Here is a 57,671-nt window from a genome sequence, read left to right as displayed (position 1 = left end):
CCGTTGTACTGCGCGGCCAGATTTTCCAGCACCGGCGTCAGATCCAGGCAGTGCTGGCTACGGTCTGACCAGAAGTAGAACAGCACCGGTGTGGTAACGGACTGCTCCAGCGTCTGGTGGAGATTAGCTTCAGTAATGTTGACGATATTCTGTACGGACATAAGTCTTTCTCTGTAGTCGGTTTATATTCGAGATGGGGGCAAAAGCGTCGGCTTCAACTTAGCCCTGCAGAATTTTGTCCATCGCGCGCCCCGGCAGCAGGCGTTTCAGCCAGCCAACCGCGTGGGTGACCAGGGTGACCGGATAGCGCAGCTTCGGTTTATCGCTGATAAATGCATGGCGAACTTTCTCCACCACCGCGTCCGGGCCAAGGGTGAAGCGCGCGGCAATGCCGGGATTCTCCACCGGCTTATCACTGGTCTGGTTAACGTTTTCCGTAAAGCGGGTGCGAATGGGGCCGGGTTCAATCAGGCTGACCTTCACCCCCGTATGGCGCAGCTCCATGCGCAGCGCATCAGACCAGGCCTCCAGCGCATATTTGCTGGCGGCATAGGCGCCACGGCCCGGGGTGGAAATCAGCCCCATCACCGATGAGGTCATGACGATACGGCCTTCGCCGTGCGGGATCATCGCCGGCAGCAGGCGCATGGTCAGCTGGTGGACGCCGAAAAAGTTGGCGGAAAACTGCTGCACCATCTGCGCGCGGCTGATGCTCTCCAGTGGACCATAGACGCCATATCCGGCGTTATTAAACAGGCCAAACAGGCGGTTATTGGTCAGGGCGATGACCTGCTCCGCGGCGTTATCGACGCTTTCCGGGCTGTCGAGGTCGAGCAATATTCCGGTAAACCCCATGCCGTTCATGCGCTTCACATCATCGGGTTTGCGGCAGGCGGCCAGTACGCGAAAGCCCTGGCGTTTCAGTTCTAACGCGCTTTCGAGGCCAATCCCGCTGGAACATCCTGTAATTAAGACCGATTTTTGCATAACTTTACCTGAAGACACCGCTTTACTTTCCGGCATCGTGATTAACTAATGGAGCCAGGCGTGTCGCCATCCAGTCTGCAATAAACGGCTGGGCGTCACGATTGGGATGAATGCCATCATCCTGCATCCACTGCGGCTTGAGATAGACCTCTTCCATGAAGAAGGGCAGCAGTGGGATAGAAAACTCGCTGGCGAGCTGCGGATATACAGCGCTGAACGCCTCATTATAGCGGCGTCCGTAGTTTGCTGGCAGACGAATTTGCATTAATAACGGTTGGGCATGGGCGGCCTTTACCTGCTGCAAAATAGTACGCAGCGTTTTCTCGGTTTGCTGTGGTTGAAAACCGCGCAGGCCATCGTTGCCGCCGAGTTCAACCAGCACCCATTGCGGTTTATGCTGTTGCAGCAGCGCAGGCAGGCGTGCCAGCCCCTGGTCTGAGGTATCGCCGCTAATACTGGCGTTTACCACCGTAATGTCAGGCTGCCATTTATCGTTCAACAGCGCCGGCCAGGCCGTATTGGCCGCCATGCGATAGCCCGCGCTAAGGCTGTCGCCAAGCACTAACAGCGTGTCCGCCGCCGCGGCGCGCAGGCTAAACAGAATCAAAAACAGGACAGGCAAATGCCAGCGGAAAACGTACTTGAAGTGCATCATCTTAAGAAATCCGTCGGTCAGGGGGAGCATGAGCTTTCCATCCTTACCGGAGTTAACCTGATTGTCAAACCGGCGCAAACCCTTGCTTTAATTGGCGAGTCGGGTTCCGGGAAGTCGACGCTGCTGGCGATTCTGGCCGGGCTGGATGATGGCAGCAGTGGCGAGGTGAAGCTGCTGGGGCATCCGCTGGATAAGCTCGATGAAGAGGCGCGAGCGCGACTGCGCGCCCAGCATATCGGCTTTGTTTTTCAGTCTTTCATGCTGATCCCCACGCTGAATGCGCTGGAGAACGTCGAGCTGCCCGCGCTGCTGCGCGGTGAAAGCGACGGCCAAAGCCGTCAGGGGGCGAAGGCGTTACTGGAACAGTTGGGGCTAGGCAAGCGTCTGCACCACCTTCCGGCGCAGCTTTCCGGCGGCGAGCAGCAGCGCGTGGCGCTGGCTCGTGCCTTTAACGGTCGCCCGGATCTGCTGTTTGCCGACGAACCGACCGGTAACCTTGACCGCCAGACCGGGGATAAAATCGCCGACCTGTTGTTCTCGCTCAACCGCGAACACGGCACCACATTGATTCTGGTCACCCACGATGCGCAGCTTGCCGCACGCTGCGACCGACGGCTGCGGCTGGTCGACGGGCAGCTACGGGAGGAGGCATGATTTTACGTTGGTTCTGGCGGGAGTGGCGCTCGCCGTCGCTGCTGATTGTCTGGCTGGCGCTGAGCCTGGCGGTGGCCTGCGTGCTGGCGCTGGGCAGCATCAGCGACCGCATGGACAAAGGGCTCAATCAACAAAGCCGTGAGTATATGGCGGGCGACCGGGTGCTGCGCAGTTCTCGCGAAGTACCGGCGCAGTGGATTGAACGCGCGCGCGCTCAGGGGCTGACGGTTGGCGAACAGATCAACTTCTCCACCATGACCTGGGCGGGCGACACGCCGCAGCTTGCCGACGTGAAGGCGGTCGATGACAGTTACCCGCTGTATGGCGACCTGCAAACCGCACCGGCGGGCCTCAAACCGCAGGCGGGAACGGTGCTGCTTGCGCCCCGGCTGATGGCGCTGCTGAATCTGAAAACCGGCGATAACCTTGACGTGGGCGATGCCACGCTGCGCATTGCCGGGGAAGTGGTGCAGGAACCTGATAGCGGCTTTAACCCGTTCCAGATGGCGCCCCGGCTGATGATGAACCTGGCCGACGTGGCGAAAACCGGTGCCGTACAGCCCGGCAGCCGGGTAAGCTGGAGTTATAAATTTGCCGGCACCCCCGCGCAGCTTGCCAGCTATGAAAGCTGGCTGTTGCCACAGCTGAAGCCGGAACATCGCTGGATTGGCCCGGATCAGGACGACGGCGCGTTAGGCAAATCGCTGCAGCGTTCCCAGCAGTTCCTGCTGCTCTCCGCGTTGCTGACGCTGCTGCTGGCGGTCGCCGCCGTGGCGGTGGCCATGGGTCACTACTGCCGCAGTCGCTACGATCTGGTGGCGGTACTGAAAACGTTAGGTGCCGGGCGAGCGCAGCTGCGTAAGCTGATTATCGGCCAGTGGGTGCTGCTACTGGCGCTCTCAGCGCTGGCGGGTGGTGCGATGGGTCTGCTGTTTGAATCGGTGCTGCTGGCGCTACTCAAGCCGGTGCTGCCAGCGGCGTTACCTGCCGCCAGCGCCTGGCCGTGGCTGTGGGCAGTGGGGTCAATGACGGTGATTTCGCTGCTGGTCGGGTTACGTCCATATCGATTGCTGCTGGCAACTCAGCCGCTGCGCGTGCTGCGTCAGGATATCGTCGCCAACGTCTGGCCGCTGAAAATCTATCTGCCGTTGGTCTGTATTGTCACCGTGGTGCTGCTGGCATGGCTGATGGGCGGTAGCCCGCTGCTGTGGTCGGTGCTGGCAGGTGCGGTGGTGCTGGCGGCGCTGTGCGGGCTAGTGGGCTGGCTGCTGCTGAAGGTGTTGAAGCGCCTCACCCTGCGCGCGCTGCCGTTGCGCCTGGCGGTGAATCGTCTGCTGCGCCAGCCGTGGTCGACGCTTAGCCAACTGGCCGCGTTCTCGCTCTCGTTTATGCTACTGGCTCTGCTGCTGGTGCTGCGCGGCGATCTGCTGGATCGCTGGCAGCAGCAGTTACCGCCGGAAAGCCCGAACTATTTCCTGATCAACATTGCCCCGGAACAGGTGAGTGAGGTGAAAACCTTCCTGGCGGAGCATCAGGTGATCCCGGCGGCGTTTTACCCGATCGTCCGCGCGCGCCTCACCCAGATCAACGGTCATAGCACCGAAGGGAATAAAGATGAATCGTTGAACCGCGAGTTGAACCTCACCTGGCAAAATCAGCGGCCGCAGCATAACCCGCTGGTGGCGGGCGTCTGGCCGCCGAAAACCGGGGAAGTCTCTATTGAGGAAGGGTTGGCGCAGCGGCTGAATATTGGCCTCGGCGATAGCGTAACCTTCACCGGTGATACTCAGGACGTTACGGCGAAGGTGAGCAGCATTCGCAAGGTGGATTGGGAAAGCCTGCGGCCGAACTTCTTCTTTATCTTCCCGGACGGCGCGCTGGACGGTCAGCCGCAGAGCTGGCTCACCAGCTTCCGCTGGGACCACGGTACGACGCTGCTGACTCAGCTAAACCGTGAATTCCCGACGGTGAGCCTGCTGGATATTGGCGCTATCTTAAAACAGGTTGGTCAAGTGCTGGCGCAGGTCAGTCGGGCGCTGGAGGTGATGGTGGTGCTGGTCACCGCCTGCGGCGTGCTGCTGCTATTGGCCCAGGTTCAGGTTGGCATGCGCCAGCGTCACCAGGAGCTGGTGGTCTATCGCACACTCGGTGCCGGAAAGTCTCTGTTGCGCCTGACGTTATGGGCGGAGTTTGCTCTGCTGGGGGCGATTTCCGGTCTGGTGGCGGCCATCGGCGCGGAGACCGCGCTGGCGATGCTGCAAACCAAGGTATTTGATTTCCCGTGGTCACCGGACTGGCGGCTGTGGGTGGCGCTACCGCTTTGCGGGGCGCTGTTGCTGTCGCTGTGCGGTGGGGGATTGGGGCTGCGTCTGCTTAAGGGTAGGGCGCTGTTCCGTCAGTTTTCCAGCTAGTTTTCCCCCGGCGGCGCTGCGCTACTTGTTATCTGTAGCCCGGCCAAGCGCAGCGCCGCCGGGTTTCTCTCCGTCCTCGCAAAATTGCTCATCCTTTCATCAACATGCCCGCATTAGGGCACCATTCGGTAACTCTGCTGCGCTAAGTCGCACGTTTCATTAAAAATCAGTCAGGTGCAATTTATTAATAAACGATAAGATTTGTTTGCCAAATAGATGGCGCGTAATCTATCAAGGAAAAATAATGACTATAAAAATGAAAGCGCTGGCGATCTCGATCGGCGCTGCAGTGGCATTGACGTCTTTCGCATCCCAGGCTGAAATTACCCTGCTCAAGCAGGATCCTCAGGCTGGTAACCCGCTGAGCCGTCTGAACTTCACCGTGGGCGGGAGTATTCGTCCGCAGTTCCAGAACATGACCGGCAACGACGGTAAAAACGCCTATAAGCGTAATGGCTTTGATGGCGGCACCCGTTTCCGTTTCGCCGCTGACTACTACCTGTTTGATGATATCAGTTGGGTCAGCTACTACGAACTGGGTGTCAATATTCCAGCGGTCTTTGACTGGGATAACCACTACGCGGAAGGCGCGAACGACACCACCCGTCGTATGCTCTACACCGGCCTGAAGAGCGATACCTGGGGTACGCTGACCTTCGGTCAACAAAACAGCATCTACTACGATGTGGTCGGTGCGAAAACCGATATCTGGGACTATGACATGATTGGTCAGGCACCGGGTAACGGTATCAACGGTGACTACGATGGTTCTTACCGTACTCGTAAATCACTGAAGTATAAGAAAACCGTAGGTGATGTAGATCTCTACGCTTCTTACCTGTTCAACGATGATCTGAACCTGAACAACGGCCTGCTGTACAAACGTAAAGGCGGCGGTTCACTGGGTGTGGATTACCATATCACTGACGATCTGAGCTGGGGTACGGCATGGAACTACACCCGTGCTGACATGAACACCACCTACAACAGCGAAAGCAAAACCTACGATCAGAACATCCTGGGTACCGCGCTGAGCTGGACGCCGGACAACTGGACCTTCTCCCTCGGCGGCGGCTGGTACCAGAACTTCATGACCACCAAAAAATCTTCCGTACATGATTACTTCGCGGGCGATGCATGGGGCGTGGAATACTTCGCGGGTTACAAAATCCCAGTGGGTCAGTACGCGCTTAAATCCGTTCAGCCGTACTTCATGGGTGACCGTATTGAATACGTGAATGGTCGCAACTACCAGCGCATCGACAACGGCGTGGGTATCAGCTTCCAGCTGGATTACGGTTTCCGTGTTGACTACGAACACGTGTTCACCTCCAGCACCGATGATCTGGGTGATATGAACCTGGTTCGTCTGCGTTACGATTTCTAATCGTCAAAAAGGGCGGCAATTGCCGCCCTTTCTTTTGGGTCTTCACCCACTCTTTACGCGGCGGTTTCCGCCAGCCACTGCGTGACCGCTTCCGACGTTCCCCGAAACACAATCTTGTCCGCCTTCTTCTCCAACTGGTAGCAGTACATCGGGTCGTAATACTCCTCCAGCAACGGCACCAGCCAGGCAAAATGCGCCTCCGTTGAGCCGGTACGCTTCTGCTCGGCCAGCGAAGCGTCGAGCGTGGCGGTCAGTTCGGCAAAACGCTGAAGCCCCAGGCGACGGCGAATGGCAAAAAGGCCATGATGTAAATAGGCGCTGTACTCTTCCCAGCCTTTCTCTTCACCAAATGCGGCGGTGAAGTCATGATACATATGGGCAAAGTACTCTTCGCGCAGACGCTCAAGACGCAGATCAAACGGATCTTCCACTACCGCGATCGGCGACTGCGCCATACGATCGCGTAGGCACTCCGGCAGGTGGTTAGCGCCGATCATGTGACCTTCATCTTCCAGCACCCAGCGAACCTTGTCCTGCTGATATGCGCCTTTCAGTAGCGCGGTGGCGAGATGGTTCTCAAAAGTAGCCTGAGAAAATTGGGGGGTTAGCGTACGGCCAAACGATGAACCACGGTGGTGAGCCAGCCCTTCAAGGTCGATCCCCAAAGGTTGTTCGCGCACCAGCGGCGTTTTGCCGTTACCGGTGCAACCGCCGATCAAAACGATCGGATGGCGTACCAGCTCCTCGGTGGCTTGAATGGCCGCCTGACGCAGCGCCTTATAGCCGCCAACGATCAACGGGTAATCAATACCGTTTTCTTTGATCCAGCTCTGCGTGATATGCGAGCGCTGGCCGCCGCGTGCGCAGCACAGATAGCCCTGCGGCGCACGGCGGCAGGCATCAAGCCAGGCGTCAATGCGCTGCTGACGCGTCTGCCCGGAGACCAGTTTGTGCCCCAGCGCCATTGCGGCTTCGGGCCCCTGACGTTTATAGCAGGTACCGACCGCCGCGCGTTCATCGTCGTTCATCAGCGGCAGATTGACGGCGGCGGGCATAGCGCCCTGAGTAAACTCGACGGGAGCACGCACGTCAATGATGGGCGTTTCCGCGCGCAGAATCGCGCAGTAATCCGTCCCATTGTTCATGGGGAAATCCTTCTTATTTAAATCGGGGGGTCATGCGGTTATGGCGGGATTTTACGCTTCAGAGAGGGGGCCGGGGAAGGATAAGTTACTTTCCCCGGCATTTAAGGCTTAATTCAGGCGTGATTGCGCCCAGGCAATACCGCTTGCGTACTCTGGCGGCAGCAGGGGAACCATCGCTTCCAGCGTGGCGCTGAGGCGGCCGGTATCGCTGTCATTGAGGTTCAGGTGGCCCACTTTACGGCCCTCGCGCACCTCTTTGTCGTACCAGTGCAGGTGCACCAGCGGCAGCTTCAGCCAGTCATAGTTCAGGTCGGTGCCAATCAGGTTCACCATTACCGACGGGCTGTTTACTACCGGCGGTGGCAATGGCAGGTCGGTAATTGCACGCAGGTGCAGCTCGAACTGGCTGATGGATGCGCCGTTCTGCGTCCAGTGGCCACTGTTGTGCACGCGTGGGGCCAGCTCGTTGATCAGCAATCCGGCCGGGGTGATGAAACACTCCATTGCCATGACGCCGACGTAGTTCAGCTCCTGCATAATCGCGCCGAGCATGGTTTCGGCCTGAGCCTGCTGCTGCGCGTCCGCCTGTGGGAAAGCAACGCTCATGCGCAGAATACCGTCCTGATGCAGGTTGTGGGTCAGCGGGTAGAACACGGTACTGCCGTCATGGCCGCGCGCGCCCACCAGCGACACTTCACCGGAGAAGTTAATACCCTGCTCAACAATGCATTCGCCGTAGCACTCGTCAGGCAGCTGTGTGGTGTCATCTTTACGCAGACGCCACTGGCCGCGGCCATCGTAGCCGCCGGTGCGGCGCTTGACGATAGCCAGCTCGCCCAGACGACCGAATACTTCAGGCCACTCGTCGGCGCTTGCCAGCAGCTGCCACGGGGCTGTTGCCAGGCTGAGTTTGTCGAACAACTGCTTTTGCGTCAGACGGTCGGCGATAATCGGGAAAACGTCGCGGTTAACAAACGCGGTGTGCTCGGCCAGTTCGCGGGTCAGTGCGGTCTCCGGCCAGCGTTCGATCTCAGCGGTAATCACGCTTTGCTGAAACGGCACGGCGGCCGGGTCAGCTTCTAAACCTACCGGCCAGACGGCGATGCCCAGCGGCTCTCCGGCCTGACGCAGCATGCGGCCTAGCTGACCGTTGCCCAGCACGCAGACCTGCTTCATGCCGCACCTCGTGGATCTGGGTTATCCAGCACTTCATCAGTTTGCGCTTTGCGCCAGTCGGCAAGGCGCTGATGCAGTTCAGCGTCGTGCTGAGCCAGGATCTGTGCGGCGAGCAGGGCGGCGTTAGCGGCACCGGCTTTCCCGATAGCCAGCGTCCCTACCGGGATACCGCGCGGCATCTGTACGATGGAGTAAAGGCTGTCTACGCCGCTTAATGCCGCGCTCTGCACCGGCACGCCGAGTACCGGCACCAGCGTTTTCGCGGCAATCATTCCGGGTAAATGCGCTGCACCACCGGCACCGGCAATAATCACCTGGTAACCGTTCTCTTCTGCCGTTTCGGCGAAGCTGAACAGCTTATCGGGCGTACGGTGAGCGGAAACCACTTCAACATGGTGAGGAACGTTCAGAATATCGAGGATTTCTGTGGCGAACTGCATGGTAGCCCAGTCGCTTTTGGACCCCATCACGATGGCGATACGTGCCGGATTATTGCGGGAAGACATGCGTCTTAAAACTCCTGTGGGTGTGCTGCACACGACGTTAGAGGTCACAGAGAATAACACGGAAAACGGGCAAGGAAAACGGTTGCGTCGCCACGTGACAGGGGAATAAGGGGGAAAAATTAAAATGGGAAGGCGATAAGCGTAACGTCGTCCTGGGTGACGCGAATCATCGAGCCTTCAGTATGCCAGGCACCGAGCACCGCGCGAAATGCCGCGTCGCCGTTAGCCTCAAGAGCGTGGATATCCGGGCGATGGGTATGCCCGTGAATCAGCCACTGCACGTGATGTTTCTCCATCACATCGACAACGGCCTGCGGGTTCACGTCCATGATGTCCATCGATTTACTGCTGTTGGCGGCCTTGCTGTCATTGCGCATCTTCTGCGCAATACGGCGGCGGATAAACAGCGGCAGGGCGAGGAACAGCTTCTGGATCCACGGGGTATGCACTTTGGCGCGAAAGGCGAGGTAGCCCGGATCGTCCGTGCAAAGGGTGTCGCCGTGCATAATCAGAATACGACGACCGTAGAGGTCGAGCACCTTTTCTTCAGGCAACAACTGCATCCCGCTTGCTGTCGCAAAACGCTTGCCGACCAGAAAATCACGGTTGCCGTGGATGAAGTAGCAGGGTACGCCAGAATCAACCAGCGATTTGATGGCAGAAGCGACTTCACGGTGCAGCGGGTTCGGATCGTCATCGCCAATCCAGGCTTCAAACAGGTCGCCTAAGATGTACAGCGCATCGGCCTGACGGGCTTCGCCGCCTAAAAAACGCAGAAAACCGGCGGTAATCGCCGGTTCTTCTGTTTGCAGATGAAGGTCTGCAATAAAGAGTGTCGCCACCAATTACTCGCTGACGGTCACGCTTTCGATGATAACGTCTTCTTTAGGAACGTCCTGATGCATACCGCTACGACCGGTAGAGACCGCCTTGATTTTGTCGACTACGTCCATACCTTCAACCACTTCGGCGAAGACACAGTAGCCCCAACCCTGCAGGCTTTCGCCAGAGAAGTTCAGGAAGTCGTTGTCAGCTACGTTGATGAAGAACTGAGCGGTAGCGGAGTGCGGAGCCTGAGTACGCGCCATTGCCAGCGTACCACGGGTGTTTTTCAGACCGTTGTTGGCTTCGTTCTTGATAGCTTCTTTGGTGGTTTTCTGGTTCATGCCTGGCTCAAAACCACCGCCCTGGATCATGAAGCCGTTGATAACACGGTGGAAGATCGTGTTGTTGTAGAAACCTTCGCGGCAGTAGTCCAGGAAGTTTTTAACTGTTTCCGGCGCTTTGTCGTCGAAGGTTTTGATGACGATGTCGCCGTGATTAGTGTGGAAAGTAACCATTTCTGCATCCTGTTCCGTTTAGAGTGGTGCTTCAGCCCGCCTGTGGGCTGCACATAGGCATCTGTTATAGCATAACCGGGCGGCGCGATCATCTTGCATTGTGTGCTGCTTCCGGGTTGAATTATGGGTAGAATATGCCGTTTAAGGCGAAAGCCCGGTTCACACACGTAAACATGGAATTCTCGATGCTAAAAATCTTCAATACAATGACTCGCCAGAAAGAGGAATTTAAGCCCATTCATGCCGGAGAAGTTGGCATGTACGTGTGTGGTATCACCGTTTACGATCTCTGTCATATCGGTCACGGCCGTACCTTCGTCTCCTTTGACGTGGTCGCGCGTTACCTGCGCTTCCTTGGCTACAAGCTGAAGTACGTGCGCAACATCACCGATATCGACGACAAAATTATCAAACGCGCTAACGAAAACGGCGAGAGCTTTGTCGCGCTGGTCGACCGCATGATCGTCGAAATGCACAAAGACTTCGACGCGCTGAATATTCTGCGTCCGGATAACGAACCGCGCGCAACGCACCATATTCACGAGATCATCGAAATCACCGAGCAGCTGATCGCTAAAGGTCATGCCTACGTGGCGGACAACGGCGACGTGATGTTCTCGGTGCCAACCGATCCGAACTACGGCAAGCTGTCGCGTCAGGATCTGGACCAACTGCAGGCCGGTGCTCGCGTTGATGTGGTTGACGTGAAGCGCGATCCAATGGACTTCGTGCTGTGGAAAATGTCCAAAGCGGGCGAGCCAAGCTGGCCATCTCCGTGGGGCGAAGGCCGTCCTGGCTGGCACATCGAATGTTCAGCGATGAACTGCAAACAGCTGGGCAATCATTTCGACATTCACGGCGGCGGTTCGGATCTGATGTTCCCGCACCATGAAAACGAAATCGCACAGTCTACCTGTGCGCACGACGGCGAGTACGTGAACTACTGGATGCACTCCGGCATGGTGATGGTTGACCGCGAGAAGATGTCTAAATCGCTGGGCAACTTCTTTACCGTGCGTGACGTGCTGAAGTACTACGACGCCGAAACCGTGCGCTACTTCCTGATGTCCGGCCACTACCGTAGCCAGCTGAACTACAGCGAAGAGAACCTCAAGCAGGCGCGTTCTGCGCTGGAGCGTCTGTACACCGCGCTGCGCGGTACCGACAAATCTGTCGCACCAGCGGGCGGCGAAGCGTTCGAAGCGCGCTTTATTGAAGCAATGGACGACGACTTCAACACCCCGGAAGCCTACTCCGCGCTGTTTGATATGGCGCGCGAAGTGAACCGCCTGAAGAGTGAAGATATGCATGCCGCTAACGCGCTGGCATCGCATATGCGCAAGCTCTCCGCGGTGCTGGGTCTGCTGGAACAGGAGCCTGAAGCGTTCCTGCAAAGCGGCGCACAGGCCGACGACGGTGAAGTGGCAGAAATTGAAGCGTTAATCCAGCAACGTCTGGACGCGCGTAAAGCCAAAGACTGGGCGGCAGCCGACGCCGCGCGTGACCGTCTCAACGAGATGGGCATCGTGCTGGAAGATGGCCCGCAGGGTACCACCTGGCGTCGTAAGTAAGTCACTCATCGTAGCCCGGCCGAGCGCAAGCGACGCCGGGTCTTTCCACTCACCGACGTCGCCACCATAACCATCCCATCACCACCACGCCCGGCAACCACACCCACAGCAGTTCAGAAATAATCACCTGATGCCCGTACGGCGTGCTGTAGCGTGAGAGCGCAAACGGCGCGACCTTAATCACCTGCCACGGCGCGAAAAATCGTTCATCCGACCACGGCCACAGCCAACCCACGCCTTTGCCCCCGGTGGTTATCGAGTCCAGCAGACTATGTGATAGCAGCGAAACGGTTAAAAACAGCCAGCAGCGCATTAAGCCTGCGCCAAACCATCGTCGACCGACTATCACGCAGAGCAGGGGCACCACGAAGGCAAACAGCAGAGAATGGGTAAAGCCGCGATGGCCGAAAATATTGCCGTAGGCAATGCCGAACTTAAAGGCCAGTACATCGGCGTCGGGCAGCATCGCCAGCACAATGCCGGTCAACAATAAACGAGGTGGAATAACGCGGGTGCCGAGCCCTAAACCAAGGCACAGCGGGACGGCGGCGTGGGTAATAATCGTTGGCATCTGTAGTCCGTTTTAGCGTGAGGATTACAGAGTATCGTTGCTGAAGCGGATTTATGCAGTAGGGTGTAATTCTGAAAAATAGGGGGAGGGGATGAAACCCGGCGCCGCGATGCTTGTGTAGCCCGGGCGAGGCATTTATGCCGACCCCGGGGAGGCTCGGCACCGATTCCCGGCGTCGCATTCGCTCGGCCGGGCTACATATGGCTTACGCCGTCACGGTGACGCTCTGACCTTCAAAGCTTACGGTTTGGCCGGCGACAATTTTGCAGCGCTTGCGGGTTTCCACCGCACCGTCAACGTTAACCAGACCGTCGGCGATGGCGATTTTCGCCTGCGCACCGCTTTCGCTCCAGCCTTCCAGCTTCAGTAAATCACAGAGTTCCACATGCGGATGCTTACCCAAAGAAAATGTTGCCATCTTATGCCTTCTCCACGTCGTGATACTCTTCACACGCCTGTAAGGTGTTTTCAATCAGGGTTGCGACGGTCATTGGACCGACGCCGCCCGGTACCGGGGTGATGTAAGACGCGCGCGCGGCGGCATCTTCAAACACCACATCGCCGACTACTTTACCGTTTTCGAGGCGATTAATCCCGACATCAATGACGATGGCACCTTCTTTAATCCACTCGCCTGGAATAAAGCCTGGCTTGCCGACCGCAACGATCAGCAGATCCGCGTTCTCAACGTGGTGGCGCAGGTTTTTGGTGAAGCGGTGGGTCACGGTGGTGGTGCAGCCAGCCAGCAGCAGCTCCATGCTCATCGGGCGACCGACGATGTTGGAGGCGCCAATCACCACGGCGTTCAGGCCGTAGGTGTCGATGTTATAGCGCTCCAGTAGCGTTACGATACCGCGCGGGGTGCACGGACGCAGGCGCGGCGCGCGCTGGCACAGGCGGCCAACGTTGTAAGGGTGGAAGCCGTCCACGTCTTTGTCCGGATCGATACGTTCCAGCACTTTGACGTTATCAATACCCGCAGGCAGCGGCAGCTGCACCAGAATACCGTCGATGGTGCTATCGGCGTTCAGGGTATCAATCAGCGTCAGCAGTTCGGCTTCTGATGTGGTTTCCGGCAGATCGTAGGAGCGGGAGACGAAGCCCACCTCTTCGCAGGCTTTGCGCTTGCTGCCGACATAAATTTGCGATGCAGGGTTGCTGCCCACCAGGACAACGGCAAGCCCAGGGGCGCGTTTTCCAGCCGCAACTCGGGCCTTCACTTTTTCCGCAACCTCAGAGCGCACCTGCTGCGCAATCGTTTTACCGTCAATAATCTTTGCTGCCATCAGGGAAAATTTTCCATCTGTCATTAACGAAGGGGGGATGGACATATTTTGTCAGATGCGAGCCTCGCTGTCAGGTATCGTTTGCGAGTTTTCCGCGGAAAGTGATTTTGTTGAAGAGTTGAACGATAGTTGGCTGCTCTTTGTTCACTGCCTCATCCCGCGCAGGTTTCGCAAGGAAATGGATTGACTCACCTGCCAGTGACCGTATAATTCCACGCGTTTCACCCCACCACGAAGTTTTGACTTCCCCAGTGCGCCCTTAGCTCAGTTGGATAGAGCAACGACCTTCTAAGTCGTGGGCCGCAGGTTCGAATCCTGCAGGGCGCACCATTTAACTTCAATAGCTTACGCTTCTTTCGCTTCCTTCTGATTTCCGCTGTGGGACATATTTGGGACATCATCGGCAAAAATCGAGTCAATTTGACGAGCTTGTTCGGTCACTAATTCGCTCTCCCCTGTCTTGCCTTCGAAAAAAACGCGCCTGTGATCGCGTTTTTTTTCATTTAAAGATCAAGAGATCTTCGTGCAGATAATAAGGATCTCAAGAAGATTCTGTGGGTTTTAAGCGACGAACCCCACTACCATTCCCCATACGGGTAGCTTTTGTCCTTGATAAAATCCTTAATAAATTGGTCATATCCATCAGGAATCGTGTAGTTAAAATCAATTCGGCTATTAATTGAACTACATATTTTCCTCTTATCACCAGAAACCGTAGTTATTTTTGCCCCACTTTGTAGTACAGCTGGATCGCCCTGATTGCTCATCCACACCCGGACAACGCCTCCCGGAGCAAAACCAATTACCAGATAATTTCGCCAGAACGACTTGTTCGGATGAGTATTATCAATATAACGGGTTGTCATTTGTTTCCAGGTATCGCTGCCAAACCAGATAACGGTTTCATATGCTTTCTTATCGATGACCGAGTCCCAACAAAGACGCATATTCGCAGGAAGTGCATCGCCTTTATTAAAATGCGCACCAATTCCTCCGATAGTGGGACTCCATCTTCCCACACTACGATTGCTCGGTTCTGTAGGGTCAATTCTGGGGAAAAAGATACTGTCACCATTCAGGTAATGCACACTCGCAGCCGTCACGATTGCCGGCAAATTTTTGGGATAAACAAAATCAAATCGCCAGTGATCATAAGGTAATGTGGCGCTCTGCACACCGGTAGCGGCTGATTCTGATACCCCGTCACTACCTACAGCGCAACCGGCTAACAGCGCCACACCGGCAACGGCACTGATTATGGTCCGTAATATATTCATCACCGGTTCCTTAAAATAGTACGTCCATTTCATCTGCATTGGCTCGCCTCCCTGCCTCCCACTGCTGCTGATCATCCATATACCATACCGTCCGGGTCCAGCCGACACAGGGGGCATTAGCCCAGACAAAAGACCGCTCCTGTGTGGGGGCATAATGATCTCGCAAATAAACCTCTCCGTCTGATGGACTAACCCACAGACTGCGATCTGAATCGATATTCCAGTTAGCAGAACAATGCATATAGCGACCGATAATATGCATTTCAGCTTCTGTAAAACTGACCGGATCCTGCCCGTTACGCACAGCACGCCCCTGAGTTATCGCTTTATTACAAAGGGAACTAAGTTCTGCCGGTATACGTAATTCTTTATCTGTACTGAGGATAGGTGAAAACGAAACACCGGCTTCCTGAGCCGCATCCAGCATCACCCGCATGCTGACCTTTTCCCAGTCATTAGGGATCTGCTCTCTTTTAAAAAAAACAGCGGCTCCCACGTTTTTCCGGAATTCTCCCTTTCTGGCCTTATTCGCATCAACTACTGGCCATGCGATAACCCGGGTTTCCACCTTCCCATGCGGCAGCATATATTTCAGCGCCGGGATATAAGACAACTTATCCCGCATGGCTTCCGCTTTTTGATAAACAGCTGTACTGGTTTCGGCTGTACTGTCCAGAACAATATTAAAATCCGGCATCATCAACAGATTATCTTCATTCTCATATAATGCTGAATCCGGTGCGTTATAACCACCGCCAATATCTGAATGCACGCCAGGCAGAACCAGTTCAGGCCACATGCCGGCAATACTGTTTGCACTGAAGTTATACCGGCATTCATGCATTGCTCTTATCTGGAAAACCTTCTGTGCCACTGATGGCCGTAGCTCGAGATTAACGCCCGGATTATCACGCCCGTTGATATCGTAAAAATTCAGCAGACTGCCAATGGCAGCGACCGTATCAAACAGCCCAAGAAAGCGGACTTCTCCTGCCTGTTTACCGTGATGCCCGGTGTGATCCAGCCCGGTAGTAATAGCCTCTGCAATCGCAGAATCCTGAGCCATCACCCGGTTAGCAAAATGGCGGGCTGATGCAGCCCCTCTGCTAAAGCCAAATACATCAAACTGGACTTTCGCAATTGCCACCTGGGTTTTGTTCTGAGCGATAAAATCGTGCAGCACAGAAATGATTTGCTCCAGGGCTTCATCGGTTTTGGTGACCACTCCCTGAAACTGTTTAATAAGACTGCTTCCCAGCGCCATCCCAAACACTGAATCACTTTTCCCATCATCCGTTCCGATGCCTGAAACATAGGCTTTAACCTGGGCTTCTGTCTGATCGTCAGCGGTTTCCCTGTCTGATGAGTAGAGATCGTATAATCGGGAAATATTGGTAATTCCGCCTCTGTAGCTTGAATTACCGACTGAATCACGAGACATGGATTCGTACTTCGCACAGGCTTCCGCCCTTTCCTCACCGGTCAGATTGCTGCAGTTGCTGTACGCAAGCTGAAGATCGAGAGAGTTTGCTTTGTTATTCCCCGTTCCGTCAAAAAAGACCCCCACAGTCAGCGTCACGCCTCTGACCGGAACCCGCCGGCAATGGATAACTTTTTCACTGCACATAACATCGGTGTAGTGCGTGTTGTCCCCGGTAATATCATACCTGTGATAGCCGGCACTGGCCGGCGCTGATTGCTCATCAATAGCCACAGAAATTCCCTTTTATTTTTTATGGTTAATATCGTTTCATCATACACTGCACAGTACTTAACCTAAATGGGCACAATGAATAACGGTTAGCTGGTAAAAGAGTCAGCCAATAACCACATTGTACGACTGAAAATACACTCACCCGCTTCCGGTAAAATGACGTATCATTTACTCACGAGACACTCACGGGACATTGTCACTTTTATCGTTCAACACTTTACTTTTTGAGCGATAGCTAGGCCGCCGGTGATGTAGTTTTGCAGCCCACGCCTAAACCTCCAGCCATTATCGTTATCAAGCGCTGATGCAATCATGAGATCCCCGTGATGATTCTGTTGAGCGCAGTAATGACACCGTAAGCACCTGTTATGGATGTAGTTCTAGGAACTTCTAAGTCGTGGGCCGCAGGTTCGAATCCTGCAGGGCGCACCATTTTCCTGAAATCCTCCCCCCACATTCTTCCCCTGGCAAGAGTGCGAATCTGCTCACATAATGTTCACTGTTCGTTTGTCTAAACCAGAATACGCAAATTATACTGTATGAAATCACAGTGTTTTAACGGAGGCAGTATGGACTACGAGATAAAGCAGGTTCAGCAACGCAAAATCGCCGGTTTTCATATGGTTGGGCCGTGGGAACAGACGGTTAAACAAGGGTTTGAACAGCTGATGATGTGGGTCGATGGTCAGCAGATCCCCGCGCAGGAGTGGCTTGCCGTCTATTACGATAACCCAGACGAGGTGCCGGCGGAAAAGCTGCGCTGCGATACGGTCGTATCGGTTGCCGATGATTTCGTTATCCCGCCAAACAGCGAAGGGGTGATGCTGGCTGAAGTGGCGGGCGGGCTGTATGCCGTCGCACAGGCCCGCGTTATCAACCACGACTTTGCCACGCCCTGGTATCAGTTCTTTGATAGCGTCATGAAAGATGAAACCCATCAGTGGGCGCCAAAGCCCTGCTTTGAGATTTACCGCAATAACGGAGCGGAAGAGGGCTACTGGGATATCGAAATGTTTATCGCGGTAGAGCCGAAGGCCTGACCTGAAAACGCCAGAGCGTAAAGTACGGCTCTGACGTGGTCATCTGCTCGTGATTAATGCAACGCCTTCGCTATCGCGCTAAACATCAGCGAGGCTTCCAGCGGTTGGGCGCTGAACGACGGTTCCGCCTGCGGCCAGGTTGACCATTGGACGATCACCAGATTTTCCGCGCGGTTGACCATGATCATCTGGCCATAAATCCCCAGCGCCCACAGGGAGCCTTGCAGCGAATCCTGCGGTGCGGGCACCACGTTTTTGGCATTGGCAGGCACTTCGTTATTCCACCACTGATAGCCATAAAGCCCTTGCGGATGCGCTGCGGAGACGGAGTTTTTCGCCTTGTTCCAGTCTGCGGATTGAGCCACCCAGTCCTCCGGCAGAATCTGTTTACCGTTCGGCAGGCGGCCGTTGTTCAGCACGAACTCGCCGAAGCGGCCCCAGTCTTCCAGCGTGGCGTTAAAACCGTGTGCGCCAACATCATGCTGATTTTTGCTGTAGGCATGCCATACGCCGTCGCTCGCCATGCCGTACGGCTGCCAGATGCTTTGCTCAAGGTAGGCGGCAAGCGTCATGCCCGTTGCGCGTTCCAGCACGTCGCCCAGCAGCCAGGCACCGCCGGAGGAGTAAGACCAGACCTCACCCGCCGGATGGGCGCGTTTCAGGCCTGAAACCAGCGTGCGGACGCAGCCATAGGCCCCCGCATGTGCTTCACACTGCGTGAGTTTGGCGAAATCAGACTGTGGGTTAGCGTAATCTTCATTCCACGCCACGCCGGAGGTGTGCTGGATCAGCTGTTTCAGCGTCACACCGTCCCAGGCGGTGCCCTTCAGATCGGGTTCATACTGCGTGACCAGATCGTCCATCGAGTGGATTTTTCCCTCTTTTAACGCCACGCCCACCAGCGTAGATACCACCGATTTCCCGACCGAACGGGAGGTCCACAACGTGGTGTCGGTGTTGCCTTCACCCAGGTATTTCCAGGCAATTTTACCGTTTTTCAGCACCAGCATGCCGCTCACGTTCTGGCGTTTAAGGTAGTCCTGAAGCGTCCACTGTTTGCCGTTGACCTGATAGCTCACCTGCGCCAGCGGTTTTTCCGCCGTCACTAACGGCGCGGATTTTCCGTGATGGAAAACATCGCCCTGATAGTTGCGGTAGTCGTTACGAAAACCGATTACGCGCTCGGCCTGACGCCAGGTCAGCATGGTTTTGGTATCGGGCAGGGTGGTATCAAAAGGGGCCGGGCAGGCGGCGAGTTCCGTACCTTCACAGGCCGCCATGGCGGGAGAAGAGAGGAGTGCTCCAGCGACCAGGCTTGCCAGCAGACAGTACTTTGCAGGTAAGGATTTATGTTTATTATTCATAGCATTCTCGATTTTAGTTATACCCATAGACACGTTGTCCCGGCGGGGTGACGGGATGGGTGCAGTATAAAAATCGCCGCACTATAATCAAAAACGCGTAATGGGGGAAAAACCCCCGCATGTACTGCAAAAGGAGCCAGCGTGCCGTCACTGTCTTACTCATTTTCACAGCTTGAAGCCTTTACCGCCGTTGCAGAGCACGGCAGCCTGATGAAGGCCGCGATAAAGCTGGAAAAAGATCGCACTACGCTTCGTGATCTTATCGATCTGCTGGAAGATGGCCTTGGCTACCCGCTGTTTGTCCGTCAGGGGCGAGCGCTACAGTTGACGGTTGAAGGCGAACAGCTTCATCGCCAGGCGCACCTGCTGATGCGTCAGGCTAGAGCCTTCGAACAGTTTGCCCGTCAGGTGCCATCAACGGAGGCGCAGGAGCTGGGCATTGCCTACGATCCCTTTACGCCGCGCCGTTTTTTGCAGGCGTTAATTACCCAGATGGCGACGCGGGGGATCCGTCTGAGCCTGAGATGCACCTCACGCGCTGAAGGTGAAAAAGCGCTGGCGAGCGGGCAGGCCGATCTGGGCTTCTTTCAGGCTAACAACCACAGCGTCGGCAGCGATATGGAGTGGCGTGCGCTTGGGGCCATCGACATGGATTTTTACGCCGCAGAGTCGCTGTTTGCCGATGTCGTGCGTCCTTGTTCACTGCTTGATCTCTCTTTAACGCCGCAGGTGGTGATGCACTCTGCAAGCGATGTACCCATGGCGCGGCGGCTGCAAATCTCCGGCAATATCATTGTGGCCAACGAGCTTGAGATGCTGCGCAGCCTGATGGAGGCCGGGTGCGGATGGGGATTTTTACCGACCCATTTTGAGGCGGCGCGCTGGAAACATGTTTCCGCGATTCCCACGGTGGTGGGTAATGAAGGTATTAGCCAGACTATGGTGACCATCTGGCGACCGGGTAGCGAAAAGCGGATGTTAATTGATGACACGCTCACCCGCCTGTCTGCGCTGTGGCGGGAGGTGAGTAGGCGCGCGGATTAAATCCGCCGTCTGTCCGCCGCAATGACCAGACCAATGCCGGAAAGGGTGATAACAATCGCCAACAGCATGCGCATATCAATGGCTTCGCCCATAAAGATCAGCCCGCCCAGTGCGGCCAGGCAGGGTACGCTGAGTTGCAGCGTACTGGCAGTGGTGGGGCTGAGCTGGGGTAATAGCGAATACCAGAGCAAATAGGCCCCGCCGGACATCAGCGCCCCGGAGAGCACTGCCAGCATCAGCCCCACGGCATCCGCATGGACGTGAAAACCACTGAGCAGCAACACCGCCAGCGCCATCGGAACCGCCAGAATGAAATTCCCGGTGGTGGCCGCTGCCGCATTCTGTACCCTCTTGCCGGTAATGCAGTAAACGGCCCACGCCGCGCCGGACAGGATCATCAACAGCGATGCGCTGCCAGAAGGATGCCCCGCACCGGGCAGCAGTAACAGCGCCAGCCCACCCATCGCCCCCAGCATACCGAGACTTTTCAGCGCGGTCAGGCGCTCGCCGCGCATCAGCCCCCATCCGGTCATCACGCACTGTACGGTGCCGAACAGCAGCAGCGCCCCGGCGGCGGTGGTTAACGACAGATAGGCCAGTGAGAAGGCAAATACATAGGTTGCCAGCAGCGCGGCATTAAGCCAGTTAAACTCCGGCTTGCGACGAAGCCCCGGTAGCTGCAGCAGCAGAAAAAGCGCTATCGCCCCGCTCAGCAGACGCACGCTGCTAAACGATACCGCATCCATATGCAGCCCCTTTAACGCCAGTCGACAAAGCAGAGAGTTGGCGGCAAAGGCGACCATAGCCAGGATAATTTTGAGCAGCACGGAAGAGTCCTCTGAGAGCGATGGAATAATTATGCATGAAGCCACACGGTGGCGGCATATTGTTTTGTGCGCTGGCCCGCTAACAACAGCATGAAATTTTTGTGGTTATTCCCCGTTGCTACTACTGATTGATACTTGATCACGTTTTGATAATGAGTGTAGTTCTCGATCTCATTTTTATTCATTGTTGTTATCCGGCTGGCTCAGTAATCGGTGAGAGCATTTCACAGGGTGATTCTGGGGCGTGAGAAGCGAAAACCCCGTTGGTACCGGCAATGAATTTTTTATTCGATACCAAGGGATGTTCTCATGAAAACTAAGCTCTCCGTGTTGGCACTGGCGATAAGCACCGTGCTGCCTGCGGCCTACGCCGCAACCTCTGAAGATGCCACAACCGGGAAAAATCAGCCTGAAACGATGGTGGTTCAAGGCGTTGACGGCAGCGATTTCAAAGCCGGTGGTGAAGATCTGGTGCCCGCTTACCTGGATGGACAAATTGCCCACGGCGGTCGCCTGGGAATGCTCGGTGAGCAGAAGGCGATGGACGTGCCGTTCAACGTTATCGGCTACACCTCGAAGCTGGTGCAGGATCAACAGGCTAAAACCATTGCTGACGTGGTCAAAAACGACGCGGGCGTTCAGGCGGTGCAGGGCTACGGTAACTTTGCGGAAACATACCGCATTCGTGGTTTTAAGCTCGATGGCGATGATATGACCATGGGCGGTCTTTCCGGCGTGGTGCCGCGTCAGGTGATGGACACCCAGATGCTGGAGCGCATCGAAGTCTTTAAAGGGGCGAACGCGCTGGTTAACGGCGCGGCAAGCTCCGGCGTGGGCGGGATGATTAACCTTGAACCTAAACGCGCTGAAGACATTCCAACCACGCGCGTCGGCGTGGACTACACCTCTGACTCCCAGGTGGGCGGCTCGCTGGATGTTGGGCGTCGTTTCGGTGATGACAACCAGTTTGGCGCGCGCGTGAACGTGCTGCACCGTGAAGGAGAAGGGCGTGTCGACAACGACAAGCGTCGTACCACCCTGGCGTCGCTGGGCCTCGACTATCGCGGTGACCGCCTGCGCTCCTCGCTGGATTTTGGCTATCAGAAAAAGACCTTCCACGGCGGTGAGATGGGCGTGGGTGTAGCCAAGATTACCGAAATTCCAGCGGTGCCGGACGCCACCAAAAGCTATGCGCAGAAGTGGGGTTATAGCGATATCGAAAACGAATTCGGCATGGTTAAAACCGAGTATGACCTGACCGATAACTGGACAACCTACGCCGGGCTGGGCGCGCAGCACGCGCATGAAATCGGCACCTACGCTGCGCCGAAGCTGACTAACGTTAATGGCAATGCCACCGTTGGTCGTATGGATACCAACCGCATTATTGACAGCTTCAGCGGTATGGGCGGCATTCGCGGTAGCTTTGATACCGGCGTTGTCTCCCATAACGTAAACGTGGGCTACTCGGCGCAGATACGTCGTGATGCAACTGCCTGGCGTATGTCTGATAGCAATAAAAACCCGACTATCAATATCTACAACAGCCATGACGTGAATATGCCGGATTATAAGCCGAATCCAAAGGGCGGCCACTATGACGATCCGTTAACCTCAACACGTAGCCGTACTCAGGGCTGGCTGTTTAGCGATACGCTAGGCTTCTTTGACGATAGCCTGCTCTTTACCGCTGCGGCACGCTATCAGAAGGTGGTGATTCGAAACTACGATAACCAGACCGGCCTTGAAAAGACGCCTTCAAGCTTTACCGAAAGTCGTTGGATGCCGACATTTGGCCTGGTCTACAAACCGTGGGAAACCGTGTCTCTGTACGCTAACCATACTGAAGCGCTGCAGCCATCCGATAATGCTCCTGAAGGTACTGAAAACTATGGCGATAGTATTGGTATTGCCCACTCAAAGCAGGATGAAATTGGGATCAAAATTGACTACGAGCGCATTGGTGGCTCGCTGTCGGTATTCCAGATTAAAAAGCCTTCTGGCGTTACAGATAGCGACAACTACTACCGGATGGACGGCGAGCAGCGTAACCGCGGCGTGGAGCTGAACGTCTTTGGTGAGCCGATGCTCGGCCTGCGTCTGACCGGCAGCACGCTGTGGATTGATCCTGAATTGACCAAAACCGCAGGCGGCACTAATGATGGGAACGATGCGATTGGCGTATCCCGCTTCTACGCGGTGCTGGGGGCAGAATATGACATCAAACCGATTGATGGACTCACGGCCACCGCGCGGGTGAACCACACTGGATCTCAGTATGCTGATACCGCCAACACCAAAAAGCTCGATAGCTACACGACGCTGGATCTGGGAATGCGCTACCGCATGCGCCTGAATCAGGAGCAGAACGATCTGGTGTGGCGCGTGGGCGTAACCAACGTGACCAACCAGAACTACTGGTCTGGCGCTGATGACACCGGCATCTATATCTACCAGGGCGAGCCGCGCACCTTAAAAGTCTCGGTCAGCTACGACTTCTAAGTCATTGCTAAAATAGGGTTATTGCCCCGAAAGCGCGTGCGTTTCGGGGCTTTTTATATCTGGGGAGCCGGTGCTGATGGCCTTGCGGCAAGCGGCGCTAAGTGTTAAAAGGTGCCCCTTCATAAAAATGCTAAGGGGATAGACGTGAAAAACGCGTCATCAGCATCCAGCCAGAATCAACCGGATGCCTCGTCGGATAATAACCCGACGCTTCACCGCGGATTACAGAACCGCCATATTCAATTAATCGCCCTCGGGGGTGCCATCGGCACCGGTCTGTTCCTCGGCATTGGCCCGGCCATCCAAATGGCAGGCCCGGCGGTCGTGCTGGGCTACGCCATCGCTGGCGTTATCGCTTTTCTGATAATGCGCCAGCTTGGCGAGATGGTAGTGGAAGAGCCGGTTTCCGGGTCATTTGCCCATTTTGCTTATAAATACTGGGGGCCGTTCGCCGGATTTCTCTCTGGCTGGAACTACTGGGTTATGTTCGTGCTGGTGGGCATGGCCGAACTGACCGCCGCCGGGATCTATATGCAATACTGGCTGCCGCACGTCCCTACCTGGATCTGGGCGGCGGGCTTCTTTGTGCTGATTAACGCCGTGAACCTGGTCAACGTGCGCCTGTATGGCGAAACCGAGTTCTGGTTTGCGCTAATTAAAGTGCTGGCGATTATCGGCATGATTGGCTTTGGTATCTGGATGCTGACGACCGGCAACGGCGGTGAGCATGCCAGTATCAGCAACCTCTGGCGCGACGGCGGCTTCCTCGCCACCGGCTGGAAAGGGCTGATTCTGTCGCTGGCGGTGATCATGTTCTCCTTCGGCGGACTGGAGCTTATCGGTATTACGGCGGCGGAAGCGCGCAGCCCGGAGACCACGATCCCGAAAGCGGTTAACCAGGTGGTGTACCGTATTTTGCTGTTCTATATCGGCTCGCTGATTGTGCTGCTGGCGCTCTACCCGTGGCAGGGCATTCAGTCTGACAGCAGCCCGTTTGTGATGATCTTCCACAATCTTGACAGTAATGTGGTGGCATCAGCGCTGAACTTCGTCATTCTGGTGGCCTCGCTGTCGGTCTACAACAGCGGCGTTTATTCCAACATCCGCATGCTGTTTGGCCTCTCCGTGCAGGGAAATGCTCCGCGCTTCCTGACGAAAGTGAGCAAGCGCGGCGTGCCGGTGAACTCACTGCTGCTCTCTGGTGCCATCACCTCGCTGGTGGTATTGGTTAACTATCTGCTGCCGCAAAAGGCCTTTGGTCTGCTGATGGCGCTGGTGGTGGCAACGCTGCTGCTGAACTGGATAATGATCTGTATGGCGCACCTCAAGTTCCGTGCCGCCATGCGCCGTAAAGGCCGCGAAGCGAAGTTCAAAGCGCTGTGGGCGCCGGCCAGCAACTACGTATGTATCGCCTTCCTGCTGATGATCCTCGTGCTGATGTGCACCATGGACGGCATGCGCCTGTCGGCGATCCTGCTGCCGGTGTGGGTGCTGTTCCTGTTCGTTGCCTTCAAAACCTTACGCCGCAAAGCGTAAGTTTTCCCGCCCGGGCGAGCGCATGCGACCCCGGGAATGCACCGCCCATTTCCGTCGTGCTCCTATCCCCAGCGATTCCCTTCCGACAGCCGCCTGTTTTTTAATCGTGACGCTTCTCCCAAATTGACAACGGCAGACGGGATCTTCTTTTTGTAATCGATTACTTTTCTTCTGAGTGAGTTTTGTAATCGATTACTTTTGAGGGTGAAAACATGGTGTCTACAACGGAAAGTCGTGAACAAAGCGGCGTACAGCACCGGCTGTTAGTCCCGCGCCTGTCGTTAATGATGTTTATGCAGTTTTTTATCTGGGGAAGCTGGTCGGTGACGCTTGGCCTGGTGATGACCCAGTACAACATGTCGCTGCTGATTGGCGATGCCTTCTCGGCGGGGCCGATTGCCTCGATCCTGTCGCCGTTCGTCCTCGGCATGCTGGTTGACCGCTTCTTCCCGTCGCAAAAGGTGATGGCGGTGATGCACCTGCTCGGAGCGGCGATTCTGTGGTTTGTGCCGCAGGCGCTGGTGGCGGAAAACGGCGCGTTGCTGATTGCGCTGCTGTTCGGTTACACGCTGTGCTACATGCCAACGCTGGCGCTGACCAACAACATTGCGTTCCACAGCCTGAGTAATATCGACAAAACCTTCCCGGTGGTGCGCGTGTTCGGCACTATCGGCTGGATTGTCGCCGGGATCTTTATCGGCGTGACCGGCATCTCCGACACTACCGGTATCTTCACGCTGGCAGCGCTGTGCTCGGTGGTGCTGGCGGTCTATAGCCTGACGCTGCCGCACACGCCGGCACCGGCGAAAGGGCAGCCGCTTAAGCTGCGCGATCTGTTCTGTGCCGACGCCTTTGCGTTACTGAAAACCCGTCACTTCCTGGTGTTCGCCGTCTGCGCCACGCTGATTTCCGTACCGCTCGGTACCTACTACGCCTACACTGCCTCGTTCCTGGCGGACGCGGGCGTGGCGGATGTCAGTACCGCGATGTCCTTCGGTCAGATGTCGGAAATCTTCTTCATGCTGATTATTCCGCTGCTGTTCCGCCGCCTGGGCGTGAAGTACATGCTGCTCATCGGCATGCTGGCGTGGTTTGTGCGCTATATGTTCTTTGCGCTGGGCATCAACGAAGAGACGCGCTTCCTGCTGTACCTCGGCATTCTGCTGCATGGTGTCTGCTATGACTTCTTCTTCGTGGTGGGCTTTATTTACACCGACCGCGTGGCGGGCGAAAAGGTGAAAGGGCAGGCGCAGAGCATGGTGGTGATGTTCACTTACGGCATCGGCATGCTGCTGGGCTCGCAGATTTCCGGCTCGCTCTACAACCATCTGGTTGCTGGGCAAACCATTCCGGCAGCCTGGGTAAATTTCTGGTGGATCCCGGCGGTGGCCGCAGTGGTTATTGCACTGATTTTCCTTGTCTCGTTCAAATATGACGAGAAAGCGCAGGCGTAATTTTTTGAAAGGAGGGGGTATGAAAACCATCAAGGGACCGGGCATTTTTCTGGCGCAGTTTATTGGCGCAGAGCCGCCGTTTAATACGCTCGATGGGCTAGCAGAGTGGGCCGCAGGGCTGGGGTTTAAGGCGCTACAGCTGCCGTGCAACCACCCGGGGATTTTCGATCTGCAGCAGGCGGCGACCAGCCAGACCTACTGTGATGAGATTACCGGAAGGCTTGCCGAGCACGGGCTGGTTATTAGCGAACTTTCTACGCACCTTGAAGGCCAGTTGGTAGCCGTGAATTCGGCCTACGACAACGCGTTTGATGCCTTTGCCCCCGCGGCGCTACGCGGCAACCCGGCGGCGCGTCAGCAGTGGGCGGTTGAGAGCGTGAAAAATGCGGCGCGCGCGTCGGCGCGTCTAGGATTGAAGGCGCATGCCACTTTCTCCGGGGCGCTGGCGTGGCCTTACTTCTACCCGTGGCCGCCGCATAACGCGCTGCTGCTGGACGACGCGTTTAACGAACTGGCTAACCGCTGGCGGCCTATTCTGGACTGTTTTGACGAGCACGGCGTCGATTTGTGCTACGAAATTCACCCCGGTGAAGACCTGCACGACGGCGTGACCTTCGAGCGTTTCCTGGCGAAGGTAGATAACCACCCGCGCTGCCACATGCTCTACGACCCGAGCCATCTGCACCTACAGAATATCGACTACCTGGCGTATCTCGATATCTACCATTCGCGCATTCGGGCGTTCCACGTCAAGGACGCGGAGTTCGAGCGCAACGGGCGCAGCGGCGTCTACGGCGGTTATCAGAACTGGCTGGATCGTGCCGGACGTTTTCGCTCGCTCGGCGATGGCGATATCGATTTTAAAAAGATTTTCAGCAAACTCAGCCAGTACGATTTTGACGGCTGGGCGGTGATGGAGTGGGAGTGCTGCCTGAAGGACGCGCAGACCGGCGCGCGCGAAGGCAGCGAATTTATCAAACGGCATATCATTCCCGTATCCGCACGGGCCTTTGATGACTTTGCCGCGGGCAGCGAGGTACGCGGATGATTCAGGTCGGTATTGTTGGCTCAGGTTTTATTGGCCCGGCGCATATTGAAGCGCTGCGCCGCCTGGGGTTTGTTGAGGTGGTAGCGCTGTGCGACGCTTCGCTGGAGCAGGCGCAGGAGAAGGCGCGGCAGCTTAATATTCCGCACGCTTATGGCGACGTTGATGCGCTTTTGGCGCACCCTGGGCTACAGGTGGTGCATAACTGCACCCCGAACTTTTTACATGCTGAGGTGAACCGGAAGATCCTGCGGTCGGGGAAACATGTTTTCTCTGAAAAACCGCTATGTATGACCTCCGATGAGGCGCGCGAGCTGGTTAAGATGGCGCAAGAGGCGGGCGTGGTGCATGGCGTGAGCTTTGTTTATCGCCAGTTTGCCATGGTGCAGCAGGCGGCGAGCATGATGCGTGACGGCAGCGCTGGTCGACTTTTCTCCGCCTACGGTGGCTACCATCAGGACTGGATGCTGCTGGAAAACGACTTCAACTGGCGCGTGGATGCGCAACAGGGCGGGGTTTCCCGAGCGGTGGCCGATATTGGCTCGCACTGGTGCGATACGGTGCAGTATGTCACCGGGCGACGCATCGTTGAAGTGATGGCCGACCTCGCGATCGTCTGGCCGACGCGCAAAGCCAGCCTCGGGGCGCAGGCAACCTTCAGCGATCAGCCTGATTCCTCCGGGTACCAGGACGTGCCGGTAACCACTGAAGATGCCGGTTCGGTGCTGTTCCGCTTCGACGATGGCAGCAAAGGCTGCTTTAGCGTCTCGCAGGTAAGCGCGGGGCGCAAAAACCGCCTCCACTTTGATATCAACGCCAGCGCCTGCTCACTGGCCTGGGATCAGGAAACGCCGCAGCAACTGTGGATTGGCCATCGTAGCCAGCCGAACCAGTTGCTGAGCGATGACCCCTGCCTGTTGAACCGCGACGTCGCCGGGCAGGCCCACTTCCCCGGCGGGCACAACGAAGGCTGGCCGGACGCGTTTAAAAACATGATGCTCAATTTCTACCAGGCGGTGCGTGCAGGGAGGATGCCGCAGGAGCATGAGCGCCGCTTTGCCTCATTTAGCGAGGGAGCGAACGTGATGTATCTTATTGACGCAATTGTGAAAAGCCATCAGCAGCGGCGCTGGGTCAGCGTCGAACAATAACCGGGCGACCGGTACGCTGGGCCCGTTTTTATGGTAGCCTGCACGCAAAGCGTTAATTGCAGGGAACGGCATAGCATGTCAATTCAGAAAATCGCCCAGCTGGCGGGCGTGTCGGTAGCCACCGTATCGCGGGTGTTGAACAACAGTGAAACGGTGAAAGCGAAGAACCGCGAGCGGGTGCTTCAGGCTATCAAAGAGAGTAACTATCAACCGAACCTGCTGGCGCGCCAGCTGCGCACGGCGCGTAGCTCAATGATCCTGGTGATGGTGTCAAACATCGCCAACCCGTTCTGCGCGGAAGTGGTGAAGGGCATTGAAGAGGAAGCGGAGAAAAACGGCTATCGTATTTTACTCTGCAACTCCGGCTCTGATATCGAACGTTCGAAGTCTGGCCTGCGTCTGCTGACCGGCAAGATGGTGGACGGCATTATCACCATGGATGCGTTTGCTCGCTTGCCGGAATTGACCACGGTGATTGGCGACGCGCCGTGGGTGCAGTGTGCCGAATATGCCGATGCGGGAGACGTTTCCTGCGTGGGTATTAACGACGTTGATGCGGCCCAGCACGCGGTAGGCTATCTGGCGGCGCAGGGGCATCAACGTATTGCCCTGATTAACCATGATTTAAGCTATAAATATGCCCGCCTGCGCGAGCAGGGCTATCAGGACGTGCGGCAACAGCAGGGGCTCGATTTCGCGGCGGTGGAGTATGCCGACGATCTCAGCGCGGCGGCGGGCAAGGCGGCGATGAAAAATCTGCTGGCGATGAACCCGCGCCCGGATGCGGTATTTGCTATCTCGGACTCACTGGCGGCGGGAGCTATTCGCGCCATCGAGCAGGCCGGGCTGCGCGTACCGGAAGATATCGCCGTAGTCGGTTTCGACGGCACGGAGCTGGCGGAGATGGTCTCGCCGCAGCTTACCACCGTGCAGCAGCCATCAAGAGAGATTGGCGCCAAAGCGGTCACGCTGCTGCTCAACAAAATCGACAACCCGGACGTTGCCCCAGAGCGGGTGATGCTGGAGTGGCGTTTTATTCCCCGCGCCAGCGCCTGATATTAGCGTTGCCGGATGGCGTTTCGCCGCCATCCGGCAATGTTTATCCTACCGCCTGATAACCACCAGCAGCCCGCACACCACCAGCCCCGTACCCAGTAACTGCTCCACCGACAACGGCTCGTCCAGCAGCCACCAGCTAAACAGAATGGTCAGAATCGGCCCAATTAACCCAATCAGCACCGCTTTTGCCGCGCCGATGCGGTGAATAGCCGACGACAGCCAGAATATCGGCATCACCGTGGAAAATACCGCCATCCCTGCGCTATAGGCATACACCTGCCACGGCAGATTGAGTGCGGCAACGGGGCGGGTGGCAAAAAAGTGCACCTGGGTTGCCGCAATTGACACCAGCAGCGCCAGCATTGAAAACGGGATTGCCCCCATGCGCCCGATAGCCACCTCCGCCCCGGCGTTATAAATGGCGTAGGTGATAGCGCAGCCAAACACCAGCGACCCGCCGATCAGTGCCGAATGGCTATCGGCGGTGAGCCCAAGGTCGTGCACAAAGGCAATCAGAATGCCGCCGTAAGAGAGCAGCATCGCCAGCAGCAGTTTCTTCTCAAAGGTTTTGCCGAGAAAAAAGACGCCAATCAAGATGGTCAGCATCGGGTAGGTAAAGAGAATCAGCCGCTCCAGCCCGGCGGTAATGTATTGCAGGCCCATAAAATCGAGCATCGCCGAAGCGTAATAACCCGCCACCCCGAGCACCGCCAGCAGGATGTAATCCTGGCGATGCAGCGTGGGTATTTTACGCAGTACCGGCAGCGCGGTGAGCGCAATCAGCGGCAGGGACATCGACATACGCAGCATCAGCAGCGTGACCGGGTCAACCGGTGCGACCTCATAAGCCAGCTTGACGAATATCGCCTTAAACGAAAAACCGAACGCCGCGAGTATCGCCAGTGAAAACCCGGCAACCCGGGAAGTGAGATGCAGTTTCACCGTGCCTGTTCCTGGTGCTCGCTGATGCGTTGCCACATCACTACCGGGTTGGAATACATCGGGAAGTGCCCGCAGTGGGGAATTTCAGCAAGCGTCACGCCGCGCTGTTCAATATCCGTCAGATAACTCAACGTGTTGTTCTGCTCACCGTACATAAACATTTTCGGGCTGGGCAGATTTAAAAACTTCGCCATCAGGTCGCCGTGGTCGGAATAGTCCACCATCGAGGTAAAAATGGGCCTGACTGCTGCCGCTCGCACTTTATGTTTGAGGCTGGCGGCATAAAGCGCGCTGGCCCACGCCGGGGACTGATGAGTACGGACGATAAAATCGTCGAAAAACTGCTCATCGTCGCCGTCCGGATAATCAATCGCCTGGCGGCTGAGGAAGCAATCTTCCGGGGCGATATTGCCCTCGATATCGACAAAACTTAGCACCCGCTCGGGGTGGGCGTGCGCCAGCATCAGCGCGGTCAGGCCGCCCATGGAATGGCCGACGAGGTGAAAGCGCTGGAAGCCCAGTTGGTCAATCAGCGCAAGCGCCGTCTCGACTAAAAACGGAATCGAAATTTTTTGCAGGTTTGGGCATTGCGTCTCCCCGCAACCGGGGGCGTCGTAGGCGAGAAACGGTCGCCCGTCGAAGGCGGCATGACGTACGATATCGGCATAGTCTTCTTTGGTTGAACCGAAGCCGTGGAGAAACACAATAGGTTCACGGTTACCGGTGCGATGAATGGCGGCCACCTGCATTGGTGTTGCTTGTACCGTTAGCGAAAGGCGCGCGCGGTGAAATTCGTGGGGCATGGTCACTCTTCTTATTCATTCGTGGGATGGCTATCGTCGCCGTGATTCTCTGATATGTAAAATCGTATTAAAGTAATGCTCTGATATATTTTTAATATCGTTTGGCGTGGGCATTGAAAGGAGCCATGCAGAGATGATCAATTTTCGCATTATTCGCCATATGTGGCTGTTTCTCGCCGTGGCGGAGGAGAAACATTTTGGCCGCGCGGCGAAGCGGCTTGGTATGACGCAACCGCCCTTAACCCAGCAGATTCAGGTGCTGGAGCAGTCGCTGAAAGTGCAGCTGTTTGACCGTTCAAAGCGTAACGTGCAGCTCACGCCCGTCGGGCTGGCCATTCTTCCGGCGGTCAAACGTTTTGCCGAGCAGGTTGAGCGGCTGGAACTGGCGGTGAACGAAGCGGTGGCTGGGCATACCGGCATGTTGACCATTGGCGCCATCAGCACCGCCATGCTCGACGTGCTGCCGCCGCTGATTGATAAGATGAAAGCGCGCTACCCCGATATCGTGATTTCCATTAAGGAGATCGACAGCGCCGAAGCGGTGCTGGCGCTGCAAAACGGCGAGATCGATCTGGCCTTTGCGCGGCTCACCGGGGAGATGGGCGAGGGCATTACGCTGTTGCCTCTGTCCAGCGCTGAACTGGTAGTGGCGCTGCCTCGTCAGCATCGACTGGCAGCCGAGCCTCGGATCGCGCTGCGTGATTTGATGCAGGAAGAGTGGGTGATGTTTTCTCGCCACCTGAGCCCGGTCTATTTCGACAGCATTACCGCTGCCTGCCGCAGCGAAGGTTTTTCGCCGCGGATTATCCACCACGTCCGTTCGGTCTCTTCGCAGATTGCTTTTGTCGGTTGTGGGCAGGGGATTGCGCTGGTGCCGGATTCGCTGGAGCGTCTGTCACCGGCCAACGTGGTGACGGTGCCGCTCGACCAGACGATTGAGGTGATCACCACGGCGGTGGCCTGGTCAGCCAGCCGGAAAAATCCGCTGGCTGACAAGTTTATCGCCCTGATTCAGACGCCTGAGGTGGTGTGATTACTGCCCGATAGCACCCGCGAGGGCGCGAATATCATTACCGGTTGGCGACTGATGTATCCGCAGGCCAAACTCTTCGACCACAGCGAAAATATGGTCGAAGATATCGGCCTGAATACTTTCATATTCTGCCCAGATAACGGTGTTGGTAAACGCATATATCTCAATGGGCAGGCCGTTATTATCCGGCGCCAGTTGGCGTACCATCAGCGTCATATCCTTGCGAATTTTCGGATGGTTACGAAGATATTCGTTGAGATAGGCGCGGAAGGTGCCGATATTGGTCATTTTACGCAGGTTAAGCACCGAATCATCGCTGCCGTACTCCTGATTCCACAGGCTAATTTCCTGGTAACGAGAGTCCATATACGGTTTTAACAGTCGCGCCTGAATTAAGCGCTGCTGCTCTTGCTCATCGAGGAAATGGACGCTGGTGGTATCAATATTCAGGCTGCGTTTAATTCGACGCCCGCCGGAAGCCGACATGCCGCTCCAGTTTTTAAATGAATCAGAGACCAGCGACCAGGTGGGAATCGTGGTAATGGTGTTATCCCAGTTACGCACTTTGACCGTGGTTAAGCCAATATCGGTGACCGCACCATCGGCGCCGTATTTCGGCATCTCCAGCCAGTCGCCGAGCTTCAGCATATCGTTCGCCGACAGCTGAATACCGGCCACCAGACCGAGGATCGGGTCTTTAAAGACCAGCATTAGCACCGCCGCCATGGCCCCCAGACCGCTTATCAGAATCGCCGGTGACTGCCCCAGAAGCAGGGAGATCATCAGGATGCCAATCAGAATCGCACTCACCAGTTTCACGCCCTGGAATATGCCTTTAAGCGGAAGCTGAGAGGAGAAGGAGAGCTTTTGCGACAGATTAAAAATAACGTCCAGCAGCGAGAAGAACGACAGCAGGGCATATAGCATTACCCACAGTTGCGCCACCGTGGTTAATATTTCCGCCGCTTCACTGCCTTTTTGCAGCCACAGCACGGCCTGCACGTTAACAATGATCCCCTGTAACGTAAACGCCAGTCGGTGAAACAGCTTATTTTGCGTGATGATTTGCAGCCATAAATGGCTGCTGGCCTGCGCCCGTTTTTCGAAGGTGCGCAGCACCAGACGGTGTAAAATCAGATGAACAATGATGGCAGTGAGAAAAATAATACCAAAGATGATCACCAGCGAATTGGTATGGTTTATTTCAATGCCCATCTCTTCTATCTGGGAAATGAGTTCCTGCATAACGTCTCCTATATAGCCAGCCTTTAATAATGACCAGGCTGGCTATAATATGCAAACAGGTATACAGGAACTTAATAATCAGGAAATTGCCATTGTCGGGCTACGGTTTAAATGATGGCGCAGGCCAATGGCAATGACCGCCAGCAGCAGCATCATCACCGCCTCTACGCCGAGAAAGCCGATCATCGCCTGCGGATAGCTACCGTGATGGTTACGCATCAGCATCAGCAGCAACGAGCCAAATACCGCCGGGCCCAGCCCCAGCGTGGCCTGCTGCAGCGTACTCAGCAGCGCGCTGCCCGCGCCCGCATCGTTAGCGGTAATGTCGCGCATTCCCACCCGATAGAAGCAGTTCACAATCAGCGCCTGACCGTAGCCAATCAGCGCCGTGGCGGGTACCAGCGTCAGCGTGGTGGTCGCCTGGCCGTAGTGGTGGAAGGTCTCCATCAGCAGCAGCAGGCCGCTAATTTGCACCACCAGACCGGCCACCAGAATGCGTCCCATGCTGTGGCGTGCAATCAGCTTCGGCGCGTACATTGCCGACAGGAAGTAGGCCACGCCAAGGGCGATAAAGCTGTTACCCGACTGCCACGGAGCCATGCCGAGGCCGGACTGCATGGTCAGCGCCATACAGAACATAAACCCGGACCAGGCGCTGAAGAACAGCAGCGCAATCACCATACCGAAGCGAATGCTGGCCAGCTGCAATAGGCGTGGCGGCAGCAGTGGATGCTCGCCGCGTTGTTCTTTGCGCAGCGCGGTGGCACGCATCCAGAACAGCAGGGGGATAATCGCCAGCAGCATCAGGCGCATCGACCACGGCCAGTGCAGCTCCGGCCCCAGCGCCATTGGAAATAGCAGGCAGCAGAGAATAAGCCCAAGGCTAAAGGTGCCCTGCCAGTCGATGGTGGAGTGTTCATCACGGCGGGTTTCCGGCACGTAACGGCGGCTGAACGCCAGCACCAGCAGGCCAATGGGCACGTTGATAAAGAAGGCGTTACGCCAGCCCATCCCGGCGATATCCGCCGACACCAGCCAGCCGCCGAACATCTGCCCGACGATAAACGAAATGCCGCCAATGCCGCCGTACAGACTAATGGCGCGGGCATGCGCCGTTCCTTTTAGCGTAACGTGCAGCGTGGCGAGGATCTGTGGCACGATAAGCGCCGCGCCGGCGCCCTGAAGCGTACGGGCGGCGAGCAGGGCGGTAATTGAGTTAGCGACGCCGCACAGCAGCGACGCGAGGCTAAAAATCGCCACGCCCCACATAAACAGACGGCGGCGACCATAGTTGTCGCCAAGCTTGCTGCCCATCGCCAGACAGACGGCGAACGCTACGCCGTACAGCGCCACAATCAGCTCAAGCTGGGTGGGGCTGGCATGCAAAGACTCGGTGATGGAATCCAGGGCGACGTTGGTAATCGAGGTATCGATTTGGGGTAACATCAGGCCGGTCAGCAACAGGAAAAGCCCTGCGCGACCGGGTGAAACAGCAGACGTTTTCATGGTGACTCCATTGCGTCATTCAGCGATTGGACGTAGCATCGCTGATTAAATAAACGGGTACCAGTTCCTGGTTATACTGGTACTGGCACTACTATGCTGGAGATACCATGAGCCTCATCAGCCACAGTGAAATGGACGTATTGCAGACACGGCAGATGGATAACCGTAAGCAACTGGGTGCATTTCTTCGGGCGCGACGGGAAAGTCTCGATCCACAGCGGTTGGGGTTACCGCGCAGCGGGCGACGGCGCACGCCGGGCCTGCGTCGCGAAGAGGTGGCGATGCTGGCGGACGTTGGCGTGACCTGGTATACCTGGCTTGAGCAGGGGCGCGAGGTTAATCCGTCGGTGGCGGTAATGCAAGCGGTCGCCGAGGCGCTCCAGTGCAGCGAACTTGAGACGCGCCACCTGTTCGTGCTGGCGGGGCTGACGCCGCTGGAGTCCGCCAATGTTCCTCAGTGCGAGGGCATCAGCCCCGGCACGCGCCGTATGCTGGACAGTTTGCTGCCTCAACCGGCCAGTATTCAGAAGCCCAATTTTGATATCGTGGCGTGGAATGAGGCATTTTGTCGGCTGATGGGCGTCGATTTTTCCATCATTCCCGAAGATGACCGAAATTGTATCTACCTGTATCTGACCCATCCCGGCTGGCGTAGTCGCCTGGCTAACCCTGACGTACTGGGCAATTTCGTCTCTTATTTTCGCGCCGCGATGGCCGAACACCGGGGAGAACCGGCGTGGGAGAACAAGCTTGCCCGCTTCTTCGCCGCCTCCGCCGAGTTTGAAGCCCTCTGGCACCAGCGCTACGAAGTGCGCGGCGTCGAAAACCAGATCAAAACGTTCCGCCACCCTGATTTCGGCGAATTTCAGCTCCAGCAGATGTACTGGTACTCCGCGCCGCGCAACGGCTCGCGTCTGCTGGTGTATTTACCGGTAGATGAGGTAGGAGAAGGGGTGTTGGCGAGGTTGTAGTACAGAGTAGATCCCGGCGGCGCTTCGCCTGGTCGGGCTACAGTATTCGAGTAGCCCGGCCAGGCGAAGCGCCGCCGGGAAGGCACAGAAGCTAAATTAGATCTCGGTAATCACCGCTTCTTCCGGCAGACGAGATTTTGGCAGCGCCTTGTTGAAGTCTTCCACGCTGTGGTGGCCAACCGGCACCACGACCAGGCTGGTGAAGCCTTTCTCTTTCAGGCCAAACTCGGCGTCCATGATCTCGGCGTCGAAGCCTTCGATCGGTACTGCGTCGAGGCCCATTGCGCCCATCGCCAGCAGGAAGTTACCCACGTTCAGATAGGTCTGGTTAGCTGCCCACTGCGCGTCGTCGTGACGTTCTTTACGGTGCAGGTCGGCGAAGAAGGTGCGGCCTTTGTGGTTAGCGGCTTTGGCTTCTGGCGTCGCAAAACGGCCATCGGCATCTTCCTGATCCACCACTTTTTCCAGCCAGGCATCGTCGATCGCGGTTTTCGCGCAGAATACCACTACGTGAGAAGCATCCAGCATTTTGCGTTCGTTGAACACGTAGCCGCCCGCTGCGGATTTCGCCACGCGCGCTTTACCTTCGTCGGTGCTGGCGACGATAAAGTGCCACGGCTGGGAGTTGGTGCTGGAAGGGCTATAGCGCAGCAGAGTTTTCAGAGCAGCAGCCTGCTCGGTGGTCAGCTTTTTGCTGGCATCAAAGGCTTTGGTGGAATAGCGCGCTTTAGCAACGGAAACGATGTCCATAAACACTCCTGAATGATAAAAAACACCGCAAATCGGTGCGTCGTATCAAAGCAGGGTACCGCGCGATTTAACAAATGAGAAGGGTGTAAAATGCGATAACACTTATCGCATTTAACGCAAAATCAAACGGGACGCACGCGCTGTTGCACGCGTTTTGGCAGCTTGTTTACCACCAGATTCCACGAATCTTCAATCAGGCTGTTGAGCAGATCGACCGTGATCTCATCGCCAGGATGAACCGAAATCCAGTGCTTTTTGTTCATATGGTAGCCCGGCTTGATGTGCGGGTAGATAGCCTGATGCAGCAACGATTGTTCCGGGTCAACCTTCAGGTTGATGATAGGTTCGCCGCGCAGATAGGCCTTGAGCATAAACATTTTACCCTCAACCGTGAAAACATCGTACTCCGGGCCGAAAGGCCAGTAGATGTCGGAGAAGGGCAGGGTTAGCGCAAACTCGTGCGCCCGTTCATGCAGCGTTTTACCGTCCATTACTCACCTTCCGCCAGGGCCAGCCACATCGCTTCGAAGCCCAGCGCTTTGAACTTATCGGCACGCTGCGGTTCCCGGCTGGCAAATTCAATCGTGGTTTCCGCCAGCGACAGGAACAGCGCATCGCCAAAGGCGCGGAAGTCATCGGACATAAAGACCGGGCGCACCGAGCGCTGGCAGAGCTTTTGCAGCTCCGGGAACATCGCTTTCACCTGGGCGGTGGTCTCTTCGGTGATTTTTTCGCTCACTGCCATGCGTCGCAGCGCGTGGTGTCCGGTCGGGTTGCGTACGCCCCAGTCGATGTAGCTGTTCCAGATGCTATGGGTAAAGTCTTTTGGTACTTCGGTATCCACCAGCCCGGCTTTCATCGCCTCGCACAGGCCGGTTTTCAGATGCAAATAAAGCGCATTAAGCAGGTCGTCTTTGGTGGCGAAATAGCGAAACAACGTACCCTCTGCAACCCCCGCACTGCGCGCAATTAGCGCAGTCGATGCGGCAATGCCGGATTGGGCAATGGCGCTGGTCGCAGCGTCCAGTAACGCTTGTTTTTTATCTTCACTCTTCGGACGAGCCACTACACTTTACCTCTCTGACTGTAAAAAACGTGATTGAAACATGCCGACCCCAGGGACTTCAACGTCGATTGTCAAATTTTGAAAATTGCTTGACGATTTTTTCCCCGCCTTTCTATAATGAGTGCCTACTCACTCATAATCAACCTTTTTAGTGTGGCTTTCTGGACGAAGCCGGTCCAGGGTCAGGATATGAAACCTTTTATCATCAGTGTGGTTGCCATCATGCTTATTGCCAGTGCTGCAAGTTTACCCTTTGTCCTGAACGCCGGTTTTGGTCAGGCGCCGCAAGGGGTTGAGAAAAGTCAGATTGAACGTTCGCCGAACTACCGTGACGGCGCGTTCCAGAACGCCTTGCCAACGCCTGGCTTTACCGGTGACAAAAACATGGTGATGGCGTGGTGGGAGTTTTTAACCGCCAAACGCGAAAATGCGCGCCCGACGCAGCCTCTGCCGATGGTGCCAACCGATCTCGCCAGCCTGCCGCTGGGGCAGGACACCATGATTTGGCTCGGCCACTCCTCGTGGTACCTGCAGCTGTCAGGCAAACGTATTTTGATTGACCCGGTGTTCAGCAGCTATGCCGCGCCGTTCTCGTTTCTGAATAAGGCGTTTGCGGGCAACTACCCGTGGCGCACCGAGAACATGCCGGAGATAGACCTGCTGATCATCTCTCACGACCACTACGATCACCTGGATTACGCCACCATCAAAGGACTGATGCCGAAGATCAAACGTGCCGTGGTGCCGCTAGGCGTGGGTTCACACCTGCGTTACTGGGGCATGAAAGATGACGTGATTACCGAAGCAGACTGGCAGCAGAGCGTCACCATCAGCGATGCGCTGAGCGTGCACGTGCTACCCGCGCGTCACTTCTCCGGTCGCGGCTTGAAGCGTAACCAGACGCTGTGGGCGAGCTTTATGTTCGTGACGCCGACGCAGAATATCTACTACAGCGGCGACACCGGCTATGGCCCGCACTTTAAGGCGATTGGCGAGCAGTTTGGTCATGTGGACGTCGCCATTATGGAAGACGGTCAGTACGACCAGGACTGGCGCTACATCCACATGATGCCGGAACAGACGGCGCAGGCGGCGGCGGATCTCAACGCTCGTCGTGTGTTGCCAGGCCACGCCGGACGCTTCGTGCTGGCAAAACACACCTGGGATGATCCGTACAAACGTCTGGCGCAGGCCAGCAAAGACAAAGCGTATCGGCTGCTGACGCCGATGCAGGGCGAGCCGGTGTGGCTTGCTGATACCGCACAAACATTTGGTGCCTGGTGGGAATAACCACCGGCAGTCGTTAAACGAGGGGAGGGTGTATGACCGAATTAGCCACTCAGGTTGTCGACACACTGGTCGAATGGATTGACGACAATCTGCATCAGCCATTGCGTATTGATGAAATTGCCCGTCGGGCAGGGTACTCAAAATGGCATTTACAGCGTATTTTCCTGCAGCACAAAGGGGAGAGTCTGGGGCGCTACATTCGCCACCGGAAGCTGAATCTGGCGGCCGATGAGCTGTGTACGACCGATCAAAAGGTTTACGACATCTGCCTGAAGTACGGGTTTGATTCCCAGCAGACCTTTACCCGCATTTTCACCCGCACGTTCCATCAGTCGCCGGGTGCCTACCGCAAAGAGAATCATCGTCCGCAGACGCATTGATTCTGCCCCGGGGTCGGCGTAAACGCCTCGCCCGGGCTACTACCCAACCATCTCATACCCGTAACCCGGCCGAGCGCAGCGACGCCGGGGAATCACGGCCATCAATCCGCCAGCGAAAACCAGCGCCGCCATACGAAACGAATCACCAGATACTCAATTGTCCCCAGCGCCAGAAACCACACGCAGAACAGCACGGTGTACAGCTGGCTCAGATCCATAAAATGGAAGGTCTCAACCAGCTTTTGCGCCAGCGTCAGCCCCAGCGACGGTGCAGGCAGCAGCAGGCAGGAGAGGAGTGCCAGCAACAAAATACCGGCGGCGGTCATCAGGGATTCGAGCGGATGCTTCATGTAATGTTAATCTTTGGTTAAAGATATTATTGTCCGGTAATTTTTAATGGAACGCAATGTTTCTAATTAAACAAATCCCTTAGCGAATAATTAATATAAATCACCAGACCTACGATAATAATCGCATGGCGATAAATGAAATAATGTTCTGGTTTAAATTAAATATAGCTTTCGTAAATTAACGTCATGCTCCAGATAATATTTTTACAAAAGTATAAGTACTATATCCAACCAGCGTGGCAATCACGACAGCCAGCGCTACGTACAGCGCCAGGCGGCGCCCTTTGTAGATTCCAAACATAATGACCTCGTTTAGATAGGGTTTAGGAACATTCTGTAATATTAATATTAGTTATTCAGCTTAATGTCATTCTGAAAATTTAAAAAGCAAAAAATATTGTGATTCGATAAAAGATTTTTTGCTCGCAAATATGATTCAGTGATATCGCCTTGGCCAGAAATGGAATTCAGGCTTTCCGTTCGCAGGAATTTAAAAGGAAACCTTATTGTGTCTAAAATGATGAACGCCCAGAATGTGCCGCACGCGGGTCACGACCCGCATGAGCACGCCTACCAGCAGACCACCGAGCAGGTGCTATCACATCTGAACAGCCAGCCTGACGGTTTGAGCATGGACGACGCCGCCGCGCGTCTGAACACCTACGGCCCGAACGCGCTGCCGGAGAAAAAAGGCAAACCCGCGTGGCTGCGTTTCCTTGCCCACTTTAACGATGTCCTTATTTACGTCCTGCTGGCCGCGGCGGCGCTGACCGCCGTGATGGGCCACTGGGTCGATACCTTCGTCATTCTCGGCGTCACGGTGATTAACGCCCTGATCGGCCACATTCAGGAGAGCAACGCGGAGAAATCGCTGAAAAGCATCCGCAATATGCTCTCCAGCGACGCGCGCGCCATTCGCGGCGGCAGCCATAAAACGGTGTCGACCACCGACCTGGTGCCGGGTGATATCGTGGTACTGCGTGCGGGCGACCGTATTCCGGCGGACATGCGCCTGATTGAAGCGCACAACCTGCGCGTGGAAGAGGCGATCCTCACCGGCGAGTCCACCGTGGTCGACAAGCACACCGACGTGCTGCACGGCGAACTGCCGCTGGGCGACCGTACTAATATGGTCTTCTCCGGCACCACCGTCAGCGCCGGTGGCGGCGTGGGCGTGGTCGTGGCGACCGGGCAGGAGACCGAACTGGGTCACATCAACCAGATGATGGCGGGTATCGAGAAGCACCGCACGCCGCTGCTGGTGCAGATGGACAAGCTCGGCAAAGCGATTTTCGCCATTATTCTGGCGATGATGGGCGCGCTGTTTGTCTTCAGCATGGTGCTGCGCGACATTCCACTGGGCGAACTGCTACTGTCGCTGATTAGCCTCGCGGTTGCCGCGGTACCGGAAGGTCTGCCGGCGATTATCTCGATTATTCTGTCGCTGGGCGTCCAGGCGATGGCGCGTAAGCGGGCGATTATCCGCAAGCTGCCGACCGTTGAAACCCTGGGCGCGATGACCGTGGTCTGCTCGGATAAAACCGGCACCCTGACCATGAACGAAATGACCGTTAAAGCGATCATTACCGCCGACAGTTGCTACCGCGTTGACGGCAACAGCTACGAGCCGCACGGCAGCATTTACCTGGAAGGCAGCAACGAGCCGGTCAAAGTACAGCCGTACACCGTGCTGGAGAAATACCTGCGCACCATCGACCTGTGCAACGACAGCCAGCTGATTCAGGATGCGCAGGGCCACTGGGGCATTACCGGCGGCCCAACCGAGGGCGCGCTTAAAGTGCTGGCGGCAAAGGCCAGCCTTGAGCCGATGCGTACTCAGCTGGTGGCGAAGATCCCGTTCGACTCACAGTACAAATACATGTCCACCCACTTCCAGCTTGCTGATGAAGAAGTGGTGATGGTGACCGGCGCGCCGGACGTGCTCTTCGCCCTGTGCCAGCAGCAGCAAACCGCACGCGGCGTCGCCCCGTTCGACCGCGGCTACTGGGAAGCGGAGATGGCGCGTTTTGCCAGCCAGGGCTTGCGTATGGTGGCTGCAGCGACCAAGCCAGCCGCACCGGGGGCGAAAACCCTCGACCATAGCGACCTGCAGGAAGGCCTTATCTTCCTCGGCATTGCCGGGATGATGGACCCGCCGCGCCCGGAAGCGGTAGAGGCGATCCACACCTGCCAGAATGCTGGGATCCGCGTGAAAATGATCACCGGCGATCACCCGCAAACTGCCATGAGCATTGGCCAGATGCTGGGGATCCGCAACAGCAGCGAAGCAATGACCGGCTACCAGTTGGAGCACATGGACGACGCCGAGCTGGCAAAAGCGGCGGTGGAGTACGACATCTTTGCCCGCACCAGCCCGGAGCATAAGCTGCGTCTGGTGAAAGCCCTGCAGGAGAACGGCGAAATCGTCGGCATGACCGGCGACGGCGTAAACGATGCGCCCGCGCTGCGTCAGGCAGACGTCGGTATCGCGATGGGCATTAAAGGCACCGAGGTGACCAAAGAGGCCGCCGATATGGTCCTGACCGATGACAACTTCGCGACCATCGCCAGTTCGGTCAAAGAGGGGCGTCGTGTCTACGACAACCTGAAGAAGACGATTCTGTTCATTATGCCGACCAACCTGGCGCAGGGGCTGCTGATTATCATCGCCTTGCTGGCAGGGAATATCATCCCGCTGACCCCGGTGCTGATTCTGTGGATGAACATGGCGACCTCCGCCACGCTCTCTTTCGGCCTGGCGTTTGAAGCCGCCGAGCGTAACGTGATGAACCGTCCGCCGCGTAAAACCGGCCAGCACGTGATGGATGCCTTTGCCGTCTGGCGCGTGGCCTTTGTCGGCTCGATGATTGCCATTGCCGCCTTTATTCTTGAGGCCTGGCTGGCACCGCGCGGCCACAGCGCCGAGTTCGTGCGCACCGTGCTGCTGCAGATGCTGGTGACCGCGCAGTGGGTCTACATGATCAACTGCCGCAGCAGCGACCGCTTCTCCCTGAACCGCGGCCTGCTGAAGAACAAAGGTATCTGGCTGGTGACCGGCGTGCTGCTTCTGCTCCAGTTGGCGATTATCTACCTGCCGCTGATGCAGACGCTGTTCGGCACTGAAGCGCTGCCGCTGCGTTACTGGGGCATTACCCTGGTGATTGGCGTGGCGATGTTCCTGGTGGTTGAAGTGGAAAAACGTCTGACCCGCCGTTTCCGTAAAACGACCTCGTAACTCATACGCCCCTCTCCAGCCGGAGGGGGGCGCTTGCCCTGCAAGGATTTCTCCATGAAAAACACTTTCCGCCTCGCCCTGCTGGCCTGTGGCCTGGCCGCCTGCGTGCAGGCTTCCGCCTCGGTGCCGGTGCGCATCATCACCGTTGAACAGGCACCGCACGCTGCCGAGCGTCAGGTACCGGGCCGCGTTGAGGCCATTCATTCGGTCGAGATCCGCGCCCGGACCGAAGGGGCCATCGTGCAGCGCCATTTCCAGGACGGGCAGGAGGTCAACAAAGGCGACCTGCTGTTTACCCTTGATGATGCCCAGCCTCGGGCGGCGCTGGCGCTGGCGCAGGCGGAACTGAAAAGCGCGCAGGCTTCGCTGCGTCAGGCGCAGCAGCTGCTTTCACGCTATCAGAGTCTGAAAACCAGCCAGGCTATCAGCCGTAACGATGTCGACAACGCGCAGATGCAGCGCGACGTGGCGGCGGCGGCCGTTGAACAGGCGAAAGCCCGTATCTCTGCCCAGCAAATTACCCTCGATTACACTCGCATTATCGCGCCGGTCAGCGGACGTGTCGGCCACAGCGCCTTTCACGTCGGGACGCTGGTTAACCCCGCCAGCGGCGTGCTGGCTGAGGTGGTGCAGCTTGAACCGATCCGCGTGAGCTTCGCGCTGGACGAGTCGGCGTTCTACAGCAAGGCCGGGCAGCATGCGGATATTCGTGCGCTGAAGGCGGCGTGGCGGGCGCAAATCACCCTCGACGGCCAGCGTGAAGATGGCGTGCTGACATCGGTCGATAACCGAATTGATACCCGAACCGCCAGCGTGACGATGCGCGCGGAGTTCGCTAACCCTCAGCACCGTTTGCTGCCGGGCGGCAACGTTTCGGTCACGCTGCGTCCGCAGGTGGCGACCGAGCGGGTGATGATCCCGGCGGCGGCGGTACAGCAGGATGCGCAGGGCTACTTTAGCTGGGTACTGACGCCAGAGAATAAGGCTGGGCAGCGTCGTCTGTCGCTGGACGGCCAGCAGGGACAAACCTTTGCGGTCGCGCAGGGGCTAACCGCGGGTGAGCGCGTGGTCGTTGAGGGCGCGCAGCGCCTGACCGACGGTGCCGCCGTGACGCTGCTGAATTAAGGAGAGAGCATGCTGACCTTCTTTATTCGTCGCCCGCGTTTCGCGATGGTGATTGCGCTGCTGATGACCTTTGTCGGGGCAGTCGCGCTGAAGCTCATTCCGGTAGAGCAGTATCCGCAAATCACTCCGCCGGTGGTTAACGTCAGCGCCAGCTGGCCAGGCGCCAGCGCGCAGGACGTCGCCGAAGCCATCGCCGCGCCGCTGGAAACGCAGCTGAACGGCGTTGACCATATGCTCTATATGGAGTCGACCAGCTCGGACGACGGCGGCTACAGCCTGAACCTGACCTTCGCCGCTGGCACCGACCCGGATATGGCGGCGATTGATGTACAGAACCGCGTCTCTCAGGTGGTTGCACAGCTGCCCACCGAAGCGCAGCAGAACGGCGTGCAGGTGCGTAAACGCGCCAGCAACCTGCTCATGGGGGTCAGTCTCTATTCACCGCAAGGTTCGCTCTCTGCTTTACAGATAAGCAACTATGCCAGCACCCAGGTGCGCGAAGCGTTGGCGCGTCTGCCGGGCGTCGGCCAGGTGCAGATGTTCGGTGCGCGCGACTACAGCATGCGCATCTGGCTGCGACCGGACCGCATGAACGCGATGAATATCACCAGTGAAGATATCGCCCAGGCGCTCAACGAACAGCACGTGCAGGGGGCCTCCGGGCAAATTGGTACGCCGCCGGTGTTTAACGGCCAGCAGCAGACGCTGACCATTAACGGCCTGGGCCGACTGACCGACGCCGACGAATTCCGTCGCATTGTGATACGCAGCGGCGAACAGGGGCAACTGGTGCGTTTGTCCGACGTGGCGACCATTGAGCTTGGCGCGCGCAGCTACAACTCCAGCGCCCAGTTGAACGGCGTGGAGTCGGCGTATATGGGGATTTACCCCACGCCAACCGCCAACGCGCTGCAGGTGGCAAACGTAGTGCGTGCCGAACTCACCCGCCTCCAAAGCCGCTTCCCGGCGGATCTGATGTGGGAAGTGAAGTTCGATACCACCCGTTTCGTCGCGGCAACGATTAAAGAGATTGGCACCTCGCTGGCGCTGACGCTGCTGGCAGTGGTCGCCGTTGTCTCCCTGTTCCTGCAAAGCCTGCGCGCCACGCTGATTGTGGCGCTGGCGATTCCGGTGTCGCTGGTGGGCACGTTTGCCGTGCTCTATCTGCTCGGCTACAGCGCCAACACGCTTAGCCTATTCGCGATTATTCTGGCGCTGACCATGGTGGTGGATGACGCCATCGTGGTGGTGGAAAGCGTCGAAGGGCATATGGCGGAAGGGATGAACCGCCTGGAGGCCACCGGGCTGGCGCTGCGCCAGATCGCCGGGCCGGTGATTGCTACCACGCTGGTGCTGCTGGCGGTGTTTGTGCCGGTGGCGATGCTGCCGGGGATTGTGGGTGAGCTGTATCGCCAGTTTGCGGTCACGCTCTCTACGGCGGTCACGCTCTCCAGCATCGTGGCGCTGACGCTGACTCCCGCGCTGTGCGCGCTGCTGCTGCGGCCTCGTCGCAAGCAGCCTGCCCGTTTCTTCCAGTGGTTTAACTTCGGGCTGAACGCTACCCGCGACGGCTACGGCAAACTGGTAGCGTGGATGAACCGTCGCCCGCTGGTGGCCGTGGCGGCCACCACGCTCGCCGCGCTGCTGGTGGCGTTCAGCTTCACCAGTATGCCGAAAGGCTTCCTGCCGCAGGAAGATCAGGGCTATCTGTTTGCCAATATTCAGCTGCCGGAGTCCGCGTCGCTGGAGCGTACCGAAGCGGTGATGGCGCAGGCGCGTAAGCTTCTGGGCGCGCATCCGGCGGTCGAGGATGTGATTCAGGTGTCTGGCTTTAGCATTCTGAGCGGCACCAGCGCTTCAAACGGTGGCTTTATCTCGCTGATGCTGAAGGACTGGTCGCAGCGTGCGCCGCTGGAGACGGTGATGGGCGAGCTGCAGCGCCAGCTGATGGCGATGCCGGAAGCTAACATTATGCTGTTTGCGCCGCCGACGCTGCCGGGGCTTGGCAGCGCGGCAGGTTTCGACCTGCGTATTCTGGCGCAGGCCGGGCAAACGCCTGCCGAGCTGGAGCAGGTGACGCGCACCATTCTGATGAAGGCCAATCAGCACCCGCAGCTGAGTCGCGTGTTCACCACCTGGAGCAGCAACGTTCCGCAGCTGACGCTCACCGTCGACCGCGACCAGGCTGCCAGGCTGGATGTGCCGGTGTCGCGCATCTTTAACAGTCTGCAAACGGCCTTTGGCGGCGCGCGTGCCGGGGATTTCAGCATCAACAACCGCGTCTATCACGTGGTGATGCAAAATGAGATGCAGTGGCGCGAGCGCGCCGAGCAAATCAGCGAGCTGTTTGTGCGCAGCAATCAGGGGGAGCGGGTGCGTCTGAGCAACCTGGTGACGGTAACGCCAACCGTTGGCGCGCCGTTTATCCAGCAGTTCAACCAGTTCCTGTCGGTATCGGTCAGCGGTTCGGCGGCGGAAGGGGTCAGCAGCCGTACGGCGATGACCGAGATGGAAAACCTGCTGAAGGCCAATCTGCCGGAAGGCTACGACTACGCCTGGAGCGGACTCTCCTGGCAGGAGCAGCAGACAGGCAATCAGGCGGTGTGGATTGTGCTGGCGGCGGTGGCGATGGCGTGGCTGTTCCTCGTGGCGCAGTATGAGAGCTGGACGCTACCGGCGAGCGTGATGCTATCCGTGCTGTTTGCCATCGGCGGTGCGCTGCTGTGGCTGTGGACGGCGGGCTACGCCAACGACGTGTACGTGCAGATTGGTCTGGTGCTATTAATCGCGCTGGCGGCCAAAAACGCGATATTAATCGTCGAGTTTGCCCGCGAGCGCAGGCAGTCCGGGCTCTCTATCGTCGAGGCCGCGCGTGAGGGGGCAACCCGCCGCTTCCGTGCGGTAATGATGACCGCGGTGTCGTTTATTATCGGTATCATGCCGATGATGTTCTCCACCGGGGCCGGGGCGCAGAGCCGCCGGATCATCGGCACCACGGTGTTCAGCGGTATGCTGGTGGCGACGGTGATTGGCATCCTGTTTATCCCGTCGCTCTACGTGCTGTTCCAGCGTCTGCGCGAGTGGGCGCACCGCAAGGCGGGCTAACCCATCTGTGCCAGCTGGCTTCGCAGCATGTCTACCCCCGGCGCAATGGCGTCGGGGTTAATGGCATGAAAGCCCATGCGGAAGAAATTGTCCGGCGGCGTTGCATCGAGAAAATGCCGGGCGCCGGGTTCAATCAATACCCCGGTGTGGGCGGCGCGCCAGGTGAGCTGCTGGGTACTGATGCTGGCGGGCGTGCGCAGCCAGAAAGCGTTGGCGTGTTCGCTGCCGGGCAAGGGCTGACATTCCGGCAGCAGCGTCGACAGCGCGGTATGCAGCCGGTCCCAGCGCCGGGCGGAATCATCGCGATAGCGCCGTAGGTGCGTTTCATAATGGCCCTGGGCAAGAAAGTGTGCCATCTGGTACTGAATGTTGGTCGGCGGATGGCGATAAACCAGTCGGCGCAAGGCGCGGGCTTCATCAATCAGGTCCGGGTCGGCGACCATAAACCCTAACCGTAATCCGGGCGACAGCGCCTTCGACAAGCTGCTAACGTAAATCACCCGTCCGCTGCGGTCGCTGGCCTTCAGCGCGGGCAGCGGGTTAGCCTGAAAGTTACTCTCCGAATCGTAATCATCTTCGATAATCACCGCATCATGCTGCGCGGCGTGCGCCAGCAGCTGGCTGCGCCTGGCCTTGCTCATGGTGATGCCGGTCGGCACCTGATGACCTGGCGTCACGTAGTAGTAATCGCACGGCGCGTCGTTGAGCACGATCCCTTCTCCATCCACCGGGTGCGGTACGATATCGCAGTCGCTGAGCAAAAAGGTATTAATCGCCTCGCGAAAACCAGGGTTCTCTACGCCCACTCGCGTCTGGCGCGACATCAGCAGGCGGGTGAGCAGGTAGAGCGCATTCTGCGAACCGAGGGTAATCAGAATTTCATCCGGTGCGGCGACGATGCCACGTTTGGGCAGCACGCGGGTGCGGATCTGTTCAATCAGCATCGGCACGTCCTGGTCGATATGGTCGACGACCCACGCCGGGTCGCGCATGCCGCCGTGTAACCAGTTCGCCGCCGACCGCCAACTTGCTAACGGAAACTGGCGGGTATCGGGCTGGCCGTAGATAAACGGATAGCGGTAGTGCATCCAGCCAGCGGGCTTGAGGATCGACTCCTGCTGGCTGGGGGTAATGTTGAGCCGTTTGCTCCACGATGGTGCAGCATCGCCGCTGGCGGGTGCAGGCGCGGCGGCAGAAACGCGCGGCGCGTGGTAGTCTGGATGCAGGTAATAACCGCTGCGCGGGCGGCTCACCAGATAGCCTTCGTTGACCAGACTTTCAAACACCAGCGCAGTGGTGTTGCGCGAAACCTGAAGCTGTTGCGCCAGCTGCCGACACGATGGCAGCGGCGTGTCGACGGCGAAAATGCCGCCGAGAATGGCGTTGACCAGCGATTCGCGAACCTGCTCCTGCAACCCGCGCTGGTGGTCAAAATCCACGTGCAATAAGTGCCGAATCATACGCTGCTCCTTCGAATATCCGCTTTCCCTGAGTGCAGCAATTTCTGTACCAGCCTGAAATCGTCTGACACAAGCGCGCGCGAAAACTGGCTCTATTCAGAATGCAAAAACTCTCCCTACAGTAAAAACGTCGTCGGCCAGAGTAAAAAATGGCGTCAGGCGGCACACATCTTGCAACGCTTTCAGGGCGTCTGGAATAAACGTGTTCGGCATATTTACGTAGGGGTCAAACGATGAAAAAAACGATGGGTTCGTATTATCTGGCCGCCGTGATGGCGATGACCTTTTCATTACAGGTCGCCGCCGCTGATTTGCCAGAAATTGAAAAGTCCGGGACCTTAAAAGTGGCCACCGAGGATGATTACGCACCGTTTAACTTTATGAATAACGGCAATGCCGATGGGTTCAACAAAGATATGCTGGCGGCGCTGCGCGAATACGCCAAATTTAACGTCACGCAAAGCATTCTGCCGTGGACCGGGTTATTAGCGGCGGTCTCCACCGGGCAGTACGATATGGCATTAACCGGTGCCGTCGTCACCGATGAACGCCTTAACGTGTTTAATTTCACCCCGCCGTGGGCCTCGGCGCAGCACTATTTTGTCAAGCGTGCGGGCGATAACTCATTAAATACCATTGCCGATCTCAGCGGTAAAAAAGTCGGCCTTCAGGCGGGCAGTGCGCTATTAGCTCGCCTGCCGGAACTGAAAGCGATGATTGAGAAAACCGGCGGCAAACTGGGCCCGGTAGTGGAATACCCGTCCTACCCGGAAGCCTACGCCGATTTAGCCAATAAACGTCTCGACTACGTGATTAACGTGGTGATTTCCGTCAACGACCTGGTCAAGGCCAAACCTAAGGTGTTCGCCAAAGGGCTGCCGGTTTCCGGTCCGGGATATATGGCCTGGCCAATCCCGAAAAATTCGCCGGAGCTGCTGGCGTACATGACCAAATTTATCAATCACATGCGTGAAACCGGCAAGCTCGCCGAGCTGCAGAAGAAATGGTTTGGCGAAACCTATGACGACCTGCCAACCGAGCCTATCACCAGCGCCGCGCAGTTCCACAAACTCGCCGGACAGTAAATGGTAGCCCGGCCGAGCAACGCGACGCCGGGAGTGACACCCACGACTCTCAGGAGGGCACCATGGACGCAATAGCATGGCAGTTACTGATTGAAGGCGCATGGACGACCCTCTGGATTTCGGCCATCGCCATCGCTTTTGGGGTGGTGATAGGGCTGATTATCGCCTTTGTGCGCATGATGAAAATCCCGGTCATCGACCAGATTCTGGTTATCTATATCAGCCTCGCCCGCGCCACGCCGCTGGTGACGCTGGTGCTGTTTCTCTTTTTATCGCTGCCGACGGTGGGCATTAATCTCGATAAAACGGTGGCCGCTATCGTCGCGCTGACCCTCAATACCTCGGCGTTTAACGCTGAAATCTGGCGTAATGCTTTTCGCACCTTCCCGCGCGAACAGCGCGAGGCCGCGGAGTCGGTGGGGATGCGCCGCTGGCCCTATTTCCGCTACATCATGCTGCCGCAAATGTGGCTGGAGAGCCTGCCCGCGCTGGTGAACGAAATGTCCTTCCTGATTAAGGGCAGCCCGGCGATTGCGGTGATAGGCGTGGTGGATCTCACCCGCGTCACCAACCGCATCGCCTCCGTCACCTATGAACCGCTGTCGCCCATTCTGGCCGCCGGTCTGCTGTACGTGGTGATTATTGGCCTGCTGCTCAAGCTTCAGAGCATGGCGGAACGCAAAGCAAAACGACTGGCGCGATAAGCCTCGGGAGGACACATGAACCAATGGGCCATTATTTGGGCCGAGCACGACAATTTTATTGCCGGGCTGCTGGCGACGCTTGAGCTGTTTATTATTGCCGCAGTTTGTGGGTTATTGATTGGCACGCTGCTGTGCTATTTCACTGAATATCAAAAGCGCGTGCTGAATAACGTTATTGTCGGCTTTGTGAACCTGATGCGGGCGATCCCGTTTTTGATTCTGGCCTATTTACTCTATTACGGACTGCCGGAGTTGGGGATTAGCCTGGATGCGTGGACGGCGGGGCTGGTGGCGTTAATTATCTATCACGGTGCCTATTTCTTTGAGATTCTCCGTAGCCAGCGGCGAGTATTTTCCAACGGTTATATTGAAGCCGCTGTGGTGCAGGGGTTTTCCCGTTACACCATTTTTCGCCGTATCGTCCTGCCGAATATTTTCTCCTCCGCGCTGCCGCTGTTGGGTAATCAGCTGATTATCTGCCTGAAGGATACCGCGTTTCTTAGCATTATTACCGTGCAGGAAATTACTGCCGCCGCGAACAGCGTGCAGGCAACCTATTTTATTCCGTTTAACGCCTTTATTGTCGCCATTGCGCTGTATTGGGCTATCAGCATCGTGCTGGAACTGCTGGTGAAACGGTTGAGTGTTTATAGCGCTAAAAGAGGAATGAGCCATGTCTGATACCACGGCGGTAAGCGTAAAAAATGTCTCCAAGCAGTTTGATAACGTAGAGGTGCTGCGCGATATCAACCTGACGGTGGAGAAGGGGACGGTGGTCAGCATTCTCGGTTCGTCCGGTTCAGGGAAATCGACGTTGCTGCGTTGCATGAACTGGCTGGAGCAGCCCGACCGCGGTGAGATCCGTATCGGCGGGCAGCGCATTGGCGTTGACGATCGCTCCGGGAAAAGCATGTCGCACCGCGAACTGTCGAAGATCCGCGAGCGGGTAGGGATGGTGTTTCAGAGCTTCAACCTGTGGCCACACCTGACGGTGCTGCAAAACGTGATGGAGGCGCTGCTGCATGTAAAAGGCATGAAGCGCGACGAAGCGCGGCAGATTGCCCATCAGCAACTGGAGAAGGTGGGGATGGAGCATAAAGCGGATGCCTATCCGATTACGCTCTCCGGCGGGCAAAAGCAGCGGGTGGCAATTGCCCGTTCGCTGGCGATGTCGCCAGAGGTGCTGCTGTTTGACGAACCGACCTCGGCACTCGACCCGGAGCGCGTGAACGAGGTGCTGAGCGTGATGAAATCGCTGGCGGCGGAGGGGTATACCATGGTGGTGGTGACGCACGAGATGGAGTTTGCCCGCCAGGTGTCGAACGAGGTGGTGTTTCTTGAGAAGGGGATTTTGATTGAGAAAGCGCCGCCGGAGGTTTTCTTTACGGCGCCGAAGTCGGAGCGTGTGAGGCAGTTTTTGCAGAGTAGCCGTTAATACAGGCAACGTGGGATGGTTCTCTAGGGCAAAACTGAATATATGGGGGTAAGGTGAAAGGTTCCGTTCACTTTACGTTAGGTGGAATATGAAGGCTCTTCACCGGTGAACGTGTTAAGGGGGATAACCGCATCCCCCTTAACAATCCCCGCGGCCCCGCAGGGAAATCGGTGCTTCGCACTGCGCTCGTCTACGAACTCCAGCCTGCGGCACGGCGAAACTCGACGTCCTGTCTCGGTTCGCCTCAGTCCGCCATCCATGGCGTCCTGACCTTGTCTTCCATTCTCCGTCTCGCCGATTTCCAGCGGGGACTCCGCCGTTTCAGTCACTCTGGTTTTTGCTGTTAACTGAAAGACTGCACGGTTTTGGGTGGCGTTTAAATCGCCGAAGCTTTCCCTGCGTCCGCGCAATTTATATGGCTGGTGCTGGAAGAGAGCGCAACAGAGCGCTCAACCCAAATGCATCTCCACTTATTGGATAGGAAGAAAACCCCACTAATCCCTATCAATCGCAAACGGCTGCCACGCCTGACGCACTGGCATCACCTCCACGCGGTTAATATTCATATGGTCCGGCAGGGTGGCGATATAGAACATCTGCTCGGCGATATCCAGCGCGGACAATGGCGTGGTGCCGCGATACAGCGCGTCCGATGCTGCCTGGTCTCCCTTGGTGCGCACCAGCGTAAACTCGGTCTCGGCAATGCCCGGTGCAAGGTCGGTGACGCGCACGCCAGTGCCTAACAGATCGCAGCGCAGGTTATAGCTAAACTGCTTCACAAACGCTTTGCTGGCACCATAAACGTGGCTGCCGGGATAAGGCCACTGCCCGGCAATTGAGCCGATATTAATAATGCTCGCCCCCGCGCCGTGGCGAATCAGCGTCGGCAGCAGGGCGTGCGTCACGTTCACCAGCCCGGTGACGTTAGTATCAATCATGGTATGCCAGTCGGACAGATCCACCTTTTGCGCTGGCTGCGGCGCCAGCGCCAGCCCGGCGTTGTTGATAAGGGTGGTGACATCGGCAAAGTCCAGCGGCAGCGCGGCGACGGCGGCGTCCACTGCGACGCTGTCGCGCACGTCCAGCTCAATCACATGCACCGGTACCCACTGTGCCAGCTCGGCCTGCAGCGCCTGTAGCCTTGTGAGCCGACGTCCGCTCAGCACCAGCGCCCACCCTGCGCGCGCAAACACGTGCGCCGCCGCTTCCCCAAAGCCGGAGGTCGCTCCGGTAATAAACACCACTTTACGCTTTTGCATTGTGCTCTCCTGTGCAGGTTGTTCCGGCCACTATAAAAACCGCCGCGCGGCCTGCCGAGAGCCAGTCGGCGGATGGCGATGTGACACCGTTGTCACAGCGCCGCGACTACACTGGCTCTATCACTTTTTTTTGTGCCGACGACATGATGAATCACAGCCAACGGTATGCGAGGAACGACGAATGACAGAGTTGAACAACAAAGCGGTTCGCCAACTGGACAGAGAGTATGTTTTTCATTCCTGGTCGATGCAGGGCAACCTGAGCCCGCTGGTGATTGCCGGCGCGAAAGGGTGCGAGCTATGGGATTACGACGGGAAAACCTATCTTGATTTCAGCAGCCAGCTGGTGAACGTGAATCTTGGCTACCAGCACCCACGCGTGCTGGCGGCGATGAAAGAACAGCTGGAAACGCTGGTCACTATTGCCCCGGCCACCGCCAACCTGGCACGCGGCGAAGCGGCAAAACGCATTATTGGGCTGGCGCCGGAAGGCTTTAGCAAGGTGTTCTTCACCAACGCCGGGGCCGATGCCAACGAGAACGCCATCCGCATGGCGCGTCTGTACACCGGGCGCGACAAGGTACTGTCGGCCTACCGCTCCTATCACGGCAATACCGGCAGCGCGATTGCCGCCACCGGCGACTGGCGTCGTGTGCCGAACGAATATTCGCGCGGCCACGTCCACTTCTTTAACCCGTACCTCTACCGCACGGAATTTAATGCCACCTCCGAACAGGAAGAGTGCAGCCGCGCGCTGGCGCACCTGCGGCGGATGATCGAGTGCGAAGGCCCGTCTTCCATTGCCGCTATTCTGCTGGAATCCATTCCGGGCACGGCAGGGATTCTGGTGCCGCCGGAAGGCTATATGAAAGGCGTGCGGGCGCTGGCAGATGAGTTCGGGATTATCCTGATCCTCGATGAAGTGATGGCCGGGTTTGGCCGTACCGGTAGCTGGTTTGCCTTCGAGCAGGATGGGATCGTACCGGATCTGATCACCTTCGCTAAAGGGGTGAACGCCGGGTACGTTCCGGCCGGTGGGGTGATCATCAACGACAAGATCGCCCACTATTTTGACGATCACTTCTTTGCCGGTGGGCTGACCTATTCCGGGCATCCGCTGGCGATGGCGGCGATTATTGCCACCCTTGATGCGATGAAGGACGAAGGGATCGTGGAGAACGCGGCGCGTATCGGTAACGGCGTGCTGCGTCAGGGGCTGGAAGCGCTGGCCGCCGCGTCACCGCTGGTGGGTGAAGTGCGCGGGCGTGGGGTGTTCCAGGCGCTGGAACTGGTGAGCGACCGAGCGAAGAAAACGCCGCTGGCGGCAGGGGATATGGCAGAAATTAAAGGCGCGTTAACCGAAGCGGGGCTGTTGAGCTTCGTGGTGGAAAACCGGATTCACGTGGTGCCGCCGTGTACCATCAGCGCCGAGCAGGTGCAGAAAGGGGTGGGGATTTTGCACAACGTATTAGGCAATTTTGCCCATTTAGCCGTGTAGCCTCGTCCGGGCGACGAACGGTTCCCTCTCCCCATTGGGGAGAGGGTTAGGGTGAGGGGGCGGTTCAGAACCTGATGCTTAACTCGGGCTCCAGGTATACGGCGCCGCGATACCCAACGGCAGACCTACACCCCACCACACCAGCAGCAGGATGCTCCACGCCACGAAGAAGGCGATGGAGTACGGCATCATCATCGAGACCAGCGTACCCACCCCCGCGCCCTTCACGTAGCGCTGGCAGTAGATAACGATCAGCGGGAAGAAGACCATCAGCGGGGTGATGATGTTGGTGCAGGAGTCACCGATACGGAACGCCGCCTGAGTCAACTCCGGCGAAATCCCTACCGCCATCAGCATTGGCACCATAATTGGCGACAGCAGTGCCCATTTAGCCGATGCAGAGCCAATCAGCAGGTTCACCACCGCCGTCAGCACAATCATGCCGATAATCGTTGCCTGCCCCGGTAACTCCAGCGCTTTCAGACCGTCGGCGCCCATCAGCGCGAACAGCGTACCAATGTTGGAGTCGCTGAACGCTTTGATAAACATGGCGCAGAAGAAGGCCATCACCATGTACGAACCCATTTTGCTCATGGAGTCGTTCATCGCGCCAATTACGTCTTTGCCGGTTTTAAAGGTGCCGGAGACAAAGCCGTAGACGATACCCGGCAGAATGAAGATCAGGAAAATCAGCGGCACGATGGACTTCATAATCGGCGCGCTGTAGGAGGTCAGTGAACCGTCGGTGCCACGCAGCATCGACCCTTCTGGCCAGGCCGCCGCGGCCAGTGCCGCCAGACCGAGCATCATCACCAGCGATGCGCGGCGGAAAGCGCGGCTCTCTTGCGGCGTGACGTTAGACATATCTTCATCGTGTTTGAAGTCGCCGTCGATGGCCATTTTGCTGACGCGTGGCTCGACGATGCGCTCGGTGACCCACCAGCCAACCAGCGTAATGATGATGGAGGAGGCGATGCCGAAGAACAGGTTGCACAGGGTGTTAACGGTGTAGGTGCTGTCCAGCAGCTGGGCGGCAGCCTGGGTAAAGCCCTGCAGCAGCGCATCGTTACCGGTGGGTACCATGTTGGCGGCAAAGCCACCGGATACGCCGGAGAACGCGGCGGCAATCCCGACCAGCGGGTGACGGCCTGCAGACATAAAGATAATCGCGCCCAGCGGAATCACCAGCACGTAGCCCGCATCTGCCGCCACGTGGCTGAACATCGCCACAAAGATCAGCATTGGCGTCAGCAGGCGCTTTGGCGTCACGCGCAGCATCTTTTTCAGCGCGACGTTAATAAAGCCGGAGCTTTCCGCCACGCCCACGCCCAGCATCGCCACCAGTACGATCCCCAGCGGTGCAAAGCCGGTGAAGGTGGTGACCATATTGGCCAGCGTATTGGTCAACGCTTCAGGAGAGAGCAGGTTGTTCACCTTCACCGCTTCCTGCGTCATCGGGTTTATCACATCAAAGGTCACCATCGACAGCACTGCCGACAGGCCCATCACAATCAGTAAAAAGTAGAAAAAGATCATTGCCGGTTCGGGTAACCGGTTCCCTGCTTTTTCTATCGCGTTAAGAAAGCCCGTCATCAGGCGGCTTTCACCCACTTCATTCCGTGTCCGTGTTTGGGTATTCATTCGGTTCCTTAATTCAGACAATTGTTTCATTGTTTGTATGAATGTTTCAGGAGAATAATAGGGGTAATTGCCGTGCGGAACTATATTTTTATGGTGGATAAATCTGACTAAAGCCGCAATTTTTGATTTTTTATTTTATCAATGAGGTTGTAGTTGGCGGTTGACTCGGTATTTTCGATATCTGGTCATATTTATGGCTATGAGCGAGCGGGGTGAGGAGGGGGAAGCCATCGCTTCGCCCCTCCGGCAGGGCGTCAGGCGGGTGTTTTTTGCAGTCGGGTTAGTTCAACGGCAGATTGCCATTCATGCCAGCGTTTTTGCAGCCGTCCGTGGCGGGTCATATCCGGCAGGAAGCTAACGTGCTCTGGCAAAAACGGCCGCAGCTCCTGCACTGGCAGGTTGAGCAGGGCTTTGCGCGCCAACAGCGCTGCGCCCATTGCCGACAGCTCGGTCACGTCGCTGCGCATCACCGGGCAGCCGAGCAGGTCAGCCTGGTACTGCATCAGCCAGTCGTTGCGCGTCGGGCCACCGTCGACCATCAGCGCCGTGAGGTGGAAATCGCTATGCTGGCGCATGGTCATCACCACGTCGGCTATCTGATAGGCGATGGACTCCAGCGCTGCACGAATCAGGTGCGCGCGCTTCACGCCACGGCTTAGCCCGCGAATCATCCCGCGGGCGTTTTCATCCCACCAGGGGGCGCCGAGCCCGGTTAAGGCCGGCACGAAATAGACGCCAAGCGTGGAGTCCACCGAGGCCGGAAGCTGGCTGAGCTGCTGCGCCAGCTCGGCAGGCGATAGCAGATCCAGCCCCGTGCTTTCGACCATCCAGGCGACCGCATCGCCGGTATGCGGGATATTGCCTTCAAGCCCGTACACCAGGCGTTCGCCGTCGTGCCAGGCTACGGTGGTCGCCAGCGAATTCACCCCGGGCTGCGCCGAATTGACCGGTGCCATCACTGAAGATCCGGTACCGTAGGTGGCTTTGACGCAGCCCTCGCTGCCGAGGCCGTGGGCGAACAGCGCCGCGTGGGAGTCGCCGATGGCCGCCATGACCGGGATACCATCAGGGATCCCGTGGCAGCCG

The 57,671-nt window shown here is 57.2% G+C and carries 51 protein-coding genes and 1 tRNA gene (2 of these 52 only partly in view); 25 read left to right on the top strand and 27 right to left on the bottom strand.

The window, feature by feature from the left end; all coding sequences use genetic code 11:
- The 3 genes in view from FHC49_RS02880 to tesA are tightly spaced (at most 58 nt apart) and all read right to left on the bottom strand, a layout consistent with a single transcriptional unit that may run on beyond the window.
- A protein-coding gene (locus FHC49_RS02880; protein ID WP_220438588.1) for a co-chaperone YbbN crosses the window boundary here: on the bottom strand, positions 1–161 show its 5' portion. The gene continues 694 nt to the left of window position 1, outside the view; only the first 161 of its 855 coding nucleotides appear in the window; its start codon is at positions 159–161; its stop codon lies beyond the left edge, outside the window.
- A 58-nt stretch (positions 162–219) separates the two neighbouring features.
- Positions 220–1,023, bottom strand: coding sequence for an SDR family oxidoreductase (locus tag FHC49_RS02875; RefSeq protein ID WP_223883158.1), 804 nt, complete (start codon positions 1,021–1,023; stop codon positions 220–222).
- Positions 1,010–1,642, bottom strand: a complete 633-nt coding sequence (gene tesA / locus FHC49_RS02870) for a multifunctional acyl-CoA thioesterase I/protease I/lysophospholipase L1 (protein ID WP_185667079.1) — start codon at positions 1,640–1,642, stop codon at positions 1,010–1,012. The genes FHC49_RS02875 and tesA overlap by 14 nt, the downstream gene beginning before the upstream one ends.
- On the opposite strand from tesA, the gene ybbA reads away from it, so the two are divergent.
- From ybbA to FHC49_RS02855, 3 genes are all read left to right on the top strand, one after another.
- Entirely contained in the window at positions 1,610–2,296 is a 687-nt protein-coding gene (gene ybbA, locus FHC49_RS02865; RefSeq protein WP_185667078.1) for a putative ABC transporter ATP-binding protein YbbA, read from the top strand. The genes tesA and ybbA overlap by 33 nt on opposite strands.
- Entirely contained in the window at positions 2,293–4,707 is a 2,415-nt protein-coding gene (ybbP, locus tag FHC49_RS02860; protein WP_220438587.1) for a putative ABC transporter permease subunit YbbP, read from the top strand. Before ybbA ends, ybbP begins: the two co-directional genes overlap by 4 nt.
- Positions 4,708–4,951: 244 nt before the next feature.
- A complete protein-coding gene (locus tag FHC49_RS02855; protein ID WP_185667076.1) occupies positions 4,952–6,094 on the top strand; it encodes a porin in 1,143 nt (380 codons plus the stop codon).
- A gap of 53 nt (positions 6,095–6,147) precedes the next feature.
- On the opposite strand, the gene mnmH is transcribed toward FHC49_RS02855, so the two are convergent.
- The 5 genes from mnmH to ppiB form a co-directional block, all read right to left on the bottom strand.
- Positions 6,148–7,239 (bottom strand): tRNA 2-selenouridine(34) synthase MnmH, encoded by a 1,092-nt coding sequence (gene mnmH / locus FHC49_RS02850; protein ID WP_220438586.1) that lies wholly within the window; start codon positions 7,237–7,239, stop codon positions 6,148–6,150.
- Between the two features lie 108 nt (positions 7,240–7,347).
- Positions 7,348–8,415: a 5-(carboxyamino)imidazole ribonucleotide synthase gene (gene purK, locus FHC49_RS02845; RefSeq protein ID WP_220438585.1), complete on the bottom strand. Its 1,068-nt coding sequence runs from the start codon at positions 8,413–8,415 to the stop codon at positions 7,348–7,350.
- Positions 8,412–8,921, bottom strand: a complete 510-nt coding sequence (gene purE / locus FHC49_RS02840; protein WP_185667073.1) for a 5-(carboxyamino)imidazole ribonucleotide mutase — start codon at positions 8,919–8,921, stop codon at positions 8,412–8,414. The genes purK and purE overlap by 4 nt, the downstream gene beginning before the upstream one ends.
- Before the next feature lie 119 nt (positions 8,922–9,040).
- Positions 9,041–9,763 carry a UDP-2,3-diacylglucosamine diphosphatase gene (gene lpxH / locus FHC49_RS02835; RefSeq protein ID WP_220438583.1) on the bottom strand — a complete coding sequence of 241 codons (723 nt, stop codon included), beginning with the start codon at positions 9,761–9,763 and terminating at the stop codon, positions 9,041–9,043.
- A 3-nt stretch (positions 9,764–9,766) separates the two neighbouring features.
- Positions 9,767–10,261, bottom strand: coding sequence for a peptidylprolyl isomerase B (ppiB, locus tag FHC49_RS02830; RefSeq protein ID WP_035891791.1), 495 nt, complete (start codon positions 10,259–10,261; stop codon positions 9,767–9,769).
- Between the two features lie 185 nt (positions 10,262–10,446).
- On the opposite strand from ppiB, the gene cysS reads away from it, so the two are divergent.
- Positions 10,447–11,832 (top strand): cysteine--tRNA ligase, encoded by a 1,386-nt coding sequence (gene cysS, locus FHC49_RS02825; RefSeq protein WP_185667071.1) that lies wholly within the window; start codon positions 10,447–10,449, stop codon positions 11,830–11,832.
- Positions 11,833–11,881: 49 nt separating this feature from the next.
- On the opposite strand, the gene FHC49_RS02820 is transcribed toward cysS, so the two are convergent.
- The 3 genes from FHC49_RS02820 to folD all read right to left on the bottom strand — a co-directional run bounded on the left by FHC49_RS02820 (position 11,882) and on the right by folD (position 13,689).
- A complete protein-coding gene (locus FHC49_RS02820) occupies positions 11,882–12,403 on the bottom strand; it encodes a metal-dependent hydrolase (RefSeq protein WP_220438582.1) in 522 nt (173 codons plus the stop codon).
- A gap of 205 nt (positions 12,404–12,608) precedes the next feature.
- A complete protein-coding gene (gene ybcJ, locus FHC49_RS02815; RefSeq protein WP_185667069.1) occupies positions 12,609–12,821 on the bottom strand; it encodes a ribosome-associated protein YbcJ in 213 nt (70 codons plus the stop codon).
- A 1-nt stretch (position 12,822) separates the two neighbouring features.
- A complete protein-coding gene (folD, locus tag FHC49_RS02810; RefSeq protein ID WP_185667068.1) occupies positions 12,823–13,689 on the bottom strand; it encodes a bifunctional methylenetetrahydrofolate dehydrogenase/methenyltetrahydrofolate cyclohydrolase FolD in 867 nt (288 codons plus the stop codon).
- Positions 13,690–13,942: 253 nt separating this feature from the next.
- Between folD and FHC49_RS02805 the strand changes: the two genes are divergently transcribed.
- Positions 13,943–14,019, top strand: a tRNA-Arg gene (locus FHC49_RS02805).
- 248 nt (positions 14,020–14,267) lie between these two features.
- Here FHC49_RS02805 and FHC49_RS02800 read toward each other — a convergent pair.
- Positions 14,268–15,005: a DUF2931 family protein gene (locus FHC49_RS02800; protein ID WP_223883157.1), complete on the bottom strand. Its 738-nt coding sequence runs from the start codon at positions 15,003–15,005 to the stop codon at positions 14,268–14,270.
- The gene (locus tag FHC49_RS02795) at positions 14,977–16,593 is read right to left on the bottom strand and encodes a DUF2235 domain-containing protein (RefSeq protein WP_220438679.1); all 1,617 of its coding nucleotides are present in this window, start codon (positions 16,591–16,593) and stop codon (positions 14,977–14,979) included. Before FHC49_RS02795 ends, FHC49_RS02800 begins: the two co-directional genes overlap by 29 nt.
- Positions 16,594–17,249: 656 nt before the next feature.
- On the opposite strand from FHC49_RS02795, the gene sbmC reads away from it, so the two are divergent.
- Complete coding sequence (gene sbmC, locus FHC49_RS02790; protein ID WP_185667067.1) at positions 17,250–17,720, top strand: DNA gyrase inhibitor SbmC; 471 nt, start codon at positions 17,250–17,252, stop codon at positions 17,718–17,720.
- Between the two features lie 53 nt (positions 17,721–17,773).
- On the opposite strand, the gene FHC49_RS02785 is transcribed toward sbmC, so the two are convergent.
- Complete coding sequence (locus FHC49_RS02785) at positions 17,774–19,084, bottom strand: serine hydrolase (RefSeq protein ID WP_220438580.1); 1,311 nt, start codon at positions 19,082–19,084, stop codon at positions 17,774–17,776.
- Between the two features lie 141 nt (positions 19,085–19,225).
- Here FHC49_RS02785 and FHC49_RS02780 point away from each other — a divergent pair, with 141 nt between their 5' ends.
- A complete protein-coding gene (locus FHC49_RS02780; protein ID WP_220438579.1) occupies positions 19,226–20,128 on the top strand; it encodes a LysR family transcriptional regulator in 903 nt (300 codons plus the stop codon).
- Here the strand turns inward: FHC49_RS02780 and FHC49_RS02775 are convergent.
- The gene (locus FHC49_RS02775; protein ID WP_220438571.1) at positions 20,125–20,955 is read right to left on the bottom strand and encodes an EamA family transporter; all 831 of its coding nucleotides are present in this window, start codon (positions 20,953–20,955) and stop codon (positions 20,125–20,127) included. The two genes, FHC49_RS02780 and FHC49_RS02775, sit on opposite strands and share 4 nt — an antisense overlap.
- Before the next feature lie 309 nt (positions 20,956–21,264).
- Between FHC49_RS02775 and FHC49_RS02770 the strand changes: the two genes are divergently transcribed.
- The 6 genes from FHC49_RS02770 to FHC49_RS02745 all read left to right on the top strand — a co-directional run bounded on the left by FHC49_RS02770 (position 21,265) and on the right by FHC49_RS02745 (position 29,699).
- On the top strand, positions 21,265–23,457 hold the full coding sequence (locus FHC49_RS02770) for a TonB-dependent siderophore receptor (protein ID WP_220438569.1): 2,193 nt from the start codon (positions 21,265–21,267) through the stop codon (positions 23,455–23,457).
- A gap of 144 nt (positions 23,458–23,601) precedes the next feature.
- Positions 23,602–24,993, top strand: a complete 1,392-nt coding sequence (pheP, locus tag FHC49_RS02765; protein ID WP_220438568.1) for a phenylalanine transporter — start codon at positions 23,602–23,604, stop codon at positions 24,991–24,993.
- A gap of 212 nt (positions 24,994–25,205) precedes the next feature.
- Positions 25,206–26,447, top strand: coding sequence for an MFS transporter (locus tag FHC49_RS02760; RefSeq protein WP_185667061.1), 1,242 nt, complete (start codon positions 25,206–25,208; stop codon positions 26,445–26,447).
- A 19-nt stretch (positions 26,448–26,466) separates the two neighbouring features.
- Positions 26,467–27,495 carry a sugar phosphate isomerase/epimerase gene (locus FHC49_RS02755; protein WP_220438566.1) on the top strand — a complete coding sequence of 343 codons (1,029 nt, stop codon included), beginning with the start codon at positions 26,467–26,469 and terminating at the stop codon, positions 27,493–27,495.
- Positions 27,492–28,643, top strand: coding sequence for a Gfo/Idh/MocA family protein (locus FHC49_RS02750; RefSeq protein WP_220438564.1), 1,152 nt, complete (start codon positions 27,492–27,494; stop codon positions 28,641–28,643). The genes FHC49_RS02755 and FHC49_RS02750 overlap by 4 nt, the downstream gene beginning before the upstream one ends.
- A 75-nt stretch (positions 28,644–28,718) precedes the next feature.
- The gene (locus tag FHC49_RS02745) at positions 28,719–29,699 is read left to right on the top strand and encodes a LacI family DNA-binding transcriptional regulator (RefSeq protein WP_185667058.1); all 981 of its coding nucleotides are present in this window, start codon (positions 28,719–28,721) and stop codon (positions 29,697–29,699) included.
- 48 nt (positions 29,700–29,747) lie between these two features.
- Here the strand turns inward: FHC49_RS02745 and FHC49_RS02740 are convergent, their stop codons facing one another.
- Both FHC49_RS02740 and FHC49_RS02735 read right to left on the bottom strand, forming a co-directional pair.
- Positions 29,748–30,644 (bottom strand): DMT family transporter, encoded by an 897-nt coding sequence (locus tag FHC49_RS02740; RefSeq protein ID WP_220438562.1) that lies wholly within the window; start codon positions 30,642–30,644, stop codon positions 29,748–29,750.
- On the bottom strand, positions 30,641–31,447 hold the full coding sequence (locus FHC49_RS02735; protein WP_220438561.1) for an alpha/beta fold hydrolase: 807 nt from the start codon (positions 31,445–31,447) through the stop codon (positions 30,641–30,643). Before FHC49_RS02735 ends, FHC49_RS02740 begins: the two co-directional genes overlap by 4 nt.
- Before the next feature lie 133 nt (positions 31,448–31,580).
- On the opposite strand from FHC49_RS02735, the gene FHC49_RS02730 reads away from it, so the two are divergent.
- Positions 31,581–32,480, top strand: coding sequence for a LysR family transcriptional regulator (locus tag FHC49_RS02730; protein WP_220438559.1), 900 nt, complete (start codon positions 31,581–31,583; stop codon positions 32,478–32,480).
- Here FHC49_RS02730 and FHC49_RS02725 read toward each other — a convergent pair whose 3' ends face one another.
- Positions 32,481–33,725 carry a mechanosensitive ion channel family protein gene (locus FHC49_RS02725; protein WP_185667055.1) on the bottom strand — a complete coding sequence of 415 codons (1,245 nt, stop codon included), beginning with the start codon at positions 33,723–33,725 and terminating at the stop codon, positions 32,481–32,483. It abuts the gene before it with no gap.
- A 78-nt stretch (positions 33,726–33,803) separates the two neighbouring features.
- Positions 33,804–35,231, bottom strand: coding sequence for an MFS transporter (locus FHC49_RS02720; protein WP_220438557.1), 1,428 nt, complete (start codon positions 35,229–35,231; stop codon positions 33,804–33,806).
- Positions 35,232–35,362: 131 nt separating this feature from the next.
- Here FHC49_RS02720 and FHC49_RS02715 point away from each other — a divergent pair, with 131 nt between their 5' ends.
- A complete protein-coding gene (locus FHC49_RS02715; RefSeq protein ID WP_220438677.1) occupies positions 35,363–36,202 on the top strand; it encodes a helix-turn-helix transcriptional regulator in 840 nt (279 codons plus the stop codon).
- 96 nt (positions 36,203–36,298) lie between these two features.
- Here FHC49_RS02715 and nfsB read toward each other — a convergent pair whose 3' ends face one another.
- The 3 genes from nfsB to FHC49_RS02700 form a co-directional block, all read right to left on the bottom strand.
- Positions 36,299–36,952: an oxygen-insensitive NAD(P)H nitroreductase gene (gene nfsB / locus FHC49_RS02710; protein ID WP_185669551.1), complete on the bottom strand. Its 654-nt coding sequence runs from the start codon at positions 36,950–36,952 to the stop codon at positions 36,299–36,301.
- Positions 36,953–37,074: 122 nt separating this feature from the next.
- Positions 37,075–37,443, bottom strand: a complete 369-nt coding sequence (locus FHC49_RS02705; protein ID WP_185669552.1) for an MmcQ/YjbR family DNA-binding protein — start codon at positions 37,441–37,443, stop codon at positions 37,075–37,077.
- On the bottom strand, positions 37,443–38,018 hold the full coding sequence (locus tag FHC49_RS02700) for a TetR/AcrR family transcriptional regulator (RefSeq protein ID WP_185669553.1): 576 nt from the start codon (positions 38,016–38,018) through the stop codon (positions 37,443–37,445). Before FHC49_RS02700 ends, FHC49_RS02705 begins: the two co-directional genes overlap by 1 nt.
- 189 nt (positions 38,019–38,207) lie before the next feature.
- Here FHC49_RS02700 and FHC49_RS02695 point away from each other — a divergent pair, with 189 nt between their 5' ends.
- Both FHC49_RS02695 and FHC49_RS02690 read left to right on the top strand, forming a co-directional pair.
- Positions 38,208–39,308: an MBL fold metallo-hydrolase gene (locus FHC49_RS02695; RefSeq protein ID WP_220438556.1), complete on the top strand. Its 1,101-nt coding sequence runs from the start codon at positions 38,208–38,210 to the stop codon at positions 39,306–39,308.
- A gap of 32 nt (positions 39,309–39,340) precedes the next feature.
- Complete coding sequence (locus FHC49_RS02690) at positions 39,341–39,688, top strand: RamA family antibiotic efflux transcriptional regulator (RefSeq protein WP_185669555.1); 348 nt, start codon at positions 39,341–39,343, stop codon at positions 39,686–39,688.
- A gap of 101 nt (positions 39,689–39,789) precedes the next feature.
- Here the strand turns inward: FHC49_RS02690 and FHC49_RS02685 are convergent, their stop codons facing one another.
- On the bottom strand, positions 39,790–40,038 hold the full coding sequence (locus FHC49_RS02685; RefSeq protein ID WP_185669556.1) for a DUF1158 domain-containing protein: 249 nt from the start codon (positions 40,036–40,038) through the stop codon (positions 39,790–39,792).
- Between the two features lie 517 nt (positions 40,039–40,555).
- Between FHC49_RS02685 and FHC49_RS02680 the strand changes: the two genes are divergently transcribed.
- Genes FHC49_RS02680 through FHC49_RS02670 form a run of 3 tightly spaced genes read left to right on the top strand, consistent with a single transcriptional unit; the run spans position 40,556 to position 47,503 of the window.
- Positions 40,556–43,273, top strand: coding sequence for a cation-transporting P-type ATPase (locus FHC49_RS02680; protein WP_220438676.1), 2,718 nt, complete (start codon positions 40,556–40,558; stop codon positions 43,271–43,273).
- A gap of 54 nt (positions 43,274–43,327) precedes the next feature.
- Complete coding sequence (locus FHC49_RS02675; protein ID WP_185669557.1) at positions 43,328–44,398, top strand: efflux RND transporter periplasmic adaptor subunit; 1,071 nt, start codon at positions 43,328–43,330, stop codon at positions 44,396–44,398.
- Positions 44,399–44,407: 9 nt separating this feature from the next.
- Complete coding sequence (locus FHC49_RS02670; protein ID WP_220438554.1) at positions 44,408–47,503, top strand: efflux RND transporter permease subunit; 3,096 nt, start codon at positions 44,408–44,410, stop codon at positions 47,501–47,503.
- Here the strand turns inward: FHC49_RS02670 and FHC49_RS02665 are convergent.
- On the bottom strand, positions 47,500–48,963 hold the full coding sequence (locus tag FHC49_RS02665; protein WP_220438552.1) for a PLP-dependent aminotransferase family protein: 1,464 nt from the start codon (positions 48,961–48,963) through the stop codon (positions 47,500–47,502). The genes FHC49_RS02670 and FHC49_RS02665 overlap by 4 nt on opposite strands.
- A 233-nt stretch (positions 48,964–49,196) precedes the next feature.
- On the opposite strand from FHC49_RS02665, the gene FHC49_RS02660 reads away from it, so the two are divergent.
- From FHC49_RS02660 to FHC49_RS02645, 4 genes are all read left to right on the top strand, one after another.
- Positions 49,197–50,048, top strand: a complete 852-nt coding sequence (locus tag FHC49_RS02660) for a transporter substrate-binding domain-containing protein (protein WP_035897617.1) — start codon at positions 49,197–49,199, stop codon at positions 50,046–50,048.
- 62 nt (positions 50,049–50,110) lie between these two features.
- Positions 50,111–50,752, top strand: a complete 642-nt coding sequence (locus FHC49_RS02655) for an amino acid ABC transporter permease (RefSeq protein ID WP_185669560.1) — start codon at positions 50,111–50,113, stop codon at positions 50,750–50,752.
- 15 nt (positions 50,753–50,767) lie between these two features.
- Entirely contained in the window at positions 50,768–51,433 is a 666-nt protein-coding gene (locus tag FHC49_RS02650; RefSeq protein ID WP_123650079.1) for an amino acid ABC transporter permease, read from the top strand.
- Positions 51,426–52,187 (top strand): amino acid ABC transporter ATP-binding protein, encoded by a 762-nt coding sequence (locus FHC49_RS02645; RefSeq protein ID WP_185669561.1) that lies wholly within the window; start codon positions 51,426–51,428, stop codon positions 52,185–52,187. Before FHC49_RS02650 ends, FHC49_RS02645 begins: the two co-directional genes overlap by 8 nt.
- A gap of 494 nt (positions 52,188–52,681) precedes the next feature.
- On the opposite strand, the gene FHC49_RS02640 is transcribed toward FHC49_RS02645, so the two are convergent.
- Positions 52,682–53,446, bottom strand: coding sequence for an SDR family NAD(P)-dependent oxidoreductase (locus FHC49_RS02640; protein WP_220438550.1), 765 nt, complete (start codon positions 53,444–53,446; stop codon positions 52,682–52,684).
- Between the two features lie 181 nt (positions 53,447–53,627).
- Here FHC49_RS02640 and FHC49_RS02635 point away from each other — a divergent pair, with 181 nt between their 5' ends.
- The gene (locus tag FHC49_RS02635; protein ID WP_220438549.1) at positions 53,628–54,944 is read left to right on the top strand and encodes an aspartate aminotransferase family protein; all 1,317 of its coding nucleotides are present in this window, start codon (positions 53,628–53,630) and stop codon (positions 54,942–54,944) included.
- Between the two features lie 78 nt (positions 54,945–55,022).
- Here the strand turns inward: FHC49_RS02635 and FHC49_RS02630 are convergent, their stop codons facing one another.
- The gene (locus FHC49_RS02630) at positions 55,023–56,585 is read right to left on the bottom strand and encodes an AbgT family transporter (RefSeq protein ID WP_255581050.1); all 1,563 of its coding nucleotides are present in this window, start codon (positions 56,583–56,585) and stop codon (positions 55,023–55,025) included.
- Between the two features lie 254 nt (positions 56,586–56,839).
- Positions 56,840–57,671: the 3' portion of an FGGY family carbohydrate kinase gene (locus FHC49_RS02625; RefSeq protein ID WP_220438547.1), read on the bottom strand. Its footprint extends 737 nt past the window's final position; the window shows 832 of its 1,569 coding nt (coding positions 738–1,569); the start codon falls outside the window, past its right edge; the stop codon is at positions 56,840–56,842.

This window comes from Kluyvera sp. EC_51 (assembly GCF_019584505.1).
Classification (GTDB): Bacteria; Pseudomonadota; Gammaproteobacteria; order Enterobacterales; family Enterobacteriaceae; genus Kluyvera; species Kluyvera sichuanensis.
Note: the sequence above shows the minus strand (reverse complement) of the source record. Positions and strands in the feature narration are given on the sequence as shown.

Excerpts from the sequence above, each read along its gene's own strand:
- FHC49_RS02875 (WP_223883158.1), bottom strand. The coding sequence starts at position 1,023 with ATGCCGGAAAGTAAAGCGGTGTCTTCAGGTAAAGTTATGCAAAAATCG.
- ybbA (WP_185667078.1), top strand. The coding sequence starts at position 1,610 with ATGCCAGCGGAAAACGTACTTGAAGTGCATCATCTTAAGAAATCCGTC.
- tesA (WP_185667079.1), bottom strand. The coding sequence starts at position 1,642 with ATGATGCACTTCAAGTACGTTTTCCGCTGGCATTTGCCTGTCCTGTTT.
- ybbP (WP_220438587.1), top strand. The coding sequence starts at position 2,293 with ATGATTTTACGTTGGTTCTGGCGGGAGTGGCGCTCGCCGTCGCTGCTG.
- FHC49_RS02855 (WP_185667076.1), top strand. The coding sequence starts at position 4,952 with ATGACTATAAAAATGAAAGCGCTGGCGATCTCGATCGGCGCTGCAGTG.
- mnmH (WP_220438586.1), bottom strand. The coding sequence starts at position 7,239 with ATGAACAATGGGACGGATTACTGCGCGATTCTGCGCGCGGAAACGCCC.
- purK (WP_220438585.1), bottom strand. The coding sequence starts at position 8,415 with ATGAAGCAGGTCTGCGTGCTGGGCAACGGTCAGCTAGGCCGCATGCTG.
- purE (WP_185667073.1), bottom strand. The coding sequence starts at position 8,921 with ATGTCTTCCCGCAATAATCCGGCACGTATCGCCATCGTGATGGGGTCC.
- ppiB (WP_035891791.1), bottom strand. The coding sequence starts at position 10,261 with ATGGTTACTTTCCACACTAATCACGGCGACATCGTCATCAAAACCTTC.
- cysS (WP_185667071.1), top strand. The coding sequence starts at position 10,447 with ATGCTAAAAATCTTCAATACAATGACTCGCCAGAAAGAGGAATTTAAG.
- FHC49_RS02820 (WP_220438582.1), bottom strand. The coding sequence starts at position 12,403 with ATGCCAACGATTATTACCCACGCCGCCGTCCCGCTGTGCCTTGGTTTA.
- ybcJ (WP_185667069.1), bottom strand. The coding sequence starts at position 12,821 with ATGGCAACATTTTCTTTGGGTAAGCATCCGCATGTGGAACTCTGTGAT.
- folD (WP_185667068.1), bottom strand. The coding sequence starts at position 13,689 with ATGGCAGCAAAGATTATTGACGGTAAAACGATTGCGCAGCAGGTGCGC.
- FHC49_RS02800 (WP_223883157.1), bottom strand. The coding sequence starts at position 15,005 with ATGCAGATGAAATGGACGTACTATTTTAAGGAACCGGTGATGAATATA.
- FHC49_RS02795 (WP_220438679.1), bottom strand. The coding sequence starts at position 16,593 with ATGTGCAGTGAAAAAGTTATCCATTGCCGGCGGGTTCCGGTCAGAGGC.
- sbmC (WP_185667067.1), top strand. The coding sequence starts at position 17,250 with ATGGACTACGAGATAAAGCAGGTTCAGCAACGCAAAATCGCCGGTTTT.
- FHC49_RS02785 (WP_220438580.1), bottom strand. The coding sequence starts at position 19,084 with ATGAATAATAAACATAAATCCTTACCTGCAAAGTACTGTCTGCTGGCA.
- FHC49_RS02770 (WP_220438569.1), top strand. The coding sequence starts at position 21,265 with ATGAAAACTAAGCTCTCCGTGTTGGCACTGGCGATAAGCACCGTGCTG.
- FHC49_RS02760 (WP_185667061.1), top strand. The coding sequence starts at position 25,206 with ATGGTGTCTACAACGGAAAGTCGTGAACAAAGCGGCGTACAGCACCGG.
- FHC49_RS02755 (WP_220438566.1), top strand. The coding sequence starts at position 26,467 with ATGAAAACCATCAAGGGACCGGGCATTTTTCTGGCGCAGTTTATTGGC.
- FHC49_RS02750 (WP_220438564.1), top strand. The coding sequence starts at position 27,492 with ATGATTCAGGTCGGTATTGTTGGCTCAGGTTTTATTGGCCCGGCGCAT.
- FHC49_RS02745 (WP_185667058.1), top strand. The coding sequence starts at position 28,719 with ATGTCAATTCAGAAAATCGCCCAGCTGGCGGGCGTGTCGGTAGCCACC.
- FHC49_RS02735 (WP_220438561.1), bottom strand. The coding sequence starts at position 31,447 with ATGCCCCACGAATTTCACCGCGCGCGCCTTTCGCTAACGGTACAAGCA.
- FHC49_RS02730 (WP_220438559.1), top strand. The coding sequence starts at position 31,581 with ATGATCAATTTTCGCATTATTCGCCATATGTGGCTGTTTCTCGCCGTG.
- FHC49_RS02725 (WP_185667055.1), bottom strand. The coding sequence starts at position 33,725 with ATGCAGGAACTCATTTCCCAGATAGAAGAGATGGGCATTGAAATAAAC.
- FHC49_RS02720 (WP_220438557.1), bottom strand. The coding sequence starts at position 35,231 with ATGAAAACGTCTGCTGTTTCACCCGGTCGCGCAGGGCTTTTCCTGTTG.
- FHC49_RS02715 (WP_220438677.1), top strand. The coding sequence starts at position 35,363 with ATGGACGTATTGCAGACACGGCAGATGGATAACCGTAAGCAACTGGGT.
- nfsB (WP_185669551.1), bottom strand. The coding sequence starts at position 36,952 with ATGGACATCGTTTCCGTTGCTAAAGCGCGCTATTCCACCAAAGCCTTT.
- FHC49_RS02705 (WP_185669552.1), bottom strand. The coding sequence starts at position 37,443 with ATGGACGGTAAAACGCTGCATGAACGGGCGCACGAGTTTGCGCTAACC.
- FHC49_RS02695 (WP_220438556.1), top strand. The coding sequence starts at position 38,208 with ATGAAACCTTTTATCATCAGTGTGGTTGCCATCATGCTTATTGCCAGT.
- FHC49_RS02690 (WP_185669555.1), top strand. The coding sequence starts at position 39,341 with ATGACCGAATTAGCCACTCAGGTTGTCGACACACTGGTCGAATGGATT.
- FHC49_RS02685 (WP_185669556.1), bottom strand. The coding sequence starts at position 40,038 with ATGAAGCATCCGCTCGAATCCCTGATGACCGCCGCCGGTATTTTGTTG.
- FHC49_RS02680 (WP_220438676.1), top strand. The coding sequence starts at position 40,556 with ATGATGAACGCCCAGAATGTGCCGCACGCGGGTCACGACCCGCATGAG.
- FHC49_RS02675 (WP_185669557.1), top strand. The coding sequence starts at position 43,328 with ATGAAAAACACTTTCCGCCTCGCCCTGCTGGCCTGTGGCCTGGCCGCC.
- FHC49_RS02670 (WP_220438554.1), top strand. The coding sequence starts at position 44,408 with ATGCTGACCTTCTTTATTCGTCGCCCGCGTTTCGCGATGGTGATTGCG.
- FHC49_RS02665 (WP_220438552.1), bottom strand. The coding sequence starts at position 48,963 with ATGATTCGGCACTTATTGCACGTGGATTTTGACCACCAGCGCGGGTTG.
- FHC49_RS02660 (WP_035897617.1), top strand. The coding sequence starts at position 49,197 with ATGAAAAAAACGATGGGTTCGTATTATCTGGCCGCCGTGATGGCGATG.
- FHC49_RS02655 (WP_185669560.1), top strand. The coding sequence starts at position 50,111 with ATGGACGCAATAGCATGGCAGTTACTGATTGAAGGCGCATGGACGACC.
- FHC49_RS02650 (WP_123650079.1), top strand. The coding sequence starts at position 50,768 with ATGAACCAATGGGCCATTATTTGGGCCGAGCACGACAATTTTATTGCC.
- FHC49_RS02645 (WP_185669561.1), top strand. The coding sequence starts at position 51,426 with ATGTCTGATACCACGGCGGTAAGCGTAAAAAATGTCTCCAAGCAGTTT.
- FHC49_RS02640 (WP_220438550.1), bottom strand. The coding sequence starts at position 53,446 with ATGCAAAAGCGTAAAGTGGTGTTTATTACCGGAGCGACCTCCGGCTTT.
- FHC49_RS02635 (WP_220438549.1), top strand. The coding sequence starts at position 53,628 with ATGACAGAGTTGAACAACAAAGCGGTTCGCCAACTGGACAGAGAGTAT.
- FHC49_RS02630 (WP_255581050.1), bottom strand. The coding sequence starts at position 56,585 with ATGAATACCCAAACACGGACACGGAATGAAGTGGGTGAAAGCCGCCTG.